The 57,671-nt window shown below is 38.9% G+C and carries 47 protein-coding genes, 1 tRNA gene, 1 other RNA gene and 2 riboswitches; of the genes, 23 read left to right on the forward strand and 26 right to left on the reverse strand.

The window, feature by feature from the left end; translation table 11 throughout:
* Positions 1-189: 189 nt before the first annotated feature.
* From ACSZOX_RS00005 to ACSZOX_RS00020, 4 genes are all read right to left on the reverse strand, one after another.
* A tRNA-His gene (locus tag ACSZOX_RS00005) sits at positions 190-263 on the reverse strand.
* 243 nt (positions 264-506) lie between these two features.
* Entirely contained in the window at positions 507-2,174 is a 1,668-nt protein-coding gene (locus ACSZOX_RS00010; protein ID WP_437917645.1) for a DUF4980 domain-containing protein, read from the reverse strand.
* Between the two features lie 160 nt (positions 2,175-2,334).
* Positions 2,335-3,285, reverse strand: a complete 951-nt coding sequence (locus ACSZOX_RS00015; RefSeq protein WP_437917646.1) for a carbohydrate kinase family protein — start codon at positions 3,283-3,285, stop codon at positions 2,335-2,337.
* Positions 3,286-3,303: 18 nt separating this feature from the next.
* Positions 3,304-4,629, reverse strand: a complete 1,326-nt coding sequence (locus ACSZOX_RS00020) for a sugar porter family MFS transporter (RefSeq protein ID WP_437917647.1) — start codon at positions 4,627-4,629, stop codon at positions 3,304-3,306.
* Between the two features lie 295 nt (positions 4,630-4,924).
* Between ACSZOX_RS00020 and ACSZOX_RS00025 the strand changes: the two genes are divergently transcribed.
* The gene (locus ACSZOX_RS00025) at positions 4,925-7,669 is read left to right on the forward strand and encodes a substrate-binding domain-containing protein (protein ID WP_437917648.1); all 2,745 of its coding nucleotides are present in this window, start codon (positions 4,925-4,927) and stop codon (positions 7,667-7,669) included.
* A gap of 76 nt (positions 7,670-7,745) precedes the next feature.
* Here the strand turns inward: ACSZOX_RS00025 and htpG are convergent, their stop codons facing one another.
* Both htpG and ACSZOX_RS00035 read right to left on the reverse strand, forming a co-directional pair.
* Positions 7,746-9,632 carry a molecular chaperone HtpG gene (gene htpG, locus ACSZOX_RS00030; RefSeq protein WP_437917649.1) on the reverse strand — a complete coding sequence of 629 codons (1,887 nt, stop codon included), beginning with the start codon at positions 9,630-9,632 and terminating at the stop codon, positions 7,746-7,748.
* 101 nt (positions 9,633-9,733) lie between these two features.
* Entirely contained in the window at positions 9,734-10,099 is a 366-nt protein-coding gene (locus tag ACSZOX_RS00035) for an energy transducer TonB (RefSeq protein WP_437917650.1), read from the reverse strand.
* A 52-nt stretch (positions 10,100-10,151) separates the two neighbouring features.
* Positions 10,152-10,245, forward strand: a riboswitch (SAM-I-IV-variant riboswitch).
* A 69-nt stretch (positions 10,246-10,314) separates the two neighbouring features.
* Between ACSZOX_RS00035 and ACSZOX_RS00040 the strand changes: the two genes are divergently transcribed.
* Positions 10,315-10,578 (forward strand): 5-oxoprolinase, encoded by a 264-nt coding sequence (locus ACSZOX_RS00040; RefSeq protein ID WP_437917651.1) that lies wholly within the window; start codon positions 10,315-10,317, stop codon positions 10,576-10,578.
* A gap of 33 nt (positions 10,579-10,611) precedes the next feature.
* Here ACSZOX_RS00040 and ACSZOX_RS00045 read toward each other — a convergent pair whose 3' ends face one another.
* Positions 10,612-11,724: a DUF2891 domain-containing protein gene (locus tag ACSZOX_RS00045; RefSeq protein WP_437917652.1), complete on the reverse strand. Its 1,113-nt coding sequence runs from the start codon at positions 11,722-11,724 to the stop codon at positions 10,612-10,614.
* A gap of 184 nt (positions 11,725-11,908) precedes the next feature.
* Here ACSZOX_RS00045 and ACSZOX_RS00050 point away from each other — a divergent pair, with 184 nt between their 5' ends.
* On the forward strand, positions 11,909-13,069 hold the full coding sequence (locus tag ACSZOX_RS00050) for an MFS transporter (RefSeq protein ID WP_437917653.1): 1,161 nt from the start codon (positions 11,909-11,911) through the stop codon (positions 13,067-13,069).
* Between the two features lie 31 nt (positions 13,070-13,100).
* On the opposite strand, the gene ACSZOX_RS00055 is transcribed toward ACSZOX_RS00050, so the two are convergent.
* The 3 genes from ACSZOX_RS00055 to ACSZOX_RS00065 form a co-directional block, all read right to left on the reverse strand.
* Entirely contained in the window at positions 13,101-14,198 is a 1,098-nt protein-coding gene (locus ACSZOX_RS00055; RefSeq protein ID WP_437917654.1) for a DUF3810 domain-containing protein, read from the reverse strand.
* A complete protein-coding gene (locus ACSZOX_RS00060; RefSeq protein WP_437917655.1) occupies positions 14,176-15,237 on the reverse strand; it encodes a nucleoid-associated protein in 1,062 nt (353 codons plus the stop codon). Before ACSZOX_RS00060 ends, ACSZOX_RS00055 begins: the two co-directional genes overlap by 23 nt.
* A gap of 112 nt (positions 15,238-15,349) precedes the next feature.
* The gene (locus ACSZOX_RS00065; RefSeq protein ID WP_437917656.1) at positions 15,350-16,258 is read right to left on the reverse strand and encodes a histone deacetylase family protein; all 909 of its coding nucleotides are present in this window, start codon (positions 16,256-16,258) and stop codon (positions 15,350-15,352) included.
* A 149-nt stretch (positions 16,259-16,407) separates the two neighbouring features.
* Between ACSZOX_RS00065 and ACSZOX_RS00070 the strand changes: the two genes are divergently transcribed.
* Positions 16,408-17,064 carry a YceH family protein gene (locus ACSZOX_RS00070; RefSeq protein ID WP_437917657.1) on the forward strand — a complete coding sequence of 219 codons (657 nt, stop codon included), beginning with the start codon at positions 16,408-16,410 and terminating at the stop codon, positions 17,062-17,064.
* Between the two features lie 531 nt (positions 17,065-17,595).
* Positions 17,596-18,483, forward strand: a complete 888-nt coding sequence (locus ACSZOX_RS00075; protein ID WP_437917658.1) for a cation diffusion facilitator family transporter — start codon at positions 17,596-17,598, stop codon at positions 18,481-18,483.
* Positions 18,484-18,542: 59 nt separating this feature from the next.
* Here ACSZOX_RS00075 and ACSZOX_RS00080 read toward each other — a convergent pair whose 3' ends face one another.
* Genes ACSZOX_RS00080 through fucP form a run of 7 tightly spaced genes read right to left on the reverse strand, consistent with a single transcriptional unit; the run spans position 18,543 to position 25,188 of the window.
* Positions 18,543-19,331 carry an SDR family oxidoreductase gene (locus ACSZOX_RS00080; protein ID WP_437917659.1) on the reverse strand — a complete coding sequence of 263 codons (789 nt, stop codon included), beginning with the start codon at positions 19,329-19,331 and terminating at the stop codon, positions 18,543-18,545.
* A 12-nt stretch (positions 19,332-19,343) separates the two neighbouring features.
* On the reverse strand, positions 19,344-20,171 hold the full coding sequence (locus ACSZOX_RS00085; protein WP_437917660.1) for an amidohydrolase family protein: 828 nt from the start codon (positions 20,169-20,171) through the stop codon (positions 19,344-19,346).
* Between the two features lie 8 nt (positions 20,172-20,179).
* A complete protein-coding gene (locus tag ACSZOX_RS00090; RefSeq protein WP_437917661.1) occupies positions 20,180-21,037 on the reverse strand; it encodes a fumarylacetoacetate hydrolase family protein in 858 nt (285 codons plus the stop codon).
* A 40-nt stretch (positions 21,038-21,077) separates the two neighbouring features.
* A complete protein-coding gene (locus tag ACSZOX_RS00095) occupies positions 21,078-21,842 on the reverse strand; it encodes an SDR family NAD(P)-dependent oxidoreductase (RefSeq protein ID WP_437917662.1) in 765 nt (254 codons plus the stop codon).
* Between the two features lie 30 nt (positions 21,843-21,872).
* Positions 21,873-23,537, reverse strand: coding sequence for a UxaA family hydrolase (locus ACSZOX_RS00100; protein ID WP_437917663.1), 1,665 nt, complete (start codon positions 23,535-23,537; stop codon positions 21,873-21,875).
* A gap of 2 nt (positions 23,538-23,539) precedes the next feature.
* Positions 23,540-23,869 (reverse strand): L-rhamnose mutarotase, encoded by a 330-nt coding sequence (locus ACSZOX_RS00105; protein ID WP_437918290.1) that lies wholly within the window; start codon positions 23,867-23,869, stop codon positions 23,540-23,542.
* A 59-nt stretch (positions 23,870-23,928) separates the two neighbouring features.
* Positions 23,929-25,188, reverse strand: coding sequence for an L-fucose:H+ symporter permease (gene fucP / locus ACSZOX_RS00110; RefSeq protein WP_437917664.1), 1,260 nt, complete (start codon positions 25,186-25,188; stop codon positions 23,929-23,931).
* Positions 25,189-25,353: 165 nt separating this feature from the next.
* On the opposite strand from fucP, the gene ACSZOX_RS00115 reads away from it, so the two are divergent.
* The 4 genes from ACSZOX_RS00115 (at position 25,354) to ACSZOX_RS00130 (ending at position 28,770) form a co-directional block, all read left to right on the forward strand.
* Positions 25,354-26,217 (forward strand): AraC family transcriptional regulator, encoded by an 864-nt coding sequence (locus tag ACSZOX_RS00115; protein WP_437917665.1) that lies wholly within the window; start codon positions 25,354-25,356, stop codon positions 26,215-26,217.
* Between the two features lie 86 nt (positions 26,218-26,303).
* Positions 26,304-26,894, forward strand: coding sequence for a YceI family protein (locus ACSZOX_RS00120; RefSeq protein ID WP_437917666.1), 591 nt, complete (start codon positions 26,304-26,306; stop codon positions 26,892-26,894).
* A gap of 177 nt (positions 26,895-27,071) precedes the next feature.
* Positions 27,072-27,446, forward strand: coding sequence for a DUF423 domain-containing protein (locus tag ACSZOX_RS00125; protein WP_437917667.1), 375 nt, complete (start codon positions 27,072-27,074; stop codon positions 27,444-27,446).
* 14 nt (positions 27,447-27,460) lie between these two features.
* A riboswitch (Fluoride riboswitch) is annotated at positions 27,461-27,521 on the forward strand.
* Positions 27,522-27,564: 43 nt separating this feature from the next.
* The gene (locus tag ACSZOX_RS00130) at positions 27,565-28,770 is read left to right on the forward strand and encodes a chloride channel protein (protein WP_437917668.1); all 1,206 of its coding nucleotides are present in this window, start codon (positions 27,565-27,567) and stop codon (positions 28,768-28,770) included.
* A gap of 48 nt (positions 28,771-28,818) precedes the next feature.
* Here the strand turns inward: ACSZOX_RS00130 and ACSZOX_RS00135 are convergent, their stop codons facing one another.
* From ACSZOX_RS00135 to ACSZOX_RS00150, 4 genes are all read right to left on the reverse strand, one after another.
* Positions 28,819-29,538 (reverse strand): menaquinone biosynthetic enzyme MqnA/MqnD family protein, encoded by a 720-nt coding sequence (locus tag ACSZOX_RS00135; protein ID WP_437917669.1) that lies wholly within the window; start codon positions 29,536-29,538, stop codon positions 28,819-28,821.
* The gene (locus ACSZOX_RS00140) at positions 29,539-30,156 is read right to left on the reverse strand and encodes a histidine phosphatase family protein (RefSeq protein WP_437917670.1); all 618 of its coding nucleotides are present in this window, start codon (positions 30,154-30,156) and stop codon (positions 29,539-29,541) included.
* A gap of 6 nt (positions 30,157-30,162) precedes the next feature.
* Positions 30,163-31,356 (reverse strand): radical SAM protein, encoded by a 1,194-nt coding sequence (locus tag ACSZOX_RS00145; protein WP_437917671.1) that lies wholly within the window; start codon positions 31,354-31,356, stop codon positions 30,163-30,165.
* A 70-nt stretch (positions 31,357-31,426) separates the two neighbouring features.
* A complete protein-coding gene (locus tag ACSZOX_RS00150) occupies positions 31,427-33,262 on the reverse strand; it encodes an ABC transporter ATP-binding protein (protein WP_437917672.1) in 1,836 nt (611 codons plus the stop codon).
* Positions 33,263-33,512: 250 nt separating this feature from the next.
* On the opposite strand from ACSZOX_RS00150, the gene ACSZOX_RS00155 reads away from it, so the two are divergent.
* The 6 genes from ACSZOX_RS00155 to ACSZOX_RS00180 all read left to right on the forward strand — a co-directional run bounded on the left by ACSZOX_RS00155 (position 33,513) and on the right by ACSZOX_RS00180 (position 39,843).
* Positions 33,513-34,676, forward strand: a complete 1,164-nt coding sequence (locus ACSZOX_RS00155; protein ID WP_437917673.1) for a pyridoxal phosphate-dependent aminotransferase — start codon at positions 33,513-33,515, stop codon at positions 34,674-34,676.
* 21 nt (positions 34,677-34,697) lie between these two features.
* Positions 34,698-35,537 (forward strand): prephenate dehydrogenase, encoded by an 840-nt coding sequence (locus ACSZOX_RS00160; RefSeq protein WP_437917674.1) that lies wholly within the window; start codon positions 34,698-34,700, stop codon positions 35,535-35,537.
* On the forward strand, positions 35,537-36,055 hold the full coding sequence (locus ACSZOX_RS00165) for a GNAT family N-acetyltransferase (protein ID WP_437917675.1): 519 nt from the start codon (positions 35,537-35,539) through the stop codon (positions 36,053-36,055). Before ACSZOX_RS00160 ends, ACSZOX_RS00165 begins: the two co-directional genes overlap by 1 nt.
* A gap of 222 nt (positions 36,056-36,277) precedes the next feature.
* Positions 36,278-37,129, forward strand: coding sequence for an ATP phosphoribosyltransferase (gene hisG, locus ACSZOX_RS00170; protein WP_437917676.1), 852 nt, complete (start codon positions 36,278-36,280; stop codon positions 37,127-37,129).
* Positions 37,129-38,412, forward strand: a complete 1,284-nt coding sequence (gene hisD, locus ACSZOX_RS00175) for a histidinol dehydrogenase (RefSeq protein ID WP_437917677.1) — start codon at positions 37,129-37,131, stop codon at positions 38,410-38,412. Before hisG ends, hisD begins: the two co-directional genes overlap by 1 nt.
* Positions 38,413-38,547: 135 nt before the next feature.
* Complete coding sequence (locus tag ACSZOX_RS00180; protein WP_437917678.1) at positions 38,548-39,843, forward strand: NAD(P)/FAD-dependent oxidoreductase; 1,296 nt, start codon at positions 38,548-38,550, stop codon at positions 39,841-39,843.
* 63 nt (positions 39,844-39,906) lie between these two features.
* Here the strand turns inward: ACSZOX_RS00180 and ACSZOX_RS00185 are convergent, their stop codons facing one another.
* Positions 39,907-41,046 carry a hypothetical protein gene (locus ACSZOX_RS00185; RefSeq protein ID WP_437917679.1) on the reverse strand — a complete coding sequence of 380 codons (1,140 nt, stop codon included), beginning with the start codon at positions 41,044-41,046 and terminating at the stop codon, positions 39,907-39,909.
* A gap of 204 nt (positions 41,047-41,250) precedes the next feature.
* On the opposite strand from ACSZOX_RS00185, the gene ssrA reads away from it, so the two are divergent.
* The 8 genes from ssrA (at position 41,251) to ACSZOX_RS00225 (ending at position 52,248) form a co-directional block, all read left to right on the forward strand.
* Positions 41,251-41,618, forward strand: a transfer-messenger RNA (tmRNA) gene (gene ssrA / locus ACSZOX_RS00190).
* A 582-nt stretch (positions 41,619-42,200) separates the two neighbouring features.
* Positions 42,201-44,087, forward strand: a complete 1,887-nt coding sequence (locus tag ACSZOX_RS00195; RefSeq protein WP_437917680.1) for a serine hydrolase domain-containing protein — start codon at positions 42,201-42,203, stop codon at positions 44,085-44,087.
* 56 nt (positions 44,088-44,143) lie between these two features.
* On the forward strand, positions 44,144-45,253 hold the full coding sequence (locus ACSZOX_RS00200) for a helix-turn-helix domain-containing protein (RefSeq protein WP_437917681.1): 1,110 nt from the start codon (positions 44,144-44,146) through the stop codon (positions 45,251-45,253).
* Between the two features lie 91 nt (positions 45,254-45,344).
* Positions 45,345-46,040 (forward strand): hypothetical protein, encoded by a 696-nt coding sequence (locus ACSZOX_RS00205; RefSeq protein WP_437917682.1) that lies wholly within the window; start codon positions 45,345-45,347, stop codon positions 46,038-46,040.
* 19 nt (positions 46,041-46,059) lie between these two features.
* Positions 46,060-46,965: a hypothetical protein gene (locus tag ACSZOX_RS00210; protein WP_437917683.1), complete on the forward strand. Its 906-nt coding sequence runs from the start codon at positions 46,060-46,062 to the stop codon at positions 46,963-46,965.
* A gap of 1,567 nt (positions 46,966-48,532) precedes the next feature.
* Entirely contained in the window at positions 48,533-50,272 is a 1,740-nt protein-coding gene (locus ACSZOX_RS00215; protein ID WP_437917684.1) for a hypothetical protein, read from the forward strand.
* Positions 50,273-50,740: 468 nt separating this feature from the next.
* The gene (locus tag ACSZOX_RS00220; protein ID WP_437917685.1) at positions 50,741-51,211 is read left to right on the forward strand and encodes a DUF1810 domain-containing protein; all 471 of its coding nucleotides are present in this window, start codon (positions 50,741-50,743) and stop codon (positions 51,209-51,211) included.
* A 2-nt stretch (positions 51,212-51,213) separates the two neighbouring features.
* On the forward strand, positions 51,214-52,248 hold the full coding sequence (locus ACSZOX_RS00225) for a hypothetical protein (protein WP_437917686.1): 1,035 nt from the start codon (positions 51,214-51,216) through the stop codon (positions 52,246-52,248).
* Positions 52,249-52,306: 58 nt separating this feature from the next.
* On the opposite strand, the gene ACSZOX_RS00230 is transcribed toward ACSZOX_RS00225, so the two are convergent.
* From ACSZOX_RS00230 to ACSZOX_RS00245, 4 genes are all read right to left on the reverse strand, one after another.
* Complete coding sequence (locus ACSZOX_RS00230; RefSeq protein ID WP_437917687.1) at positions 52,307-53,176, reverse strand: HNH endonuclease; 870 nt, start codon at positions 53,174-53,176, stop codon at positions 52,307-52,309.
* 26 nt (positions 53,177-53,202) lie between these two features.
* Complete coding sequence (locus tag ACSZOX_RS00235; RefSeq protein WP_437917688.1) at positions 53,203-55,881, reverse strand: TrlF family AAA-like ATPase; 2,679 nt, start codon at positions 55,879-55,881, stop codon at positions 53,203-53,205.
* A gap of 540 nt (positions 55,882-56,421) precedes the next feature.
* Complete coding sequence (locus ACSZOX_RS00240; protein WP_437917689.1) at positions 56,422-56,637, reverse strand: hypothetical protein; 216 nt, start codon at positions 56,635-56,637, stop codon at positions 56,422-56,424.
* Positions 56,638-57,027: 390 nt separating this feature from the next.
* A complete protein-coding gene (locus ACSZOX_RS00245) occupies positions 57,028-57,552 on the reverse strand; it encodes a hypothetical protein (RefSeq protein WP_437917690.1) in 525 nt (174 codons plus the stop codon).
* Positions 57,553-57,671 lie beyond the last annotated feature (119 nt).

Consider the following 57,671-nt stretch of genomic DNA (forward strand, 5'->3'; position numbering starts at 1 on the left):
TCCTTCTGGAATCAGCAGCGGTAAGAGGGCTTTAAAAGAATCGTGCATCTCAACAAAATATCAAGCTGCAAATATCTGATTATTTTTTCTCCTCTCCACAACTTTTGAACATGATCCCAATAATAGACAGTAAAATATTATAGTTTTTCAATAAAATAAAAAAGCTTCTCATTTCTGAGAAGCTTTTTGGGTAAGTAATGGGGCTCGAACCCACGACCCCTAGAACCACAATCTAGTGCTCTAACCAACTGAGCTATACCTACCGTGATTTTGATGACACAAAAGTAGAACAATTCCCTATATCCTCCAAATATTTTCAAACAAAAAAAATGGAAAAATCAGAAAAGAGTTCATTTAGAATGAGATAATTTTCTGTCTTCAATTTATTTCCTATAAAAGATTATTTGCTATAAAACGAAAAAAAAAACAACGAAAAAAAACAGTTTGCAAAGGCTAGCCATCGATTTCACCTCTGCAAACTGTATATCAGATATTTATAAAAAAAATCACCAAATACTTTTTAATTGATGGATTTCTCCCTCCAGAAGAACGGCTTCTCCGCCCGATACCCGTAAATTGTACGATCGATTTTTGGAATCCAAATTATAATTGATAGGCATAAAAATCTCTCCCTTACTTGCGAAAAGTTCAATACCTGTACGATCAACGTAAATAACGAAATCCTGCTCGCCATTTATCAAAGGAACATGCGTCCTCACATGATCAATAACCAGTTCCTCATCAGCAACCTGATATTCAATAGCCAAACCACGAATATTAATATGGATATTTTTAGCATTCTCAGGACGTATTTTCAATCTAATTTCAGCAAGTTCATCGTTTAATCCGGTCAATAAATTAGTGCTTGTCGGAGAAAATTTACCTGCCTTCAAACGGACTGAACTTTGACGCAACTGTTGAAGTTCGTCTATAGGTTTTCTAACCATACGAATACCGCGATCTGTTTTTCGAAGAGCAAGCTCCATAGGTATGCTCATCGATTGGTTAAAAGAACTTCCGTCTTGATCGGTACGTGTACGCCACCAACCAATTTCCACGCGACGTCCTTTCGGCTCATCACTTATAGTTTGTGCGGCATAATAATCACGTCCGTGTTGACTAAAAAGACGCTCTTCTTCTGGACGAAATACTTTACCATCGAACGTTCCTATTGCATATTGACTATTTGCTCCGGTTAACACCCATTTTTTCTCACCACCACCATCTACGGGAAGTTCAAAAAACTCAGGACATTCAAACAGATACCGATCATTCCCTTGTCCTCCGATAATCTTACTAGCAAATGTCCAGGACTTCATATCCTTAGAAGTAAAGAAATGCATTGTATGTTGGTCCCCCTCTTCCGTCACATACAATACCATCACCCATTGTTTAGAAGGGGCATGCCATATCACTTTAGGATCACGATTACCATCTGTAATTTTATCCAGTACAGGTGTTTCGAGTTTCTCAAAAACTCTTCCATCAACAGTATAAGCTAAGCCTTGCTTCCAAGAGTTTTCTGCTGCAGTATAATACAAAATAAGAGGCGAATTCTTTGAATTCCCTAAGCCTGAAGTGTTAGAAGAATCAACTACTCCACCACCACTAAACATGGTTCCAAAAGTATCCGGATAGAGCGCTTCTCCAAACTCCTGCCAATGCACCAAATCTTTAGAAACAGCATGTCCCCAATGCATATTCCCCCAATTTACGCCATAAGGATTATGTTGGAAAAACATATGATATTCTCCCTTATAGTATACCAATCCATTGGGATCATTATTCCATCCTCGCTTTGGCGAGAAATGGAACTGTCCTCTTCGTCGTTCTTTATAGACATTTGAATTTTCGTCCACATCAACTTGTTCTATCGGCGAAAAAGCTTTGCTTCCTTCATCTAATACGTCAACATTCAATGTCAAGGTACGACCTTTCCAAGCACTGATATCTAAATAAGCATACCAATCCGGCGTTTGATCAGCCAGTTCAACCGTAAACCATCGTATTTTTTCATTATTTACCAATATATCCACATTACGCTTGGCTGCACCGTTTTTTATTGGCAGTCGAAGATATTTATGTTCTGCTTTAAAGGTTTTCGAAAACTGTTGTGCTTGAATCGTAGATACTACGGCCACACAAAAAAAAATCATAACGACAAGTCTTTTCATAATCAATTATTTTATTTTCGTATTTACAATTTATGCTAAACACATCAAGTTAATTCCATCCATCGTTTTGCCGATATACCGCTTCGTAAAATTAATTTGAGATACTGGAACAGGAATTTGTAATTGATATGTTAATGGTTAGGTAAAGTTAATGGATGGATCAACCAGGATCCAAACCAATCTTTTCAATAGATTTTAGCCATTGAAACCGATTAAGGGTGATGTTATCATAATCTGGACAAGCGCCAACACTCTGTGTTACAAAACCACTTATCATGGCTGCGAAAGCCAGCATTTCCTCAGTACTCTTCCCATGATCTCGCTGGCATCGTTGGGAAAGAAGCCCCGCAAGAAACGAGTCTCCGCTCCCTATAGTATCCTGCACATCAACTTTAAATGCGGGAAAATAATGTGTCGACGCATCTGCCTTTGAATGATATGCAGCCCCTTTTGCACCGTAAGTGACCACCACCTCTGACAAGTTAAAATTAGTCATCAATGCTTCTACCTTCTCACGATCAGAAAACGAATTAGGCAAGTTCATCCATTGCGACACTTTATGTAATTCCTCTTCGTTTAATTTCGCTAAGTCGGCATAATCTAACAGTTCAAAAATACGTTCTTGGCTATAGTAAGGTGCTCTTAGATTAATATCTAGTACTTTGAATTTGGCAAACTGCAGCAATTTCTTTAATGTTTCATAACTCGCCTTACTTCTCGTCGACAAGCTTCCGAAGACAAAAAAATCAGCGGCCTTAACCTGCTCAAGTTCTTTCTCTCCACAGGTAATAAAATCCCAAGCAACAGGAAAAACAATATCATATGTCACTTCCTTTGTCTCATTAATATGTACCTCAACGGTGGAAGTTGCGTACTCATCGTCCAATTGAAATAACGCTAGCGGTATAGACAGTTCCTTACAACGCTGTTTGAGATCTTCCCCATTTTGATCTTTCCCCACCCTTGTAAGCATTTGTGTAAAAATCCCAAGCTTATTCAAATGATAAGCTACATTTAACGGAGCACCACCTAATTTACGTCCTGTAGGAAGATTATCCCAAAGAACTTCTCCAAAACAGATCCCCTTTATAGAGGATAATTCATTGCTCATATCTAAAATTTAAAAACACTAATGCGTCCGATTCTTAACCTCATTTAATTCTTCTAACGATCTCCCCTTTGTTTCGGGCATCATTTTCCATGCATATAGTAACTGCAACAACATAAAAATAGCAAAAATAAGAAAGGTATATCCTCCACCAAGAAACTCCGTAAGTGCCGGAAAACAAAATGTTATAACAGCAGCCATCACCCAGTGCGTTAAACTGCCGAGTGTTTGCCCCTTGGCTCGTACATCATTTGGGAAAATTTCGGAAATAAATACCCAAATGACAGCACCTTGTGAAAAAGCAAAAAAAGCGATATAAATCATCAGATAAATAGGAACAGTAATTCCTGATGTTTGCCCAACAAAAAAAGCATAAGAAACCAATGACAAGGATAAAATTAATCCTACAGAACCGATTATCATCAGTATACGACGTCCTACCTTGTCAATAAAATTGATTGCGATCAGCGTAAACACGAAGTTTACCAGACCGATTCCCACAGATGATAATAAAGAACTTTGCTCGCCTAAGCCCGCCATCTCAAAGACACGGGGCGCATAGTAGATAATAGCATTGATACCCGACACCTGATTGAACACCGCAAATAAAATGGCAAGCATTACAGGAAACCGATTTTCTTTCGTAAATAATTTCCCTTCATGAATAGTTACTTTTTTGGAATTGGCAATCTCATTTATTACTTCCAGGTACGTATTGGGATTAATCTTTTTCATAATAGATGCTGCCTCTTCCCGCTTCCCTCGGTTTGTAAGTAGCCAACGGGGACTTTCTGGAACAAAAAACAACAACACAAAGAATAAAGCTGCTGGAAATGCCTGCACGCCAAGCATCCAACGCCAAGACTCTTCTCCTAGTTGCACCAAAAAATAATTAGAGAGATAAGCAATAAGGATCCCCAAAACGACATTAAATTGAAATAGCCCCACTAGCTTTCCTCGAGAATTAGCCGGCGATATTTCAGAAATGTAAATAGGTGCCGTCACCGACGAAACGCCCACTCCGATGCCACCTAGGAAGCGGAACAAAATAAAAACATTCCAATCATACGCAAATGCGGTACCTAAGGCCGAAAAAAGATAAAAACTTGCGACGGCTAATAAGGTAATCTTACGACCAAAACGATCAGATGGATACGCTCCCATTGCTGCGCCAACAACTGTGCCTATTAGTGCAATTGCCATGGTTAAACCATGTTGAAAATCACTCAAGGACCAAAATACCTGGACGGCTTTCTCGGCTCCTGAAATCACGGCGGTGTCAAAGCCAAACAAAAAACCTCCTAAAGCCACGACAAATGACCATGCTAAAACTATGTTCTTATTCATTCCCTTTTTTCTATAACTGACTATTCCAAAGCTAGCGCAAACACGACTCTTCAAAAAAAAGGTAGCCAACAAAATACTACACTTTTGTAACATCCTCGCAAAAACAATAACACACTAATAAACAGAGTTTTAAATAAATTAAAAATGATATAACAATAGAATATTGAACAAAAAACATCACTTTTGTTTCATCGCACCTCCAAGGGTAATGAGTGTACCGATGAAACTAAGTTGCTGTAAATTCCCATCAAAAAATAAAATAATGTATATTAACCACGTTAAACCTAATTAAGGGATGAATATATTTTATCGATATTGCTTTTTTATCATATTGCCTTTATTTATATGCTGCAAAAAAGAAAAGACAAGTAAGTATACCATTGCATTCTCTCAATGTATTGGAAACGACGCTTGGCGGCAAACAATGTTAGAAGAAATGAAAAGAGAGCTTTCATTCTATCCCGACCTAGAGTTCATTTACCTCGATGCGGGTGGTAGCAATGAAAAACAAATTGCACAAATCCAAGAGTTGATGAAAAGCAAAGTCGATCTACTGATTGTATCACCCAACGAAGCAGATCCTCTTACACCTATTGTGGACTCTATTTTCCAAAAGAATATTCCTGTAATTGTAACCGACAGAAAAACATCTTCAGGGCTCTATAACGCTTATGTTGGAGCTGATAATATAGCAATCGGTAGATTAGCAGGAAAATATATTGAACATCTTCTTCCCGAAGGTGGACAAATCGCTATTATGAAAGGTCTAATCGGCTCTTCCGCTTCTAAAGAGCGTTTATTGGGACTTCAACAAATCCTCAACAACAGCAAAAATCTTCAATTGAATTTAGAACTATCAGGGGATTGGAAAAAAGAAACTGCATATAGACAAGCGAAGAAACATATTGAACAATTGAAAACTGCAGATATTATCTTAGCATTCAACGACCAAATGGGATTAGGTATTCACCAAGCCCTCACGGAATATGGTTTGAAAGAAAAGAAAATTATTGGAGTAGACGCCTTAGCGGGTAACGGGAATGGACTAGAACAAATTAGCCAAGGAAATCTATACGCATCGATGCTTTACCCTACGGGGGGAACAGAAGCAATAAGGATTGCCATGGCCATATTGGAACATAAACCGTACGTACGCGATAATATCTTAGGCACTTTAGTAATTGATCGAGAAAATGCCGCGCTGCTGGATCTACAATCTAAAAAAATTCAGGAACAACAGATTGACATTGATAAAAGACAGACGCTTATCGTTGAACAATTAAAGACATACAAGGACCAACGTACTACGTTAAACATTTTAGTAGTAAGCCTTGTCCTATCAGTCATATTTGGAGGGGTAGCTATCATTGTCTTAAAAAGCAATTGGGAAAAGAACAAACATCTGGAGCTCCAAAATACAGAAATCCGTTCGCAGCAACAACGTATCATCGAAATGAACCAACAGATAAAAGATGTTGCAGAAGCAAAAAGCCTGTTTTTCACAAATGTATCCCACGAATTTAAAACGCCCTTGACACTCATACTAGCTCCTTTGGAGATCCTATCAAAAGAAAAAAATATATCTAAGGAAGGCGTGGAACAGATTATAAGGATACGAAGAAATGCAAAGAAAATGCAGACGCTCGTTACCAACTTGATCGACATCCATCGGCAAGACGAGATAAAACCTAAACTTCAAATATCAGCTATCTTTTTAGATGAATTTGTTCGACAAATACTAGCAAACTTTAAACCCCTGGCTCAACAAAATCATATTGCTTTGAGTTTTAAGAACACCACCCAAATAGAACGGATATGGATCGACGAATACCTCATGGAGCAAGCCCTGTCGAATATATTATCAAATGCATTTAAATACACAAAAAAACATGGAAGAATAGAAGTCCTTGTAGAAGAAAATACGTTTGGTGACTTCTTTTACCTCAGGATAATTGACAACGGAATGGGAATATCCCCGTCGGATATCGACCATGTTTTTGAACCTTTTTATAAAGGTTCTCAAGCCGATGGATCTGGAATAGGATTATCGTATGTAAAGCAAATTGTCGAGCTCCATCATGGACAGGTTACAGTAAGCAGCAAAGAAGGTGTCGGTTCTTCGTTTACCTTTCGTCTTCCAACAGATGCTACACATCTAGGGGATTTACAATTAAACGCGGAAAGCACCTCTTCTGAAACTCTCCCATCCCAGGAAGTCGACAATTACGAAAACTCGACGATAGATCAAACCGTTAAGTTTAATTCTAGCCATGTGCCTACTATACTTATTATCGATGACCATCAAGATATTCGGTTATTCCTAGGTACGATACTCGGCAAACGTTACAATTTACAATTTTCAAAAAATCTTGCTGAGGCTCAAACGACACTTAAATCGGAACATCCAGATCTTATCATCAGTGACATCATGTTACCCGATGGCAGTGGCTTGGATCTATTAAAACAACTAAAAAATGGAACAACATCCTCAGTACCCGTCCTGCTATTAAGCGCATTAGATACTACAGAAACAAAGATAGAAGGGTTACAACTCATGGCTGATGCCTATCTCACAAAGCCTTTTGAAGTCGATCATTTATTAGCTGTTGTGGAAAACCTCATTGAGTCAAGAAAGCAATTAAAAGAGCACTATTCCAGTGTGATTGTAAGACCGACAAATTCACTTAACAATGCAAACTCCCTCACCCAACAGGATCAGCGTTTTTTACAGCATTTGGATATTTTAATTGAAGAGCGACTATCCGACCCGAAACTAACCGTAGAGGAAATTGCCGAATCACTTCATATCTCTCGCGTACAACTTTACCGAAAAGCCAAAAATCTCCTTAACTGCAGTATAAATGAATATGTCTTACAACGACGGCTCCAAAAGTCCAAGCATTTAATTCTCGAAGGATTAACGATCAATGAAATAGCTGACCGCGTCGGTTTCTCGTCTGCCACATATTTTACAGCAGCTTTTAAAAAGCAATTTGGATTAACACCAAGCGCTTTCAAAAAAGATGTTTTAAAGCATTAAATCAAAAAACGCCGAACAGATAGAAACTGTTCGGCGTTTTTTATAGTTCTAAGAATCTATACGATTCTAAATTAAATTAAATCATATCTACACTACGTTTAACAAATGAAGTCAAATCAGCTCCTTTTAAGAGGCCTCTAGATAACAATGCTAAATCAAATGCCTGTTTAGCTAGTTTAGAACCTTCTTCTTCTGAACTTTCTAGAATACGTTTTACCAAGGGGTGATTTCCATTTACTGTCACTTTGTAATTGTCAGGCAATGTACCGTAAAATCCCATACCTCCGCCAGTTTTCGCCATATCTTTCATACGACGCATAAACTCATCAATGGTAACAGATACAGGTAACTCATCCAATTGTAAAGCTTCCACTTCAACTTTCATATCGGTCCTTGAGATTGCTTTCTCAAAAATTTCACCTGCCTTTTTAGATTCCTCTTCAGAAAGCACAAGCGTTTGTTGTTCATCTTTCTGGATCAGTTTGTCCACCACATCAGCATCTACTCGCTTCGCTTGGACTTTCTCACCACCTTTTTGTTCTACATACGCTGCGAAATGCGTATCTAATGGTCCATCAAGAACCAATACGTCATATCCTTTCGTTTTTACACTAGCGATAAAACCATCTTGTTGGGATGCATCGCTCGTATACAAATACACGATATTACCGTCTTTATCGACTTGAAGATCTTTTACCTTTTCGTAATATTCTTTTAGTGTATAATTTTCCTTTTCTGTATTCGTCAACAAACAGAATTCATTTGCTTTCTCTGCAAATTTATCATCGCTCAACATCCCGTATTTGATAAATAGAGCGATATCATTCCATTTCTCTTCAAAATTCTTCCGATCGGCTTTGAAAAGTTCATTAAGTTTATCCGCAACTTTCTTTGTGATATAGTTATTGATTTTCTTTACGTTACTGTCCGCCTGTAGGAAAGAACGAGAAACATTCAATGGAATATCTGGAGAATCGATAACGCCTTGGAGCAACATTAAAAACTCAGGCACAATATCTTTCACTTCGTCTGTGATAAAAACCTGACGAGAATACAACTGAATCTTGTTCCGTTGGATTTCCATTTCGTTTTTCACTTTCGGAAAATACAATATCCCCGTAAGATTAAACGGATAATCTACATTCAAATGAATCCAGAACAATGGCTCATCCATAGAATGAGGGTATAGTTCGCGATAAAATGCTAGATAATCTTCATCTTTCAATTCAGAAGGCGATTTTGTCCATGCAGGCGTTGTATTATTGATCACATTATCAACCTCTACTGACTTGTATTTCGGTTTACCTTCCTCATCTTCTCCATCAGGCTCAGATTCTGTTTTTGTTCCGAAACGTACGGGAACAGGGAGAAATCGAGCATATTTATTTAAGATATCACCTAATCGACTTTTACTTAAAAACTCAACAGATTCCTCATTCACGTGTAAGATTACATCCGTTCCTCTTTCCGTACGTGTTCCTTCAGATATTTCGTAAGAAGTACTTCCATCACAAGTCCAGTGAGCAGCAGTAGCACCTTCTTGGTATGATAATGAGTCAATTTCCACACGGTCAGCCACCATAAACGCAGAGTAGAAACCCAAACCGAAGCGGCCAATAATCTCATTAGCGTCATTTGCTTCTTTGAATTTCTCCATAAACTCCGTCGCGCCAGAGAAAGCAATTTGGTTGATATACTTCTTTATCTCTTCGGCCGTCATTCCGATACCACGATCGGAAATCGTGATTGTTTTAGCCTCTTCATCAAATTTTACATCTACAACCAACTCCCCCAATTGACCTTGGAATTGTCCTAAAGAAGACAGTCTTTTAATTTTTTGGGAAGCATCTACAGCATTAGAAACCAATTCTCTTAAAAAGATTTCGTTATCCGAATACAGAAATTTTTTAATTACCGGAAAAATATTCTCGGTATGAATCGAAATACTACCTTTTTCTTGCATATATCTATTATTTTTTTGTCAATTAAATCTGTCAAGACCTATCAAGGAATATTCCAAATCTGTTTTTCAGACAGGATGACAGTTTGCTGACCGATTATTTGTCATTTTGCGTTAATTGTTACCGGAATAGTATAACGAACGGAGACAGGCTTGCCGTCTTGCATTCCAGGCCTCCAACGTCCAAAGCCGATATTGGAGAAGTCTAAAACACGCACCAGCTCTTCTCCTGTCCCAAATCCAAGATCCTTTAGGATTTCAAAATCTGTTAATATACCTATCGTATCTACCGTAAAAGCGACAACAATTTCTCCCTTCAAACGTGCTTTTTTCATATCCTTCGTAAATTTGTAGTTTTCCCCTACCCATTTACGAAACCTCGTCATACCATCGGCATTATTTTGTCGCTGTGTCATCACAGGAGAACAAGCAGAAAGAAGAAAACTAAACAAGAAAAACACACTCCTCATTATCAATTATTTTAAAATATATTTGTAATTCACAAAAAAGACTACTACTTTTGTAGAGTATTCAGAATTGCCTACGCAATACCAACCGAGTGCAAACACCGCGGTGGTAAAATAATACGGGTGAGATTCCAAAATAAACGTCTATTCACGATTTATTTTCACTCCCAAAATTTCTGAATACAATTTATGGTTAAACGTTTTTAATTTTAAATTGTATGTCAACAACTTCACAACTATCAACACATTTACTGGAGCAATTTAATCATTATTCTATTTCCGAACTTATCACCTTCAATAACGATATTGTTGAAAATAAGGGTTGGGGTCCGTCCCGGTCTACCTTTAGACATGCTGTACTCAAAGCACTTGCAAAAAAAGGAATAGATCTCTCCCCAATTATCTCAAAAGAAGATGGTTTCAGTGTAATCCAGATCGTAAAAGTAAGACTAGAAGATAACATTCTAGTTCCAATAAATTAACTAACTTCCAATTCATTACCCTTACGGAGTGAGCTATTGGTTAGACAACGCCAGCAAGGCGAATGTTCCTAACCAATGGCTTCCCATATAATCATCATTTGAGATGTTCTTCAGCGAAAATGCCATGTGTTTATTTCCTAGAGGTATCAACTCGCCTCTTAATTCTGGTAAAACATGACTAATCCCATAGAGGCAATTGGCACGACTAAAATTTAGACCATCCAAATGAACGAGTTTACCATCTGTTCGATCACTAACAATTGCCGGTTCTAGTTTATGAATGTCTTTTTCAAATAAAATAGGCATAAAATTCAACAACCAGTGTCTATATTCTTGCTTATCTAATACTTTACTCATTAAATAAGCTTCCTCAAGACAAGGAGAAAGAAAATCATATCCACTAGGTTCATACGCTAAATCACAATTTTTATCTTCTTGATAAAATCGTGCAGCATTGGTCTTTATTGCATTCAGCAAAGGATTATCACCTACAGCTTTTGCGTATTCAAACATTAACGTCAGACTAAACGCCGTATTATCATGCTGACCAGTTCGAATTGGATAAACCAATTTAGACAAATATACTTGGGTACGTTCCGACAACAGATCCACCAACGGCTGAAGCACGGAAGCCCATACTTTTGCATCCGCATCATCCCAAGACATCAACTCTTGTTGCAATTTGAAAAGCCAAGCCCAACCGTATGTTCGTTCAAAACTCTGGTTATTTGCATCATTGAAAAAGGCAATCTCCACCGCTAAGTTTTCCTTCGTAATATGTTGGCTTAGCACTTTCCGAATCTTTCCATCAGCATCTAAATTTGGATATTCTTTCAATAAACGTACAATAGACCAGTACCCATGCACAGAAGAATGCCAATCGAAACATCCATAAAAAACAGGCCGTAAGGCTTTAGGGCCTTTCAAATCTTGCGCACTACCAAGAACTTGTCCCATTTTATTCGGATACTCAATAGTCAAACAATGCGTTGGCAAAGCGAAAATCATTTGCGCTTGTTTCTCATCAAGTGTTGATTGTTTTATAGTATCCGATTGACTTTCTTCTTTTTTTGAAGCTTGACAAGCAGAAAAAAGAGTAAGAATAACACCAAAAACCAATAGAGAACGAATTTTTCTTCTATTCATAAGATAATTTTGAACACACATGCTATAAAGATAAAAATAGAAAGTCAAATTGACACCAAAGAATACAAAAACAAGAACTTATATATAAATAGAGCAACATTTACATCCAAAAAGTTATTCATAGAAATTTAACGTAAGACATTGCAAAAGAAAACTTACCTTTGCCGTCTCATTCAACAAGTTCATGAACAAAGCACTTATCGCTCTAGCACTTGGAGGCCTATCTATCGGTATGACAGAATTTACGATGATGGGCATTCTTCCAGACATTGCAAAAGATTTAAAAATAGACATCCCTACAGCAAGCAACCTCATTGCTTTATATGCATTGGGCGTCGTTGTAGGCGCTCCCACATTAGTCGCCTTTACTTCCAAATATTCCCCACAGAAAGTATTGTTATTTTTAATGTTACTTTTTTTCGTTTTCAACGGAATTTTTGCCATTGCACCGAATAAATTTTTACTGCTTACGTCGCGCTTTATAGCCGGTCTACCCCACGGAGCTTTCTTCGGTGTTGGATCTGTCGTTGCCGCCAAATTAGCAAAACCTGGAAAAGAAGCACAAGCCATCTCCATGATGTTTACCGGGATGACTATCGCCAATCTGGCAGGTGTACCAATTGGAACCTACGTGGGACATCATTATTCGTGGCGTATTACTTATGCCGTAATCAGTGTACTCGGTTTAGTCACCTTCCTTGCGATCTATTTCTGGATGCCGAAGCTGAAAGCAAACAACAGCAGCAATATCATCAAACAGATAAAATATTTCACGCGTTGGGATGCCTGGTTAATGGTTGCAGTTATTGCCATAGGAACCGGAGGTTTATTTGCCTGGATATCTTATATCGCTCCTTTAGTGACAAATGTCTCTAAACTACCTGCTGATCGAGTTCCATTAATCATGGTACTAATAGGTCTTGGTATGTTCTTTGGCAATATCATTGGAGGAAAACTAGCGGACAGTATCTCTCCATCCAAAGCAGCAATTGCTAGTTTTACCGCGATGGCCATCTGCCTTTTAGTCGTCTTTTTCACGGCACATATCACCATATTAGCCTATCCAATGGCCTTCATAACAGGTATGATATCATTTTCGATAGGGTCACCTTTGCAAATGATGTTAATCAACAACGCAAAAGGAGCAGAAACATTCGCTGCCTCTGCAGGTCAAGCCAGTTTTAACATAGGAAACACATTAGGAGCATATTTAGGAGCTATACCTATCACACTTCAATATACCTATAACTATCCATCCCTCGTTGGCGTAGTGATGGCTAGCTTCGGCGCTATCCTTGCATACATATTCTTAATAAAAGTCGTTCGCGCACAGATGAACGTGTAAATTTGCAGGGATAAGTCTTAGACAAAAAGGCTTATCCCTTCTTCTTTTTCTCCCAAGCGACAATCAATCGGCTCACAAGCGAATAACGGGACATACCTTCAGGCTGATTATTATGCTGAAGATATCCATTATAAAAGATCCCCATAACCTGATCTATTGGACCTCGATATTTTTTCCAAAATAAACGCTCCCTTTCATAATCAGCTTTTACTGTTGCAGATAATCTATCACGATAATGCAGGTAAAGTTCTTTGTCTTCATTGTAAAGTGGTCGCAAAAGATACTGTACTGCTTCAGAATATGCTGCATAACGATACCATGTATTCGTATGTTGGTAAAGCATAAGGAATGCCAAAAAATTGCATTCATCCTCAAAGCCAATCCCCATTTGATGTGATAATTCGTGAACAACAGTAAAAGGATATGAAATCTGTGGAGCCAAAGCATTAACCTGAACTTCCTGTGTAAAGGGATTCAGATATCCCGTTACGGAAAAATACGAAACCAATGTACTGGAAATAGGCTGTTTTGCTTGTATCTGGGTTCGGGACAGCATGGGCAAACGCAAATCACTTTCTTTCATTAATACTTCAAGTTCTTCACGCGCAATCTTTCTATCCAATGCTGTCGTATCCAAAGAAACACGCAAAGCATTTGTTTCATCGATATACCGCTCGAGAACTTCCAAGTAATCCTCCTGCTCTAAACTATCAACCTTTAGTGCGAATTGTTCCTGCAATGGAATACGGTAATAATTTAGTCCCCAACTCATGTAAAAATACAAGTAGGAAAATAAAAGAACAAAAATCAACCTCAACAACGCGTAAAGACCAACGCTCCAGTCTTTTTTCAACAAAGCGCGGACTCCAGATACCGATAGATAAATTAATACCAAAGGAAGTAAGGTGTAAAATAGATCGCCTATACTAAACGGAATCCAGCCAAACAACCATTTTGGCAGATACGCAAAATAAGGATAAAATCCGCGACTATAATAGTGTTCTATTAGCTGCGGATCTGATTTAATAAACGAAAAGAATAGAAGAATTACAACGACTATGCCTATAGCTATCAAATAGCTTCGAATACGCCCCTTTAAAAATCCCTTACGATTGAGTTTCGTTTTCAAAATATAATTTGTAGTAATTTAATCCTCTATCTTCATCGAAACCAGTCTCTATATAATCTCTTTTACCATGAATATATATATGGAAATTCTTATCCAATTTGATCACAGATTTATAAGCAGAAGCCATTTTTTTTACTGCCGGGCTAGCAATTTCAAAATTTGCTTGAAACGGCATATCAAATTCCTCACCAAAATTCTGTTGATACTCTTTAAACAAAGATGCAGCCTGCTCATTACCAATAACTTCCTCCTCAAACTCCTGCATATCAAACGTTTCCTTCGTCTTAAAATAATCCATAGATCGATTAAGCAGATTAATTTTATCCGCCGTTTCAAGTGAAAACACTTCATCAATCTTCTCATTCACGAAATTCTTGTACACTTTCATCAAATTCCCTGTTTGTTGAAAATTATCATTTCGCGATTTCACTTTTAAAAAGTCATCTTTCCAATAGACCGCTTCAGACTGATTGGTTTGATCAACGACCAGCACCTTGTATCCGTCATCTTCGTCTACATTGACGATAACAACACCTTTATCCAGCTTATTGATATTTATCGCTTCTTGTTCATAATCTACATCGAAACCACCAGCACTAGGAAAAACTTTCAAGTACGCTTCCTTATTTTCAGATTTGAAGATCCCGATAGCCTCATGCTCTTCCCCTTCCATCTGTACATTTTTTAACGAAACAATATAAACTTCACCCGCCTTTATTTTGGGATGCTCAGATACTTCATACAAATGTTTGGCGAGCTGTTGAGACATTTCGTGAAAACTGATTTTCTGATCGAAAAATTGTTTCGTAAAATAATAAACTTCATTCAATTGCAAATCGTCATTGGGATGGTAAAAGCGGTATACCTCATTTGCCTTACTAAAGGGCTTCATAAAATATTGCATCAACAAATCGGGTAATATTTCATCTCTAGCGATGTCTATAGGATCATCAGATAAAATATAAAATTCGTCTTGTGCCTTATTTCCTACCCGATGTATGGACAGATTTTCAAAAGTAGCGTCTTGGTGAAAAAACATATTTAATTAGAAAAGTTTGATATAATAGAAAACCGATTAATCGGAATTTTCTGTACCTATTTTAGCAAATATACCGGAAAGAAAAAGCAATAGAATAAATGAGCGTAATTTTTTAAATATTGAAAACCTCTATTGCGGCTCTGTAGGTATTTACATGAGCATTGACTATATCTTTGAGATTTGTGGAATAGCCCCCTCCCATACTCACCTGTACAGGAACATGATGTTTAAAACAATTTTCAAAAACTAGCCGATCACGTTGCAAGCACCCTTCTGCAGACATCTTTAATTTACCTAATTTATCCGTAGCGAGAATATCAACGCCAGCTTGGTAAAAAACGAAATCAGGCTTTACACTTCCAAACAAAAAATTCAGATGCTGCTCCAGAAGTTTTAAATAAGCTTCATCAACCATTCCATCTGGCAGTCCGACATCCAAATCCGATCGTTCTTTTATAAATGGAAAATTTTTCTCCCCATGCATCGAAAATGTAAAAACCTGTTCATCTTCTTCAAAGATATGTGCGGTACCATTTCCTTGGTGAACATCTAAATCGATAATCAGGACCTTGTTCAGATACTTTTTATCTAACAAGTATTTCGCAGCAATAGCCTGATCATTTAATAAACAGAATCCTTCGCCAAAGTCCCTACCCGCATGATGGGTTCCTCCAGCAGTATTAAATGCAACCCCATGATCTAACGCAAATAAGCTAGCTTTTACCGTCCCATCCACCAAGCAAAACTCGCGATCCACCAAGGCCCTATCTAAAGGAAAACCGATGCGGCGTACCATTTTCTCATCCAACGACAAATCTTTCAACCGACTTATATAGTCCGAGTCATGTACACGTAACACATCCCGTTGATCCACCATCGATGGTTTAAAAAAATTCTCCTCGGTGACTATACCTTCATGCAATAGCTGCGCGGGGATAAGTTCGTATTTGAGCATAGGAAAACGATGTCCTTGGCGTACAGGATGGATATATATGGGATGATGTGCTATCTTTAAGGACATACCGTCATGTTTAGTTGCGAATTTAATAAAAGAATCAAGTCAAAAAAACTTCCACTAGTGGAATTATAGATGAAAGGCATTTCTATTTTAAAAGCTACATATTTTTTATATCTTCGATTGGTCTACACCCTAAAACGTAAACGATAAAGATGGAAGAAACAATTACGCTACCTATTTTAAGTGCAGAAGAACTTCGTGTATTAGGATCTCTTTTAGAAAAGTCCAAAACGACTCCAGAGTATTATCCGATGACATTAAACAGCTTACAAACGGCATGCAATCAAAAAACATCACGAAAACCAGTCGTTAACTATGATGAACATACGATTGTAGAAGCGCTTGACACCCTTCGCAAACGAGGTCTTATTTCAACCGTCGTGGGAGGTGGCAGCAGAGTCACGAAGTACAAGCACAATGTAGCGATACAGTACCCCCTTATTCCACAAGATTTAGCCGCACTATGTTTATTAATCCTACGAGGTCCTTTGACAGCAGGAGAGATCAATTCAAATGCTGGTCGTCTTTTCGATTTCGAAAGTCTAGAAGAAGTACAGGAAGTACTTAACAGACTGCAAGAAGCAGAACCTGCTTTTGTACGCCAAGTAGCAAAAAGACCTGGTCAAAAAGAGGTACGTTATGTGCATTTACTCGGCGAGGTTAATGAAGACGACGAAGATATCTTCAATTATACAGATACAAACCAGGGTGGAAAGGTACAAGATCTCGAAAATCGCGTTGTACAATTAGAACAACAACTTGCTACCCTACGCGCTGAATTTGACAATCTGATGCAACAACTATCTTAGTGCCGATTGTACTATTTTGTACCGTTGGCCTCTACTAAAAAGTATACAGTCTAAACGCCTTGCAATCTCGTTTTCTGTGCTCCATCATTCCAAATAGTGGCTCTGGATAGCTATGGAGTGTTAAAAATGTTTTCAAACGAAAAAAGGAACACAGTTTGTTAACTATAGATGAATAAATCTTTAATGGTTAACTAAGATGAGAAGAACTCCCTTGACTACGTTCGTGATACTTGCTTGTGTTGCTTTAGTTTTAATATTTGCCACAACCTTTTCAGGAATTGCTTAGACGAAGTATCCGTGCACATACAAAAAAGAAAGCATGGGTACTTTGTTCTACCAATGTCATTTTGAGCAAGACCTGATAACACATAGATGTCTTAATGGTCATAAAATAACCTCAAAATCTTAAAAAATCAACAGATATTTTTCATTTTTTACAGCAATATTGATTAATGGTTTAGCTAATATCATTTTTTTATCAACATGTTTGCTCTTCAATAAAATGACCTATCTTTGAAAAAAAATTGATGAATGTCAAATTCAGATAAAGCAATAAGAACAACATATTTTAGTATTCTTACTAATTTTATACTGGCATTGATCAAATGGTTAGCAGGCTTTTTTGGCAATTCGTACGCCCTAATTGCCGATGCCATAGAATCGACTGCGGACATATTTTCTTCCTTTTTAGTTCTTTTAGGTTTAAAATATTCTAAACGACCTGCAGATGAAACCCATCCCTATGGTCATGGCAGAATAGAACCGTTAATTACCTTTATTGTTGTTATTTTCTTGGTTTTATCAGCCTTTGTCATCGCCAAAGAGAGTATAGACAACATTCAAACCCCTCATGATCTTCCTCAGGCTTGGACATTGTTTGTTTTGGGGGGAATTATCCTTTGGAAAGAAATTTCCTTCCGGATTATTATAAAAAGAAGTAAAGCACTGAATAGCACATCCTTAAAAGCAGATGCTTGGCATCATCGAAGTGATGCAATCACTTCTGTTGCAGCATTTATAGGTATATCCATAGCTCTTTTCGGCGGCAAAGGATACGAAAGTGCCGATGATTGGGCAGCTTTACTTGCTTCTGGTTTAATTATTTACAATTGTTACGGCATTTTTCGTCCCGCGCTAGCAGAAATCATGGACGAAAATAGATACGAAGAACTCGAAGAAACTGTTCGTTTACAATCGCAACAAGTAGCCGGCGTATTACTAATTGAAAAATGTTACATCAGAAAGATTGGTATGGTATTCCAAATTGATTTGCACGCAGTTGTTGATCCAAATCTATCTGTACGTGAAGGGCATGAAATAGCGCATAATTTAAAAGATTATCTCATGGATAACGTCGCAAATATTGGAAATGTATTCGTGCATATCGAGCCATTTGACGAAACGACTCGTTGTTGCTAATACTGCAAAAAAAAGGGAGTACCCAAAAGCCCGCCCCTTTTCTATAAAATCTATTTTTATTAATCTTTTATCAGCGATCGATCCAAGTGCACGTACCCCCCATCCACATGAACAAGTTGACCTGTAGTGTGGCTTGATTTATCGGAAAGCAAGAAAACAGTTGTATTCGCAATCTCCTCCGCTGTAGTCATGCGGTGCTCCAAAGGAATTCTATCTGTAATCTTTTTCAATGTTTCTTCCGGATTATCAAGCGTCGCTATCCAAGAGTCATATTGCGGAGTAGCACATTCAGCAACAATTACAGCATTTACTCGAATGCTGTAAGGTAAAAGCTCCACAGCCCACTCACGAGTCAACGCATTACGTCCGCCGTTAGAAGCAGCATAGGCAGAAGTATTTCCCTGTCCCGTCTCCGCAGTTTTGGAACTAATATTTACGATACTACCTTTAGAAACACGTAGGGCATCAACACAATAATGAGCCATCAGATAATAATGTACAAGATTTTTATGCAGCGACTGCATGAATCGTTCATAATCACCAGAAATCAACCCCACACCATCATTATGTCCGGCATTATTCACCAAACCATCTATCCGTCCATAAACGGCCAATGTCTTAGCAACAGCTTCTTTACAAGCCTCCGGGTCTGAAAGTTCGGCTTCAATACTCAATGCACGTCCTCCCAGAGCTTCTACCTCTATTTTAACCAAATCATTATCAGACTGTTTACGCCCAACAATAACAGGTATAGCCCCTTCCGCGGCTAACGAAAGAACAATAGCACGACCTATTCCTTTCGCTCCCCCTGTTACGATAACTACTTTATCTTTTAAATTTAAGTTCATTTACACTCTTCTCTATAGATTATAAAATCGAACGGCATTCCCACCCCAGAATGCACGAAGTTCATCTTCTGAAAAACCTTCCAACGCATGCGCAGCAATCCGTTGCACATCGTCATAAGGAGCAGCGACCAAACACACCGGCCAATCCGTTCCAAACATCACACGATCTTTACCAAAACACGCCGTCACATGTTCAATATAAGGTTTGAAATCTTCCAGTGTCCAGGAGGCCCAATCCGCTTCTGTTACTAAACCAGATACTTTACAATATACATTTGGAAATTTTGATAATGCCTCTATAAAAACGGCCCAATCATCAAATTCCTTTGTTCGAATAGAAGGCTTCGCCATATGATCCAATACAAAACGTTGTTCCGAATTCTCGGCAACACAAGCTAGCGTACTAGCGTAGTGCCTTGGTCGAATCAACAAATCATAGGTATAATCAAATGCTGTCAACGCCCTTATACCATTTAAAAAAGATGGACGAATTAAAAAATCTGGATCATCTTCACCTTCAATAACGTGACGAAAGCCCTTAATAATCGGATACTTTTTGAAATTAGTAAGGTATTCACGGACTTGATCTGATTGTAAATCAACCCATCCTACGACGCCCTTTATCATCGCATACATGGAAGACAAATCCACTAAAAACTGAGTTTCTTCGTGCGATTGCGAAGCCTGCACAGCCACCACTCCATCCATATTATTTGATTTAAGTACAGGACCTAAATCCGTTGGCATGAAATCACGTTGAATCGCAGCCATATCATCTGTAATCCAGGAGTCCCTTTCAGCATTAAAAATCCAAAAATGTTGATGAGCATCTATTCGCATATACAATGTTATTTTCCTTTGTAGGCAACCACTTCTTGACGAGATTCGCCCAAATAATCAGCACCTAGTTCTACCACATCACCCTCTTTCAAATAAATCGGTGGATTAAAACCTAAGCCAACCCCGGCAGGCGTACCTGTTGAGATCACATCTCCTGGCAAAAGTGTCATAAATTGAGAGACGTAAGAAACCACATGTGCAACCGAAAAGATCAGATTACTTGTATTTCCATCTTGGTAAGTTTTGCCATTCACTTTCAACCAAAGTCGAACATTGTTAATATCAGCCACTTCATCTGCGGTGGTCAGATAAGGTCCCATTGGAGCAAATGTATCACAACCTTTTCCTTTATCCCAAGTACCTCCTCTTTCTATCTGAAATTCACGTTCGGATACGTCGTTATGCAATACATAACCAGCAATATAATCTAAAGCTTCACTTTCTTCTACATACGATGCCTGTTTACCAATCACAATCCCAAATTCCACCTCCCAATCTGTCTTCTTAGAGTTCTTAGGGATAACAATGTTATCGTGCGGTCCAACAAGAGCTGTAGTCGATTTCATAAAAATAATAGGCTCAGCAGGAATCGCAGCACCAGTTTCAGCCGCGTGGTCTTTATAATTAAGTCCTATACATACAATTTTTGATGGCCGAGTAAAAGGAGCTCCCAAACGAGTACCTGCAGGAATCTCGATCAATTTTCCTTCGTTGGCTTTAACGAATTCTTCCAATCTAGCTAAGCCATTTTCTGCAAAAAACTGTTCGTTGTAATCTCCACCAAAAGCCGATACATCATAATTTACACCGTCTATCTGAACACCGATTTTTTCTTGTCCGTACTCTCCAAAGCGTATTAATTTCATATTATTTGTATTGAATATTTAGATATTTAAAATTAGAATACTAGTTATTTAACTTAATAAAGCCACCGTCAATTGGATAATCATTGCCTGTGATGAAGCCTGCATCATCCGAACAGAGGAATAGTGCCAATTTAGCAATTTCTTCCGGTTTTGCCATCCTTCCTATAGGTTGAGATTGCGATAATTTTTCAAACATCTCGGCTTCCTGCCCCGGGTAATTTTTGGCAATAAACCCATCAACAAACGGCGTATGCACCCGTGCAGGGGAAATCGAGTTTGAACGAATATTATCAGCCATATAATCTCGAGCAACAGACATACTCATCGCATAAATAGCACCTTTACTCATAGAATAAGCAAAACGATCTGCAATACCAACTACAGCGGCAATGGAGGCCAAATTAAGTATTGCTCCTCCTCCATTTTGTTTCATCACAGGAACTACGGCATGCAATACATTATATGCACCTTTCACATTTACGTTAAAAACACGTTCAAAGTCTGCCTCTGCACATTTTTCTAAATTTCCGACATGCGCAATTCCCGCGTTATTCACCAAAACATCGATTATACCTATGCTCGAAATAATTCCAGCGACCTCGTTATGGTCGCTCACATTACAACCATGAGCTTTCGCTTTTCCTCCACGCACAACTATTTCATCAACGACTGTCTGCGCGATGTCCGTATTCAGGTCCAGAATATGCACATATGCACCTTCAACAGCAAAAAGTAAAGCGATAGCCCGACCGATTCCACTTCCTCCACCGGTAATAACAGCTACTTTATTTTCTAATTTTGACATACTTACTTGTTTTATTATTCTATCTAATCATTAAAGTGAAACACCGCGTCTCCAAGGAATGAAATCGTCTTGACCAAGCTTGACAGCCTTTGGTTGACAAGTTCCATTTGCCACTTCGATAACATAATCTAAAATACGATGAGCAGCTTCCTCTATGGTCTCCTCACCATCAATGATGGTACCACAGTTCAGATCAATAATGTCGGGCATTTTTTGAAAGGTCTTGGTATTTGTAGATAGTTTGACCACAGGCGTTATCGGATTGCCGGTAGGTGTACCAAGCCCCGTTGTAAAAAGGACAATATTTGCTCCAGCAGCCACTTCGGCTGTAGTACTCTCCACATCATTACCAGGAGTGCACAACAAATTTAAGCCAGGATAATTGGCCAATTCGGGGTAATCCACTACAGCAGTAACAGGCGATGAGCCACCTTTTTTTGCTGCCCCAGCTGATTTTATAGCGTCGGTAATTAAGCCATCGCGAATATTTCCAGGTGAAGGATTCATGTAAAACCCTGAACCATCAGCCTCCGCTTTTGCATTATAGGTTTTCATCAAATGCATAAATTTCTCCGCTGTTGGTTCATCGATACAACGATCACTTAACTCCTGTTCCACACCACACAATTCGGGAAATTCAGCCAATATAACCGAACCACCCAGGCTAACTAGTATATCGGAAAGATAGCCTAATGCAGGATTTGCAGAAATACCTGAAAACCCGTCAGAACCACCACATTCCAGTCCTACACAAAGCTTATTCAACGGAGCAGGCTGCCGCTCTTGCAAATTAGCCTCCGCTAAACCTACAAAAGTCGCTTTAATCGCTTTGTGCATCAATTCCTGTTCCGTTCCTTCAAACTGCTGCTCAAATACAAAAAGTGGCTTGTCAAAATTCTCATCTCTTTTCTTAATCTCGTCCCGCAAAATAGACGCTTGCGCATGTTGGCAGCCCAGGCTCAACACCGTAGCTCCTGCCACATTCGGGTGCGTGATGTAACCTGCTAAAAGTCCACACAGGGCATCTGAATCCATGCGTGTTCCACCACATCCCATATCGTGATTTAAAAATTTAACTCCGTCTACATTAGGAAACAACCGCCTTTTATCACGAGTAGCTTTAGCGGAAGAAAGATCAATATTCAGTAAATCATCTGTAGAAGCTCCTGACTGATAACGAGAAATTAAAGCATCCACTTCCTCCGAGTAATCCTTCGATTCTACCTGATAACCCAATTTCTCTTCCAAGGCAGCTTTCAAGGTCAAAACATTTCTATTCTCACAAAAAACCAATGGGATCACCAACCAATAGTTTGCCGTGCCTACTGTCCCATTGCTTCTATGAAAGCCATTGAATGTACGGTTTTCAAACTTCGAAACATCAGGTTTTGTCCAAGCTAACTTTCTACTTCCCATTTTAAAATCATCGGACGCATGCCGAAGATTTTCAGTTGTTATCACCTCTCCTTGGTCAACGGCATTGTTCATTTTCCCCACCAAAACGCCATACATAAAGACAGGAGCATCTTGCTCCAAAGCACTAATCGTGAATTTATGTTTCGCTGCCACGGCGTTTTTAAGTAGAAAATGTGCCCCTTCAAAATCGACCTCAAAACCTTTCGGCAAATCGCGCAAAGCTACCAATACATTATCTAGAGGATGTATTTGTAAGTACGACAATCTCTCTCTCTCCATTATTATAAAGCAAAAATTTTATTCATTAAAACCCATTTCTCTCCTTTTTTGGCTCCCGGGATAGCCTGTTGATACTTCCACATCAACTGTTCCCATTCTTGAACCTTGGCATTGGAAGCATCCATGTCCGCTTTCTCCTCAAATGTAAAGCTTTCATTAACCTCCATAACCATAAACAACCGATTTGCAAAGCGATAAATCTCCATATTCGCAACACCTGCATCCCGGATAGAATCTCTAATTTCCGGCCATACATCACGATGATATGCATCATATTCTGCGATCAACGCCTCATCATCTATTAAGTCTAGTCCTAAAGCAAATCTTCTCATTCCCATTATCTTTTATTTCTATTAATCAAATCATTAACGCCAATCAACGTCTACCAAAATTAATGTCCGCCTGCCGTTTCACTCACATGACTTTTCCGGTTATTCCAAGCAAACAGTGCTACGACGATAAAACATAGCAATACCACATAATACGCTAATTGAAAGCTACCTGTAGAATCAGACAACTGTCCTAAAACTGGAGGTAATACTGCTCCCCCCACAATAGACATTACGATCAAACTAGACGCTGACTTCGTATCGGCCCCTATACCCTCTACGCCAACAGCAAAAATTGTAGGAAACATAATAGACATAAAAAAGGCGATTCCTATCAACGCATAAAGCGTCAACATACCTGTACCATAAATTACGACCAGTGTTAACACACTTGCCAACAAAGCATATATAAGCAATAACTTGGTTGGTGCGATATAACGCATGAAAAAAGTACCAATAAAACGTCCTAACATAAAAGCTAATCCCGCCGCTCCAGAATAGTATTTTGCATCAGAAGGAGCCACTCCCGATACATCTGTTGCAAACATCACCAGAAAGCTTAATACACATACCTGTGCACCAATATAAAAGAATTGTGCGACGACCGCCCAACTCACGTTCTTATGCTTAAACGCACGAAAAACACCTCCAGAAGATGTTCCTTCCTCCTCTTTTTTATCGGGTAACTTAGTAAACACGAAAACAACAGTAACAGCTAGAATTATTAGCCCTAAGATAAAATATGGTCCTTTTACCGAAGCTGTTTCCGTTTGAATATAAAGATTTCGAGCCTGCTCACTCAAAGCCGCGATCTCCTCAGCAGATTTCGGCTCTTCCGTCAAAATATATTCTCCCCCCACAATAGGAGCTAAGAACGCAGCTAATCCATTAAATGACTGTGCAAAATTAAGCCGCTGAGTGGCCTTCGTTGGATCTCCCAACACGGTCATATACGGATTTGCAGCAGTCTCCAGAATGGTCAGACCACATGCTACAACAAATAAGGCCCCTAGAAAAAAGGTGTATTCCATGGTGTTAGCCGCAGGAACGAACAAAAAACAACCAATAGCAAACAGCGATAATCCTACAACTATACCGGACTTATAACCAAACTTTTGCATAATTAAACCTGCAGGAATAGCTAATAAGAAATAAGCGATAAAAACAGCAGAATCAACCAAAGAAGCTTGAAAATGAGAAAGGCTAAAAGCATTTCTTAAATGAGGTATAAGAATAGGATCTAGGTTATGAATAAATCCCCAAAAGAAAAATAAGGAAGTTATCAAAACAATTGCTAATGTGTATTTTTTTACTTGTGCCATAGGAATTATATTGGAGTTGTAAAACTAAATGAAATCTTCCGCTAGGCATTGAACAATTTTACCGTATTATTAATCAATTTTAACATCATTAAACTATCTTTACCCGATTTATTTGAATAAATTAATTAATATCTATTTTTTCTTTGTGATTCAATAGCAGTTCTCATGTATATCCAACGTCTAACCCATACATCCACTTCGCAGCAAGCGATTACCATCAGGCATGATCAAACACCACAAAACCACAATGTATGGCACTCGCACGCAGAATTAGAGTTTATCTACATCAAAAAAGGCGCTGGTACATTTTTCGTTGGCGACTCTATTCAACCTTTTTTAGATGGATTCATCGTCTTAATCGGCTCCAATACACCTCATTATTGGCTTTTCAATGAAGAATATCTTAACACCACATCCGACTATCGAGCAGATATTCGCGTTATTCATTTTAAAGCTGACTTCCTTGGAAATGACTTTTTAAAGCTCAATGAAGCTAAGAGTATTCGCCAATTGTATCAATTTGCACAACGGGCTATTGGATTTTCACAACCGGACGAATTCGTTCGCCATTTTTTCGAAAAACTCCATTTAGAAACACCCTTACAGCAACTGACATCGCTGCTCAATGTACTTGAATATATGAAAACAAGCCCCGTTACCATCAATTTGGCAAGTGACAAGTATAACAACCTCCCGCAGCAAGAAGATCATAAACGAATAAATAAAATACTTGAATACATACGGATACACTATAAATATAAAGTTAAACTTGATGATATTTCACAGGTTGCAGGCATGACTACCAATTCCTTTTGTCGTTACTTCAAACAAAAAACAGGCAAAACGCCAGTCCAATTCATCAACGAATTCCGCATTGGACAAGCATGCCGTTTACTAACGGAGACCGACCTTACAATAAAAGAAATCTGCTATGATTCGGGATTTCAAAATTTTGTAAGCTTTCATAAAATCTTCAAGGAAGTCATAAAAAGCACACCATTATCTTATCGCGTATTATTTAGAAAATAGAGTTTTTCCATTTCTTACCATACATCAATGTACAATCACTTCAGATCCCCCACTTTTGTTTCAGCAAAAGAAACAAATATTACAACATGAAAAATCTCATTAAAATTTTCTTCGCTTTAGCGATTCTCAGCAATGTAGCGCAGGCTCAAGTAAAATGGTCTGTAGATCCAGCGCACACGAATACACTCTTCTCTGTCAACCATTTAAGCATTTCTATGGTCGACGGACAATTTAAGAAACTAGAAGGCGCTGTTGAAACGAAATCAGCGACAGATTTCGATGGTGCTGCAGTTAATTTCTCCATCGATGTAAACAGTATAGATACACGCATCGAAGCGCGCGATAACCATTTAAAAAGCGATGATTTCTTTAACGTAGAAAAATTCCCAACGATCACCTTGAAAAATGCAACATTAAAAAAAGCAGGCAAAGGAAAATATAAATTAACAGGCGATTTAACAGTGCGTGACGTGACGAAAAAAGTAACATTCAACGTTGTACAAAACGGCAACATCATTACTGATCCATGGGGAAATACACGTGCTGGATTCACCGCAGAAACAACAATCAACCGCTTAGAATACAACATCAAATACAATGACATTTTACCTTCAGGTATCGCAGCTGTAGGAGCTGATGTAAAGATCATTGTGAATGTTGAAATTGTAAAAAACTAAATTCACATCCACTACTTTAATCCCCGTTTCCGAGAGTGTACGTAGCTTTTCGAAAACGGGGATTGTATATATCTATACACTAAAAACACATTAAAATAACCCTGACAGCATTCTTAAATTATTTTGTATACCAGCACAAATTATTTAAGTTTGGAGAGGAAACACGCAATCGTATCTATGCAAACTCTTGTTCTAACAACTGCAGGTCTATTTGGAACTTCAGCAATCATACTCGGGGCCTTTGGGGCACACGCTTTCAAAAAAATATTGCCAGAAGACAAACTGAGTTCCTTCGAGGTCGGTGTACGTTATCAAATGTACAGCGCATTGGCCTTACTCATCATCGGTTATAACAATGATTTTCTACTTGCTTCACAACGTTGGGCATTTTACGGTATAGCGATTGGTACCTTGCTATTCGCTGTCAGCATCTATTTTCTAGCCTTTGCAAATTATTGGAAAGCCAATCTAAGATTTCTAGGACCTATTACGCCATTGGGAGGCTTACTCATGGTAATAGGATGGATAGCACTTATTGTAAGTTTCTATTAGAACACTTATATTTGCTTCACATAGGCAATGATATCTGCCTTTAACCGCTTTTCAGCTAATGATATCTACTTTATAACAAATTTGAAAAATTTACAATTTGTAAAGTATGATACATTTTATGGCAAATAATAGACTCTCTTTCGTAAAATGGGTTATTGTTATTCTTCTGACTTCCTTCATTGTCGGTAGCATATCCGCTCTTTTTCTTTTCCTTCTCCAGCTAGTAACTTCCTTTCGCGAAAACCATCTATTGATACTTACTTTTTTACCTATAGCTGGTGTATTTATCGTATGGTGGTACCAATATTATGGAGGACCGGCTCAACAAGGAAATAATCTTTTGCTCAAAGAATACTACCAACCAAGTGGCAAGGTACCTATAAAAATGGCTCCAATGATTATTGCAACGACATTGCTCACTCATTTGTTTGGTGGATCGGCAGGTCGCGAAGGTACAGCCGTCCAATATGGAGGCACAATTGCTTACCAAGCCGTAAGATATTTCATTTTTTCAAAACAAGAAAAGAGAATACTATTACTATCGGGTATTGCAGCCGGTTTTTCTTCCCTATTCGGAACCCCTTTTGCAGGCTTTGTATTTGCTTTAGAACTTGTTCAACGGGGCAAAAAAATCCGATGGAAGGCTATCATCCCTGTACTTGCCACCGCCCTTTTATCCAATTGGACCTGTAGTTTATATGGAAATTTACACACACACTACCCTTCCATTAATAACCTTCCTACAATAGATGTTAAATCCATTTTATATATCGGAATAGCTGCTGTGTTATTTGGTTTAACCGCTCGGCTGTTCGCCCTATCGTCTGACTTTTTCAGTCATGTATTTAAGAAAATCAAGCAGCCCCTCTTACGTCCATTTATTGGTGGATCCATCGTCTTGTGTATAGTATTAGCCTTGCAGGACACAAAATACATCGGATTAGGTATCCCCACTATTCTTACGTCCTTCGAGGAACCTTTGCCGATCTATGATTTCTTCTTAAAAATACTTCTGACTACGCTAACCCTTAGTTCTGGTTTCAAGGGTGGAGAGGTAACGCCTCTATTTTTTATTGGGGCGACCCTAGGCAATGCGTTGTTCATATGGATTCCGCTTCCCATGGCATTGTTAGCCGCCACTGGATTCGTCGCTGTTTTTGCGGGTTGCACAAAAACGCCACTTGCCTGTACCATTATGGGGATAGAACTTTTTGGTGGGCAAGCTGCTTTATTTTTTCTAATAGGGTGCTTTATCAGTTATCTGGCATCCGGAAAACGCGGTATATACAGTGCTCAGAAACAGATTCTATTTTCTAGATTGTAAACCAAAATTTGCGATAAGCATGCTTATCGCAAAACCGGAATCCTCCTCTTAGAGTTGTTTATACAATTCTAGATACTTTTCAATTGCCAAACGTTTATCCGCTGTTAACCGAAAATCAAGATTCTTCGTAAGATATGTTTTATAGTCAAAATTATCATACAGCGGCAGTCCAGGAATAACATCTTCTGGATGAGAAACCCCTTCTGCCAATGCAGCATTGAATGCTTCTTCAAATTCCTCTGGAAGCTTCTTATTGGCCACCCAAACAGCATAAGCAAAAGGCAATCCGGTCATTTCCTTCCAATAGTAGCCTAAATCATAAGCAAAGGGGACAGTTTCTTTCTTTCCAAATGTCCTATCACCAATCAGTACATAAGCATCCGCATTTCCTTCCGTACGTATTTCAACTTCCTTCTTCCAGTAATGCTTAAGTAAAATTTGAGCAAGCCCATTGGACGTTCGAGACTGTTTATCCAACAAAAGAGTTTCAATTTCGTGGGCAGGCTTCTCGGAGAAGATAAAAACGGAGTCTACAGCCCCGTCACTTCCTATACAATAATCACCTATAATATGATAGTCCTGTAACTTTGTTAAAGCGGCAATTGGAATAATACCCAAATCCACTTCATCCTCAATAACTTTACGAGCACATTCACTAGGATAGTCTACGACAAGATCTATCTGTGCCATCACATCCGAGTTTCTAATTCCCTGCAAAAAAGGAAGAGTATTGGTATAAGAAACAGCGGATACGCTGATTTTATTCATTTACAAATTTTCTAAATGTTTAACGTTATAATGATCAATAATCTTGAAACCACTATGATCATGTTCCAATACATAGAGCGCTGTATTGGTATGAGGAAAATCATCCATAAGAGACACGGGCACGTTGGTCAGATGACAAAGCATTATACGAAGTGCCCGACCGTGCATGCATACGAGTACTGTCTCTTCGTCCTGTTGATTCAACATATGCGCAATAGCAACCTTTTGACGAGTCACCAACTCATTGGGAGATTCTCCCTGGTCAATACGAAGATCCAATTCCCCGCTCCGCCATGCAGACACCACTTTTTCAAATCCAGTCATAATAACCTCGTCCTGCTCCATCCCCTCATAAACGCCCCAAGATATCTCATCCAAGCCTTCCAATTCCTCCGTAGGAATACCGTCGGCAATGAAGCCTTCAACAGTCTGTTTCGTACGAAGTAAAGTCGATATATAGACTTTGTCAAAAGGAACCTCTTTAAATGCTTGATAAAAAGCGTTGGCTTGCAATTTTCCGGTTTCATTTAAGGGAGAATTCACACCCCGACCTTGCACAATGCCACGGAGGTTTAGATCGGTCTGGCCGTGACGAATAAAATAAAATGTCTTCTTCAATGTCAATTAATCTACTACAGGTAAGGAATAATAATTTGCTTTCTTCTCTTGTTCAAAAACAAAGTCTTTATAGTCAGTGACCACATTATACAGCGTATCACGTTCTATGGGATGTCGTCCCACATTTTTAATAAGTTCTACCACTTGTTGTGTCGTCATCCCCGGATGTTGTTCTTCCGCTCCAGCCATTGAATAAATTTTAGTAGTATCATCTAAGGTCCCATCAATATCATCCACCCCAAATGCCAAAGAAAGCTGTGCCGTATCACGGGAGATCATAGCCCAATAAGCCTTAACATGATCAAAATTATCCATAAAAATGCGGGATACCGCGTAGTTTCTCAAATCTTCAATCACCGAAACTTCTGGAATATCCGACATCTGATGGCCTTGGTTTCTAAATTTCAACGGAATAAACGTTTGAAAGCCCCCTGTCTTATCTTGTAATTGACGTAACCGATCCATATGATCCACACGGTGCCAAAACTCCTCAATATGTCCATACAACATGGTCGCGTTGGTACGCATACCTAATTTATGAGCCTGTTCGTGTATATCCAACCATTGTTCCGCTGTACATTTGTCACCAGCTATCTTTTCCCTAACATCGGCATGAAAGATTTCAGCTCCACCACCGGGCATAGAATCGAGCCCACATTCTTTCAAATAACGAAGGCCATCATAATGACTTAATTTCGCTTTTTTAAATATATAGTAATATTCAACGGGTGTCAATCCTTTAATATGGAGATCGGGACGATGCGCTTTACATCTTTTAAAAAACTCAGCGTAAAACTCAAGATTCTGTTTGGGGACAACACCACCTGTAATATGAACTTCCGTTACAGGCTCGTTATCATACTTGCGTATAATATCCATCATGCCATCTACATCCATCTCCCAGCCTTCCTCACGTTGTTTGATCAATCTAGAATAGGCGCAGAATTTACAATCATACACACAGACATTCGTAGGCTCAATATGGAAATTTCGGTTAAAATAAGTATAATCGCCATGCTTTCTCTCTCTGATGTAATTTGCCAGTACACCTAAATACCCCAGTTCACCCCGTTCGTACAATAAAACACCCTCATCGAAAGTAATCCGTTCTCCGTGAAACACTTTTTTGGCTATGTGTTTCAGTCCAGCATCTAAATTTTCATCTTGAATTAAAAAATCAAGTTTTTGCGTCGCATTCATTTCTGCCTCCTAACTAAACAAATGTACCAATTAGCAAAGAAAAAAGCGACTTTCCAATCGCTTTTCTATGTTAATCAACAAATTGTTGCATGTCTATCAATCGTTTATATAATCCATCCTGAGCGATCAGTTGTTGATGGCTTCCTTCTTCTACAATATTACCACCTTCAATCACTACAATTTTATCTGCATTCTGAATCGTGCTTAACCGATGTGCAATAACAACAGTTGTTCTATTTTCCATTAATTTATACAAGGAATCTTGCACCAGCTTTTCCGATTCGGTATCCAAAGCAGAAGTCGCTTCGTCTAACAACATAATCGGAGGGTTGCGCAAGACGGCACGAGCAATACATATACGCTGACGTTGCCCCCCAGAAAGCTTGGCCCCACGGTCACCAATATTTGTTTGATATCCATCTTCCGTTTTAACGATAAAATCATGTGCATTAGCTATTCGCGCAGCATGTTCAACCTCTTCTTGTGTTGCATCAGACTTCGCAAAAGCGATATTATTAAAGATAGTATCATTAAACAAAATAGACTCTTGATTTACCGTACCAATCAACGAACGAAGAGACTCTTGACTAATATCACGAACATCTATACCATCGAACAAAATAGCGCCATCTGAAACATCCATAAACCGAGGCATAAGATCCACCAATGTAGATTTTCCTCCGCCAGAAGGACCAACTAAAGCAACCGTTTTGCCCTTCGGAATTTCAAGATTAATATGATTTAGTATCCGCTTATCGCCATAGGAAAAGTCAACGTTACGAAAGGAAATAGACTCTTTAAAATGACTGACAACAGTAGCATTCTGTTTGTCCGTGACAGCACTACGTTCATCGATAAGATCCAGCACACGCTCACCTGCAGCAATTCCGTTGTGGATATTTGAAAAAGCATCCGTTAATGCTTTAGCCGGACGCATAACCTGCGAAAAAATAGCGATATACGTAATAAACTCCGAAGCTTTCAAATCCCCTTCCCCACTAAGAACAAGTCCTCCGCCATATAGCAAGATAACAGCAACCATAAGGACACCCAATAATTCGGAAACCGGCGAGCCCATTTGCTGACGGCGCACCATGCGTCGCATAATTTTCGAATAATACTCACTTTCACCATTAAAACGATCCTTAACAAAGGATACAGCATTAAAGGCTTTTATTATTTTAATTCCCGAAAGTGCCTCATCGAGGTACGATATCATATTTGCGTAAGACTGTTGCCCCTCTCTCGCCTGCTCTCTCAGCTTCTTAACTATACGCGAAATAAAAAAAGCAGAGACCGGAATAACAGCCAATGAAAACAAGGTTAATTTTGCAGAAAGAGCAAATAAAACGACGATATACGCAATAAGCTGCAAAGGCTCTTTAAACGCAACCTGAAGTGTCGATGTTACAGAAAACTGTACGACCTGAACATCAGAAGCGATCTTAGCCATTACATCTCCCTTACGGCTATTGGTGAAATAGCCTAAATGAAGGTCCATTACACTATTAAAAACCGATTTTCGAAGATTTAGCAAGGTATGGATACGGAGATTCTCCATAATACGTTGCGAAAAATAACGAAACAAATTGCTAATAAAAACCGATGCAACAATAACGATACAAACGTACTTCAATGCTTCGTAGGGCCCGATATCGTAGTACAGTTTATCGGCATAGTAGGTAAACCATCCTCCGATATCATCAATTCCATCCGGTTTCTGCGCAAGGTCGGCCGGTGCTAAATCAGCATCGCCAGTACCTTTGAATAAGACCTGTAACAACGGAGCCAATAGCGCTAAGTTCAGCGTACCAAAGATGACGGTGACAATCGTACATATAATATACGGGATAGCATATTTTTCGATTGGTTTCGCGAAAGATAACAGCCTAAAGTATGTTTTCATGTATTATGTTAAGATTACAAAAGTAATAAAACCCACAAGATTTAAAAATCCTGCTGCCCGTAGAATTACTTTATAAGTTTTTTATCAAATGAATTAACAACCTACTACGGAGGCCATAAAAGCTTTCCTGTTGCTGTGAGGGCTTATAAAATAAACGATTTTATTGCATTCATTTGATATTTTGGCATTAAATAAGCTTTTTTATTGCTTTTAATCTGTAATTTAGGCGCTAAATTTCAAAATCAACACTATGCAAATTGAGGTTGCTAAAAGGCTACAACATACCGAGGAATACTACTTTTCAAAGAAGTTAAGAGAGATTGATGAAATGAAAAAAGCTGGTGCCGACGTCATTAACCTAGGCATCGGCAGTCCCGACCTTCCTCCACATCCCGATGTCATCGCTGTATTGACGGCAGAAGCTGCCAAATCAACGGTACATGGATACCAAAACTACAAAGGGGCACCTCAACTTCGTACGGCCATAGCCGATTGGTACGCACGTTATTATGATGTTACGTTAGATCCTCAAACAGAAGTCCTTCCGTTGATAGGATCTAAAGAAGGAATTGTGCATATCTGCATGACTTATCTGCAAGAAGGAGATAAAGTCTTGGTACCCAATCCAGGATATCCAGCCTATACAAGTGCCGTACGTGTCAGTGGAGCTACCATCGTACCTTACGAATTAAAAGCAGACAGAAATTGGCAGCCCGACTTTGATGCATTGGAGCAGCTCGACTTATCCGATGTAAAAATGATGTGGATAAACTATCCGCATATGCCCACAGGAACACTAGCGACCAACGAACTGTTTGAAAAGCTTATTGCATTTGGAAAAAAACATAATATCCTTATTTGCCATGACAACCCGTATAGTTTTATTTTGAACGAACATCCACAAAGCATCTTATCCATTCCAGGAGCTAAGGATGTTGCTTTGGAGCTTAATTCCTTAAGCAAGTCCTCGAACATGGCGGGTTGGCGAATCGGCATGCTGCTTGCTGACAAAGAACGAATCAATGAAATCCTGCGATTTAAGAGTAATATGGATTCAGGTATGTTTCTTCCATTACAGCTAGCCGCTGCCAAAGCACTACAGCTCGACAAATCATGGTACACACAGTTAAACAGTGTCTATGCCGCTAGGCGGGAAAAAGTATTCCAGATTATGGACCTGCTGCAATGCACTTACGACAGCAACCAAGTCGGCCTTTTTGTTTGGGCCAAGATTCCAGACAGTTATTCCAATGGCTATACGTTAAGCGATCATGTATTATCACAAGCGCACGTATTCATTACACCCGGCGGTATTTTCGGAGATGCAGGCGACAACTACATACGAATTAGCCTATGTGCCACAGAAGAAACACTGGATAGCGTCATAAAACGCATTCAAGAAACGATATTGTAGTACCTTATTTTATTTAACGACATGAATATAGCTATAGTCGGTGTGGGTTTAATCGGTGGTTCCATTGGAATCCGTTTAAAACAGACAAACTTCTGCAAAAAGATTATTGGTGTAGAGCGAAGCGAACTCAATCAACAAAAGGCATTACAGCTAGGACTTGTAGACGAGATTCTCAGCTTAGATGAAGCTTTAAAAAGCTGTAAAATCATCATATTAACCGTACCGGTAGATGCAATCTTATCCCTGTTGCCCAATTTATTGGATAAAGTAACGGATCAGGTCGTTATTGATATGGGCTCCACCAAAACAAACATACTAAAGCTTATTTCTGAGCATCCACATCGTGGTCGTTACGTTGCGGCACACCCTATGGCAGGTACCGAATATTCCGGTCCCGAGGCAGCAGTACCGGGCTTGTTCAAAGATAAAATGATGGTTTATGTTGAGGCATTCAAATCCGACGAAGACGCGTTCGAACTCGCAGACGCATTGACAGATCAGCTGGAAATGAAAACCTCTTTCATGAACGCTGACGAACATGACATGCATACGGCCTATGTATCTCACATATCGCATCTAACTTCTTTTGCGTTAGCACTCACCGTTTTAGAAAAAGAAAAGTCACAGGGTCGAATTTTCGAACTGGCTGGTTCAGGATTTCAATCTACGGTACGTCTTGCAAAATCTTCACCGGATATGTGGACACCAATTTTTAAGCAAAATAGAACCAATGTACTGGAAGTATTAGAAGAACATATCCACCAGCTACAAAAGTTATATAGTAAATTGGAAAAAGAAGATTACGAAGGTTTACATAAACTGATAAAAAAATCAAATAAAATCAAACGTATTATTAAATAATGGATTTTTTACCCTTAGCGAATAATATTGTACATCTGCAACCTCTTCAAAGATCCGATTTTGATCGTTTGTATGCTGTAGCATCAGAGAAAGAAATTTGGGCGCAACACCCCGATTTCAACAGGTATCTTCCTGCAGGATTCCAAATCTATTTCGACAAACTCATGGAGACAGACATGCCTTATCTTATCTTCTCTAAAGAAGACGGAAAGATTATGGGTGCCACATCTTATTATCAATATGATGCAGAAAAACGAGCGGTTTCTATAGGCTTTACATTCTTAGCGACTGCATACTGGGGAGGCAAATTCAATCGAATAATCAAATCGTTGCTTCTAGACCATGCTTTTCAATTTGTGGATAAAGTTGTCTTTCATGTTCGCGAAGGAAATCTTCGATCACAGCATGCCCTGATTAAGCTAGGTGCACTAAAATCCAGTGAATATCCGGCTCCAGCAGATCCAACTACGGTACAATATGAATTTGTTCTTACGAAAGAACAATGGGAAAATAACTAAGGGGAAACGCTTTTTTTATCAAGTATTTGCAAAAAGCAGAACAATAGCTTACATTTGCTACCATATTAATAAATGATGACCTATTTGTTTACACATCACATTCATTTTCACCATCGCCATTGTGGCGATATGTAATGTTATGTGTTTCTACGTGAAGCAAAATACCCCCAAGTTATATTTCTTTTTATTAATAGTCGTAAACAATAATAACACCCCTTTATTTTGAAAAATCTTAAAATCGCTATCCAGAAATCTGGTAGATTGAATGAAAAATCGGTACAGCTTCTTAAGAATTGTGGACTAGATTTTGAAAACTACAAAAGCTCCCTTATTACTACCGTCAATAATTTTAACTTAGAAATACTTTTCCTAAGGGATGATGATATTCCCGGTTATGTAGCACAAGGTATCGCAGATTTGGGTATTGTTGGCGAAAATGTGATTGATGAAACACAAGCAAAAGTAAATTACCTACAGAGACTTGGTTTTGGTAAATGCACGTTGAAAATCGCAATATCAAAAGATTCAACGATCGAAACTCTTCAAGACCTAAACGGAAAGTCAATTGCAACCTCCTACCCTATTATACTGCAACAATTCTTAGAAAGCAATCAAATTCAAGCCGACATTCAGGAAATTTCCGGTTCCGTAGAAATCGCTCCAGGGTTAGGCCTAAGTGATGCCATCTGTGATATTGTATCTACAGGGGGCACTTTAAAAAGCAATGGATTAAAGCCTTTCGCTGATGTTCGGAATTCCGAAGCGATCTTAATCGGTCGCGCAGGATTAGAAGAAAACCCAATTTTAGGAGAGCTGTTGCAACGTGTGCAGTCCGTTTTGAGAGCGAAAGAAACAAAATATGTGGTTTTAAATGTAGAAAAAACTAATCTTCCACAAATTACTGAATTATTGCACGGGGTTAAAAGTCCCACAGTTGTTCCGCTAGCAGAAGAAGGCTGGGTAGCTGTACATACCGTCATAACGGAAGATGATTTCTGGGATAAAATTAATACATTAAAGGCTGCTGGCGCACAAGGAATTGTCGTTATGCCTATAGAAAAAATTATTCTGTAATGCTAAAACAGTATAACTTAGAGCAGCTAACAGCGGTGGAAATCGAGCAGTTGGTTGCTCGTAACACCGATGCGACGCATGCCATTCAGGATACAGTACTTCAAATTATTGAGGACGTACGTCGTGATGGCGACCTTTCGTTGAAGGCCTTAGCTGCAAAATTTGACAAAGTACAGTTAGAAAAGCTGTATCTGGAAAAAGAAGAAATTGAAGAGCTGGCGATGACGATAACACGTGATCAACAGCGCGCATTAGAAATAGCCTTTCAAAATATACATAAGTTCCATAGCGCACAGCTTCGTAAAGAGCGAACCGTAGAAACTATGCCTGGTGTAAAATGCTGGCGAGAGGTACGTCCGATCGAAAAAGTCGGTTTATACATCCCCGGAGGATCTGCGGTTTTACCGAGCACCCTGCTCATGTTGGGTATTCCAGCCCGCATTGCTGGTTGCAAAGAAATTGTTGTCTGTTCCCCGCCTCAACAAAGTGGAAAAATCAATGGATTCGTAGCCTACTGCCTACAATTGCTAAAAATAGACCGTATTTACTTAGTCGGTGGCGCACAAGCGGTCGCTGCTATGGCTTTTGGAACAAGCAGCATTCCGAAAGTGGACAAGATTTTCGGTCCAGGCAATCAATTTGTCACCAAAGCGAAGAGCCTCGTTCAAGGGATGAGCAATGTCAGTATTGACATGCCTGCCGGCCCCTCCGAAGTATTAGTTATTGCAGATGAAACCGCTAATCCGCAATTTGTTGCTGCGGATTTATTAGCTCAAGCCGAGCATGGCCCCGATAGCCAAGCAGTGCTTGTCGCAACATCTTCAACCCTTATAGCCGCTGTAAATACGGCGCTAACAGAACAATTGGCTATTTTACCACGTGCCGAAATTGCAACCATGGCTATTGAAAATTCCTATGCGGTACTCGTGGCAAGCCTCGATCAGGCGATGCAATTTTCCAATACCTATGCGCCCGAGCATTTGATTCTAGAAACAGACCAATGGCAATCCTTAACTGCCAAGATTATCAATGCAGGATCTGTGTTCTTGGGGCATTTAACGCCCGAGAGTGCAGGTGATTATGCATCAGGCACAAACCATACCTTACCGACATCGGGTTATGCACGTTCTTACTCGGGCGTATCCGTTGATTCATTTGTAAAGAAAATAACCTTCCAACACATCAGCGAAGAAGGCTTAAAACAAATTGGATCAACCGTTGAAATCCTTGCCGAACTGGAAGGTTTGCATGCACACAAAAATGCCATTACCGTCAGAAAATAAACAAAAAAAATAGGGGCAGCTATCGCGTAGCCCCTTTAATTTTAATATATTTGCACTTTATTTGAGCGACGGCGCTGTGACTTCATTGTTTTAACACCTGTCTAACAGATAATTAAACAAACGAACAGCTTTTTTATGGCAGACAGTAAAAAACATATTGTTGTTGTAGGTGGTGGATTTGCAGGTATTAACTTCGTAAAATCCTTGGGCAACGACTCCCGCTACCACATCACCCTTGTGGACATCAACAACTACAATTTCTTTCCTCCCCTTATCTATCAAGTCGCTACAGCTTTTATTGAATCTTCAAACATCAGTATGCCTTTTAGGAAGATGTTTAGAAGACATAAAAATTTTTCCTTTCATCTGGGTAAACTACTAAATATTGATAGTGCTAATAATGCCATCGAGACAGATACCGGCATTATTAACTATGATTATTTGGTATTAGCAGTTGGTACCGAAACGAACTATTTCGGTATGGAAAGCGTGAAGAAAAATGCTTTCCCAATGAAGAATATCACAGATGCTTTGGCTATTCGTAATAAGATCCTTTTGAATCTTGAAGAATATATACAACGCAAGGACGAACCAAATAGAGATTCTTATCTCAATATCGTTGTTGCGGGAGGAGGCCCTTCAGGAGTTGAAATATCCGGTATGATCGCCGAATTAAGTGACAGAATTGTCAATAAAGAATATCCAGAACTGGCAGGTCTAAAACCAAAAATCCATCTTGTCGATGCGGCTCCTGTTTTGTTGGGTCCAATGAGTAAGGTCGCTCAACAAGAAGCAAAAGACGTTTTGGAGAAATTAGGCATCCAGATCACATTAAATGTTGCTGTAAAAGATTATCAAAATGATGTCGTTCTTTTAAGTGACGGCACCGAGATTTCTACAAAGACTTTAATTTGGACATCAGGTGTTATCGCAAGAGAGCTACCAGGACTACCTGCTGAGAAATTCGGTCGCGGAAGACGCGTACTTGTCGATCAGTACAACCACGTACAAGGATATGACAACATTTTTGCAATCGGCGATATTTGTTTCCAGACTACAGATCCAAAATTCCCGAATGGTCACCCACAACTGGCACAGGTTGCGATGCAACAAGGCGTTTTGTTGGCAAAAAATATTAAAGCAATAGACGAAAACAAGAGTCTCAAATCGTTTGCGTATTGGGACAAAGGAAGTATGGCCGTAATATCCCGGTATCGTGCTGTAGCAGATTTACCAAACTTCTCTTTCAAAGGTTTATTTGCTTGGTTGACATGGCTTCTTATTCACCTTGTGCCTATCGCTGGTTTCCGAAACAAATGGAAATTATTAGGTAATTGGATTTGGTCATTCTATTCAGCGAATTCAGACTTACGTGTCATTGTTCGTAGTGAACGTAAGCGAGATGCTAATGAAGTTCGTACAAACAACTAGTTCTAGAGCTAGTTATACAATAAAAAATAAGGTCAATTTAAATTGACCTTATTTTTTATATCCTTATTTCTTTTTCTTTTTAGATTTTGTATCCTTCTTTTCTATTTTCTTGAGGACACCTTCCACAATCTTCTTCACTTTTTTCACCAAGCCATCTTCAGTTTTCTTAACTTTCTCTTTACTTTTCTTATCCTTTTTAGATTCAGCTTTTGGTTTAGATTTCACAACCTTCTCGGCTTTCTTATCGTCCTTAGCTTTCTTCTTCTCTGCAATTTTTCCTTCTTTAACTTTTTCTTTCACTTCACCTTTGTAAGCCGATTCTTTCTCCAGTTTAGCTTCCTCTTTCTTTGTAAGCTTTGCTTTATCCTTAGTCTTTTTAACAGCTTCTGGCTTTGCCACAGGTTTCGCTGCTTCAGCAGCGGTACTTGAAGCAGACTTCGCTGCTACTGAAGGCTTAGCTGCAGGTTTTGCTGCTGCTGCTGTAGTCGATGCTGGCTTTGCCGCTGTCGAAGGCTTAGCTGCAGGTTTTGCTGTTGCCGCTGTACTTGGAGCTGATTTCGCTGCCGTAGAAGGCTTAGCTGCTGGTTTCGCAGCAGTCGCTGTACTTGATGCAGGTTTAGCTGCCGTCGAAGGCTTAGCTGCAGGTTTTGCTGCTGTAGCCGATGCTGGCTTTGCCGCTGTCGAAGGCTTAGCTGCAGGTTTTGCTGCTGCCGCTGTACTTGGAGCTGATTTCGCTGCCGTAGAAGGCTTAGCTGCTGGTTTCGCAGCAGTCGCTGTACTTGATGCAGGTTTAGCTGCCGTCGAAGGCTTAGCTGCAGGTTTTGCTGCTGCCGCTGTACTTGGAGCTGATTTCGCTGCCGTCGATGGCTTAGCCGCCGGTTTTGCTGCTGCCGCTGTACTTGGAGCTGATTTCGCTGCTGTCGAAGACTTAGCCGCAGATTTTGCTGCAGTAGCTGTAGTAGAAGCTGGCTTTGCCGCTGTTGAAGGCTTAGCTGTAGGTTTTGCTGCAGTAGCTGTAGTAGAAGCTGGCTTTGCCGCTGTTGAAGGCTTAGCTGCAGGTTTTGCTGCTGCTGTCGTAGCAGAAGCTGGCTTTGCTACCGATTTATCGGTCTCCGTAGTACTTTTCTTTTCCGACACTTCTGGGGTTGTAGAAGAATCCTTTGTTGGAGTAATTCCCTTGTTCTCATTGTTTTCTGTTGCCATCTCGATGATATATTTGTTATTAAACAATAAATGGTCAGCTTTGTTTGCTCTAAACTTAGAGAAATTTATTATTATACACAAAATAATCAGGCTATAATTACAAGTATTTAGTCTTTTTTTATTGTTTTCTCTCCTCACTTAATTTTTGTTAAAACTTAAAAAAAACATTTTTTTTAGTACATTTGTAACCTCAAATACATAACTGGGCTCGACCGGAATTGACAGGATAGCGATGGTTATGTAAGCATGCAGTGCATTGTGAGTCTAGCACTTAAATCTGAACTTTCGACTTTATAACTGGCGAAGAAAACTACGCCTTAGCTGCTTAAGTTAGACTTAACATAGCTATTTGTCCCGTTAGATCCTGTTCTTTGGTTTAACATGTGGGGCATCGAACAATAGAACTGGCCTGTGTAAGGTTGCGCAACATAGGTAAGATAAAGCAACTAAGGAAAACGGTATAGGTAAGCGACTCACCTACCCTTTCCCGACAACTAAAGAGAAGCTAAGCATGTAGAAAGCGTAAATCATACTATGTTTGGACGAGGGTTCGAATCCCTCCGGGTCCACTTAAGGAGACACTTGATAGAAGTTGTCTCCTTTTTTCATACCAATAAAAAATTATGAACCAAGCTCTTAAAGCAGGTTCATTTAGAGTTCGAAAATTTTAACAAAATTTTTTAGTCTTTGGTTACCAATGAGGCGAAAAACAAGGTTTACGGTATCCCTACACTCCTTTTTCATGGGTTCGATATCTCCTTAAGGATTTGTCATTCCAAACACATGAATCGGTATTACAATTTACAGTATTATCTACTATTGTGCTAAATTTTAATGATATTTTTAAAAGTTACAATCCTTTCTGGAATAGTTTTATTAATGCTACATCGCAATATTATTACCAATATTATTATACGAGAAGAATAAAATTATCTATGGTATATAAATTTAGCAAAGGAAAAGATAAGGACAATTCGAAATCGAAAGGTAATGACGAATGGAATAGATCAAATTATTAATAGACCCTATATAATTCTGTTAGCGAGATTGTAATAATCTGAATTCACTCAAAAAACATTAACAGATTTATCCGTTTGGATGGACACGGACAAGACCAGTAAAGATCATTGCTAATTTGCAAAAAAGAAAAGCTTATGATCAACTTAAAAACTTTCTATCTCGCAATGTTCATTGTGGCAATTTATTTTACTGCATCAGCACAGGTAAACACAGCTACAAAATCTGACAGCAATATTAGCCAATTGTATAGACGTTTAGATACTGTGATTCAGAATGAACATATACCCGGTCTACTGGTTGCTATTGTAAAAAAAGACAGTATACTGTACTCGGGTGGACTGGGCTATGCTGATCTTAAACAACGTCGTCAAGTAGAACATCAAACGCAATTTCACTTCGCCTCTGTCACCAAATTTTTCGTGGCAATGGGTATACAACAATTAGTGGCTAAAGGTAAGCTAAAACTCAATGACCGTATTCGTGATATCGCGCCCGAAATACCATTTGACAATCATTGGGAAGCTACAGATCCGGTACGGGTAGTTCACTTACTCGAACATACCGCCGGCTTTGAAGATGTTCAACTCAACAGCATGGTAGATTTAAGCAAAAAAAAGCCTCTTGTTGGTATCGAGGCCATAAAAGCTGTTAGCAATTCGCTTACAGTACGCTGGAGACCAGGAACGATGATGTCCTATTCCAATCCTAGTTATAATGTACTCGGCTATATGATTGAAAAAGTTTCAGGCATGCCTTGGAATAGGTATTTAGAAGAGCAGATTTTTTCACCATTAAAAATGCACAAAAGCTTATTTGATCTTGATGGTACTCAGAGCCCCAGCTATGCTACAGGTTATGGCTTTCAAAATGGGGAATACAGACCAATGCCATTCTATCGTCCTATCGGAAATGGGGCCGGAAGTGCTTTGGTATCCACTGCTGAGGACATGGCAAAATTTATGTTTTATCTGCTCAATGATCGTACCGACAGCAGCTTACTGGACAATGCCGGCCTGAAGGAAATGGAGACCATTCACAGTACCTTAGCGAGCCGCGCTGGATTACAGACCGGATATGCCCTCGGCAATGATCTATTCCCGAATAATAAAAAGGTCAGTTTACGGGGGCACAATGGTAAAGGGGAAGGCTTTGTATCCTGGTTATTCTTTAACCGTAAAGCTGGTATAGCCTATGCGATATCAGCCAATAGTGTTGTCAATCTTTGGCCAATCTCACAGGCTATTGAAGAATTTTTGACAAAGGACATTTCTGCACCAAAACCGGTCAGTCTACCGATAGATGAACAAAAAATTAAACCACTACTCGGATACTATCAATTTATGAATCCCAAAAATGAACGCTGGGAATTTTACAGACGTATCTTTGGCACCATTGAACTAACGGCGGTCAGCAAGGATAGACTCGTCGTAAGAAAAGAAAACGGACAGCTCGATTCTCTTGTCCATGTTGGCAATGGCATCTTCCGGCTAAAAGATGATATTCTCCCGGCTTTTGTGTTAGCCAAAGATCCCAACGGCCAGCCCTTCTTTCAAGGTTATGGCAATAGTTTCTATCGCAAAGTATCTCGGGCTTCTGTTTTAATCCAAAAGTTGCCTATCTATCTTGGACTTATGGCTATTTTAATTTATCTCATCTATAGCCTTATCGGAATATTTGTTACGCTCTTTCGAAAAATGAAACTGATAGACCTAGGCATTCCTTTATTGCCAACAGTAGGAACATACTGTTTTCTAGCCGCTTATCGTCTCATGGGACAAACAGACGCCAGTCATAAAGAGTTATTTGTCTCTTTTAATGGAACAAGTTTTTCCATTTTTCTGGGCATGCTCCTATTTGCTATTTTGGTTGTCGTAAGCAGCTTGTTGCTTTATAGCCGTTGGTCTCGACTGAATCCATTATGGCTTCGTCTGTTCTTAGTCTTAAATAACTTCTTTTTATGCTATCTTGTCGCCCTTCTATCCATCAATGGTTGGATCGGAGTACCCATCTGGATGATGTAGCACCATTTGATCAATTATGTTTAAATTCACGTTACAATGACAACATGTTACGGCCCATGATCAATATACTGTATACCTTTCATGCTTTTTCGGCTGGTGCATTTCTGCTGCTCGGCACCTTAATCTTTTTGGGTGTCAACCACAGTTGTTCCCATACAGACCGGTGGCTTGGGACTTGGTATTATTTGATGGCATGCTTATTTACCCAGCTTTTTCTTGAAGGTTTTCATATCGAGGGCAATGGATTGATCCATACGCTGGAACTCCCGCGATGGGCTACACTCCCATGCTTCTACCTGGCCGTTCACTACATGGTCAAACCAACAGCAAAAATTCGGTATTGGGGACTACATTTTGTTCCATTCCTCGCTTTCGTTTTCTTCTCCATCATCTATTTAATACCCGGATTTTCTAATAGACACATCCATCCGCCTCAATTACCGCAATGGATCATCTTTGCTATCAAATATTTCTTTTTTGCACAATGTATCTTTTATTGGATTGCCTGTTATAACCTCTTTAAAATACACCAGAAAAACATTCGCCAGCTATCTTCCTATACAGAAAAGATAAACATGGCCTGGTTAAAGTATCTATTGATTGCGCTATTATTGATGATTGTTGTCCGTCTGCTGGCTATGGTTCATTTAGTTTTCAGTGCTGTCGCCCCAATTTTATATTTTATGGGCACAGTGGCACTTGGGTACGCAACGCTAACACAACGATCAATTTACACAATTGAGTCTACAGAAAACCTCATCAACGAAGCGCAGCATAAAAAGGTTAAAGCCGAAGAGCGGCTGACAGCACAACAAGTAGACGCATTAAAAGAAAAACTAGTACAGAAAACAACAGCTGAAAAGCTATATCTCGACCCGGCTTTAACACTATCATCCCTCGCGGAACATATCGGAATCAATCCGCATGATCTGTCCTACATCATAAACAATGGACTGGAGAAAAATTTTTACCAGTTTATCAATGAGCTTCGCACGGAGGAAGCGAAAAAACTTTTATTATCCAAAGAGGCCAAGCAACTTGATATGTTTGGAATCGCAATAAGGGCAGGCTTCAATTCAAGAACAACCTTTTATGCCAGCTTCAAAAAAGCAACAGGCATTACGCCGACAGAATATATGAAAGTCCATAGTAAACAATCAAACTAACCCGACGCAATGAAGTTTGTTCGATTGCATCCATTCGGACGGTTAGCCTATCAAAAAGGCCTACTCTTGTATCATATCAACAAAAAAAATTATGATACAATACACCAAACCAAGCGGGTACTCAAGAGCGATCCGCCAATTTTCCAAAGCAACATATGGTCTTCTGGTGGGAGCATGTTGTCTTTTTGCTTCGATTGATACATTTGCACAGTCCAGCCCTAAAGATAGCCCCCAGCAACAACAGTTGGTTCAGCTAAAATCATTTCAAGGTTACTACCAGCTACCCAATAAAGTAGCTTTCATTGCTTTCGAGGAGCAAGATAACAACCTGTATGCGACACAGCTGTGGGATCAGAAAAAAAGATATCAGCTGGTCCGTAAAGATGATACGCATTTTGAATCCAAAAACGAAGGATATGCCATAGAATTTTTAAAGGATGATTCCGGCGATTTTAGCCAAACCAAGATCCTGGGTAGAATTGTATGTGAGCGCGTACCATTTGACCCCAATAAAATTGCGACTCTAACCGCATCCCAACTGAAACAGCTTGCCGGAACTTATCTAAAGGTAAATGACAACAACTTTAAGATTCAAATAGCCCCCTCCTCAACAGGCTTAATGCTTACACAATTGTGGGATAACAAAACAATTTCATTTACTCCTCGTTCGGAATTTTTCTTCCTCAATGATGATGGTACCTTCCCATTAACATTTTCTGTTGCCAATGGAAAGGTGCAGCAAATGCAGTGTTTCGACAATGATCTTTGGCTAAAGACTGATCAATAATCCTAATAAAAAAAATAATATGAACAGATTTATGGCCTGCTTATTCCTGCTGCTGCTGGGTAAAGCTCAGCTTAGAGCCCAACAGGTAGCAGATGAACAGTTTCATTATCCCATTACCGATCCGCACCACCGGGTCGGTGATGGACCTCTACTCCTATTTGACGAGGCACACAACAATCCGGTTACTTTGAGAGGAGCCTACGCTCCTTTTTCAGATCTCCTTCAGGCTGATGGATATCGCCTCCGAAGTGCTAAAGAAAAAATCTCTTACGATCAATTAAAGGAAGTAAAAATCTATATCAGCATAAATGCCTTATATAATCCGGAAAACTGGAAATTACCCACCTATTCAGCCTTTACCGATCAGGAGATAGAAACTCTCCGCCAATGGGTATTTGATGGTGGAAGCCTATTCCTAGTCACCGACCACATGCCTTGTGGCGGATCTGTACAAACGCTTGGTGCGGCATTTGGTATTCATATCGTGAACGGTTTTGCCTTACCTAAGAATGGACGTCCCGAGATCTTTTCAAAGGATAGAGAAACACTGTTATCTAATCAAATAACCACTGGATCGGATAAAGAAATAGACAGTATCATGTGCTGGGGTGGAACTGGCTTTATCGTACCAACTAAGGCGCATATTATTTCTTTATTAAATGAAGAATATGACATCTACCTACCAAATGATGCTAATCAGATAAAAAGACCTATTCCAGACTATATTCCCCGATTGTCTGGCAAAGGGTTTGCAAACGGAGCTTACCTGCAATTTGGGAAAGGTAGGATTGTAGTATTCGGAGATGGTGCTCCTTTTTCGGCACAACTCCATGGCATCAAAAGTGAAAAAAGAGGAATGAATCATCCGGACGCAAAACAGAATGCCCAGTTTTTGCTCAATATCGTTCATTGGCTCGACCAATGAAATGATTTGACTAAAGACATACAGTATATAAGCTTCGGAAAATGAAAAGAGAGGACGGATCAGATTAGTATTCCTATCAAAACTTTTAAATGGTCGCAATTATTGAGTTGCTTCCCTTGATTCATAAAGCGGAGTCCATTGCGGATATGAATATGATAAATTATTAGAATATTATACTCGTAAGTGAAAATAAATCTAAGATGGCGTAGAAAACTTATTCAAAAGCCAAATCCACGCTACAATTACTATAGTAAATCCAATCCAAGGAGTTTTCATACTTAATGCCGCAAATAAACCGATGACGACAACTATGTTGATAATAAAAAACAAAATTACATTTCTCATAACATTAAAATTTTGATTAAAAAAAACAGGCAAATAGAACTAAATAGGGTAATCCCATATCATTCTATTTGCCTATTTTTATCTTCTTAATAAACTGTAATAAAGGCACTAAAGGTTCTATTGAACTCTCATGACCCCACTTAAGCAGACACTTGATAGAAGTTGTCTCCTTTTTTTATACCCATAAAAAACTATGAACCAAGCTCTTAAAACAGGTTCATTTAGAGTTCGAAAATTTTAACAAAATTATTTAGTCTTTTGTTATCAATGACGCAAAAAATGAGGTTTGTAGCCACTCTCCTATTGTTTTTCCAAAGTTCGATTTCTCCTTAAGGATTCGGCATCCAAGCTACATGGATCGACGCTGTAGTATTTGGCCATTAAATATAAAAAATCTAAAACAGTAACGCTTTATTCGCTTTATTTAAAAAAAAGGCAGGCATCTAAAAGAAGACAGTATGTTCTGGCTATTTGTCTGCAGGTTTTTATCAGGCATATTTAGCGGAGCATACGGCGTAAACGAGCCGCCATTACTGGTGTACGGAAATCTCAGGCAATGGAGCGCCAGGTATTTCCGAGCGACGCTTCAGGCGTATGTTTTGCCGGTCAGCCTTATAAGTATCATAGGGTATTATTCAAAGTGCCTTATTACAAGTGAAATCAACGCCTATTTTTTCCATTTCACTGGACACCGCTCTCCCGAGCTTCTTTTTAGGCCGATGACTAAATCACAGGCTTATACTGATAACTACTTTTAAATAGGCAGCAAATTGCTATAAGCTGCAATAAAATGATAACTCTATTTAAGAGCATAAAATTGCTTTTAGTTTCCCACTTATACAATGAATTGTATCCAGATTATGGATCTAAGGCCAAACCGCTGTTAATAATATCTATACTATCATAATTTATAAAAAAAATTCGCTGGAAACTATGCTAAAAAGTGTAGCTGCCTTTTTATGAATAACTTTTCTCCTTAATTGTTCTTCCATAGCAGTTAAATGTAGTTTGTGCGCTCAAGCATTTACTTGTAAAGCTGATGAAAGAGAAGCTTTTGAGAAGCTCCTACTTTCATGCAATACCACGAAAAAAGTAAAATGAAAAATATAAAACTAAAACATGGACTGTAATATTATTTCAAGCAATAATATTATTAATTTTAATAAGGATCCGCCGTTGGCTGTATATTATCGGGTCCTTCTGTTAATATTCAAATTCATATATGGACGATAATCCAAAAAGAAACCACATTGGCGATATTGATCTCAACTTGGGCAAATACAATTGGCAGGAAAGCCGAAAAAATCGTTACACTTATGTGTTCAAATTCTATGATGAGAAAATGCAGCATTATATGCCTCACTTCGATTTGCATAGCAAATCTGCCCAAAGATTGGCAAAGGCAGCCCAAGATCCGGAGTATTTTGAATTGAAGCTTTATAAGTCCCCTGAATTCCCTCCTTTTGACTTTTATATACAAACTGATAATTATCAGCTTAGCTTACTGGTCAGCTTCTTTAAGGAAGTTTTTCAGGAAAAATCTTTTTATGAGGGATACTTACCTGGCCACCAATATTATTCATTGATACTTCCCAAAACTAAATACCTTGAAATCATTAATTTCATTAATGATTATGGACTGCTTCCGGTAAGGGATCTCATCTTTGAGCTCATTGCTATAGCCCAAAACATTTACACGGAAAAAATAGCTTTTTGGGAAAGGCCTGACATGCAAAAGCTTGTAGCATCAGCTGAAAAGGAAACTACAAAGGCAATACGTATAATTGAAAAGCTCAATAGACATAATTCGGGAAAAGCTCCGGACAGAGATATACCTGATTCTAAGCTGCTCAAGATAAACTTTGTTTTTAATGATGAAACCATAGGGCTGGAACATGAATGGCTTACTAAGGAATTTGTAGAACATTTCCGCGATTATTACGGTGGATTACCATACAAAAACTGGCGGCTCGATCTGGCACGATATCCCGATCGCTTTAAAGAGGATCAGGAAAAGCATCAATTCAAATATAAACTGGCACTCTCCTTTTACAACATGTTTATAGAAACAGGCCTATACAGACTTACTGGCGATGTGAAGACACCCAATAAACTTATGGAATGTATTGCCGGCTTACTTGAATTTTCACTAATTAAAGTGGCGGATGATGCTGCACCGGAAAGCGATAAGATTAGAACTGTCCGTAATTGGATCAAACGCAACAAAATTAAGCCGATGATTACCCAGGCCAAAGTCCCACATAATGCTGCACGCTTATTAAGATACTTTGAAGCAGATTTTATGGAATTGGGAGAAGAAATAAAGAAAGCTGACATACTGTCTATCGCAGGATATATTGCAAAAAGATTCGACCTGGAGCCGCTGATGGCCGACTTTGCACATCTCGCACAATGCCTTAAACAGATACGTTGGTTACTCAGGTCGGATTTTTCTGTCAATAAGACTATACAGGATAAGCGCTTTGAAGAATTTGAGAATTTCAAACAACTATTTACCAGCCTTCAGAAAGGTACCGCTATCACCTCTTTTAGCTATAAGCTCGAAGGCCAGAATAACGAATATAAACTTGAACAGCGATTGCCTCTATACCTCATTGAAGAGGCCCTTAAATGCTATGCCGAAGCTCAAAAGGTGGAGATAGACTCTGATTTGCTCCAAACATCGGTTAAAAGGTCGGACAATGGTTCTTTTTCTGTAAGGCACAAGTTACATTTTTCCCTTCCACACCAGCGGTTTGCCGTACGCTTTGTCAAATCTCTTTATGACTACTTATTGGCTGAAGTGCCTCCTGCGGAATTTGATTATTTACCTTCCCTTAGATATTATAGCATTATAGCAGCTTTGCTTATAAGGTCAGATTTTTTTTATACTCAAAATATAGATGAAAATTTTGCAGTAGAAAAAGTAAAGCAATGGCATAGATTGTCGCTATCATCTTAATAAAAAACGGATATAGACAATAACCAATTGAAAATCAACAGGAACAAGCCTTATTTAAAATTACTGGCACCTGTTCCTGAAAAAGTATTGTTGCTGTACGAGATTTGTTGTGTTTAAATACTAATACAATGAAACAGACCAAAACTACTGAGCATTTCAAATTTGAATTTTTGGGTATTAAAATGGATAGCTCTAATCCCGGCAAAAAATCAATACTCATCCTTCTTTTTGTTCTTGTATTTATCGGATACATCCTATTTTTATTCAAAGACTATCTTATACCATTTGCTGAATTAAGTTGCAGCAAATGGATTGTCAGTAAAATAAAAGGGATCAGATGAAAGAGGATTTCTTTATAAAAATACATTAAACTATAGAGGCAAATTCACCGGAGCCTAAAATAAATATTGTTCAAAATGCATGCGGCAAACCATATAGGCCTTACAAATATTTATTATAATTTTATATATGAAAAAAATATGTATTGAAAGTAGTATGGGATTGACACGGTTTTTAAATGCACAGAATCAGACCTACCTCAAAGCGCTGTCTGAATTGAAAGCAGGCCGTAAGAGCTCGCATTGGATGTGGTATATTTTTCCCCAGCTTAAAGGCCTTGGTCACAGTGATACAGCACAGTATTATGGAATAAACGGTATTGACGAAGCAACAGCTTATCTCGATCATCCCGTTCTGGGAAAACACTTAATAGAGATTGCTACCATTATTCTTACCATAGAGGGTAAAACCGCTGTTGAGATATTTGGAAGTCCTGATAATATGAAACTTCGCTCGTCAATGACCTTGTTTTCACGGGTTCCAAATGCACATCCTGTTTTCCGGCATGTTCTGGACAAATTCTTTAATGGATTGCCGGATGATAAAACACTGGATTTGCTAAAAAATATCCCCTGCTCTGAACGATTAATTGACCTCTAATTATGGAAAGCATACTTAAAGAAATCCAGAATGCATCACCTTACCTTTGGGACTATTACCATGGGATAGAAGATAATGACCCTTTGCCAATCCCATTTACAGAGACAAATGCTCATAGTCATTTTATATATCGTTACTTCAAACGTGCCGGAAAAGTAGATGTTTTTAATACATCAGGTATTGACTCTGATACTTTACACCGTCCCGATCATATTAATTCTGTGTTTTTCCTTGGCATCCTACTTTATTATAAAACGGGATTGCACAGGAGATATAAAATGAATACCAATGCACCCGGCTACAAAAGCTTTCCCTTTATATGGTTCCTGATCGCATTGTTCCACGATAATGCTTATGCTTATGAAAGGGATGAGAATGAGAAGAAAAAATTGGATAGTATCAAAACAATAGATGATTTGAAGGCCCATTTCGGCATTCAACATTTTTTATTTGATACCAGGTTCCGGTCAAATACCCAGAGACTTTTGAACGCAAGAAATTCCTACTTTTATTACAGGAGAAATTGCGGCTATAAGGTTATTGATCATGGCCTATTGGGTGGTATATTATTGTACGACCGCTTATATAAAATTAGAAAGAAAAAGAAACGGGAACAGGAGGAAACACTTTTTTGGGGCCCAAGCCTTATCTATCAATATAAAATGGCTGCCAATGCCATTTCTTTGCATAATATATGGCTACCGGAAAAAGAAGACGAACCCTTGTATCATAAGTATGGGTTACAAAACCTTATTGGATTAAGAAAACTGAAATTTAAAGATTTTCCCTTGTTTTACCTCTTAGGGATAGTAGATACCATAGAACCAGTTAAGGCCTTTGAAGGCAGTGGATTCGACTCGGCCTATATACTGGGCAACCTTGATATCAGTTTCAGTCAACGCTCGGTCACTATCTCCAATAAACCAGGTTCAGAATTGGTATTCTCCAAATTAACCGATAAACTCCGCTTTTTTGATAACTGGCTTGACCTAAAATATACAATTTCGGAAACCTCCTTTACGATTAATTTTCGTTAACTGCTGATGGTTTTCTCATCAACTTAACACACAGCCATCGTAGTACCTACGAAGCACCCTATATTATGAATTCCTTGAGGATCAGTTGCAGGCTATTTACATCATGATAGCCTCCTTCCGCTTTTCTTCTATGTAACATCCGGTGGCAATTAGCACAGACCAGAGCAAGGTCTTCAATTCTAGTGATGCGGGCGCCCTTATTAAGATGTATTTTATGGTGGCATTCGATAAATCTATCACCTAGCAGTCCATAGGCAGCCACAAAATCAAATCCGCAGCATTCACACCTTATCCTGCCATTTCCTTTCTTCAATGCCTCTTCCTTAGCTCTTCGTACAATTGCTGGGTTTCGGCGCGTAAGTTCTTGCAAAATATGCGCCCTGACAATCTTGTCACCCTCAGAACCTTCATACATATGTGCAGGCAAACGCCCGTATAAATTCTCTGAAGATAAGGAGTCACTGAAAAATTCGCCAAATAACTCCCATAGATCTACCTTAACTTCATCTACAGTGAGGTTTTCCCTATTTCCCAGATTAATAATCGGATTGGTTAAGCCGCGATTGGGTTTAAAGAAATTATAATAGCCGGGATTGGGAATTGCCTGGATAGGTTCAGCCTTTGCGAGTAGCTTTACTTCACGGCACCACCTGTGCTTTAGTGAGTTTTCATCCACATGTATATCTTCTGAAACAGGAACTACTAAATGGGTTAAGTAGACAAGCCTATTTCTCTGCCCGTTGATAAGGTTAGGCTTCTGAAACAAGACAATCACTTCACCTGTTTTAGGCGTCTCCGCACTTCCCCGCATTTTTGTAGGCCAGTTCAAGTAAAAATTATTTCCAACTTTTGCATTTTCATAAGCCCATCCTTCACCGTTATTTCTTTTAACATTTTTTATCCACTTGATATCTTCCGCTACCTCCATAGTGCCTGAATCATTTAGCTATAAGTCTATTTTAAATTGTAAATCACCTGTCGCTTCTTAAAAGCCGTTTCACCGCCTTCTAAAATAACGCACGCCATACTGTTGGTTTTCCTGTTATCGATTGAGCCCCTGTCTACAATTGAGGTTTTCTCATTAGTGCTTTTTAAAGGTACTATAAGTTCGGAATCTCCCAGCACCGCAATATTCGCATTATGGGTCACAATAATGACTTGACGATGCTCTTTGATCCTTTTTAGGTTTTTTACAAGGGTCTTATATATAAACTCGCTGTCCAGATTGTCCTCCGGCTGGTCAATTATTAACGGACAGTTTCTTTTGGAATACAGTAAAAGGGTCAGTAAAATGGATTGCTGCTGGCCCATGGACAATTTAGAAAAGTCCCTCTCTATCACCGTCTTTGAGTTATCATCATTTGTTATGATCTTCTTGATCTTAATAAATGGCTTATCTTTCACTACCAATCGTTCCAATTGGCCAAGGGTCTCCATATTTTTCAGGCGTGCGATAATATCCATGGCTTCCTCCTCTGAGAAAATCGGCTGCCCACTGCCATTTCGTAAAGCGGTAAATACTGTAACATCACTTTTGTGCAATGATTTAATTAGGTCGAAATAGGAAATTTTCTCTACGATAAGATCCGCCTTTGGAACTTGTGCAGTTCTATAACCCATCACATTTTTGATCAGCGTTGCTAACTCGGTCGATAAGTTCTGCTTTTCTATTCGTAGTTCAACTTCATAGTCAATAACTGATCCCTTTAAATTTCCATTTACCGTATAGATGAATTTATAACGCTCATTATAAAGATTGTCCAAGTTAGTCTTTCGTTCCCCTATAAGCGTCATCCTTTCCTTCACCAGTTCCTTATATTTAGTTTCCTTCTGTCTTAATTCTTTAAGCTTAGCATCAAAATCACTGACATCTTTGGTTACTTTGCGTATAAAGGACATATCGAGCTTAATGCCTTGCGCTTCGAGGACTATTCTTTTTTCTTCGATATTTTTTAGAATATCAACCTCCTTGGCCTTCCATTTTTCAATTTCATTTTTCAGGCTTTGTTTAAAAGCTGTAGAGTCTAAAACGACTTTGGAAGACTGTTGACCGATCGAGGTAATGTAACCATCCATAAGTGTTGAAACTGTACGGTACTCCTCTTTACCTACAATAATTTCAGACTCGGTAATTGAGTGGACGGCCTCTTTAAGGGAATCGGTGTTCAACCCATCGGTAATATTTTGTATATGTGTATCTAAATTTTCAAGCAGTTCATTCCTTAAGGTCCGCTCATTCGCTATACCTTCTTCCAGCTCAACAACTTCCTTTACGTTATGGGTCTTCAATTGTGCCAATTGCCCCTTAGCGTTGGTAAATGCCTGTTCTATCCCAGGGATACGGTCTATTTCAAGTTTCAGACGTTCCCTTAATGTCTGATTTTGCAGCAGTTGATTTCTCAACTCTTCGTCTTCAAACTCATAGGCGCTGGTATCGATAAAGTTATCAATGAATTTTAAAAGGATTTCAGGGTCTTTACCGCATTTTTGTATCGTAGCTGCAGTTTCTCCCTGTCCGAAACTTTCAATTGTAATTTGCTGGATACCATGTTGCGGATCGGAAAAATTGATGGCACTATTGTATTTTTGCTTTTGGAATTCTAGTATCTGGCCTACTTCGTCTTGATAGAATAACTTAATGGTATCTGGCCAAACCTCGTTATCGATGATGTCTTCCCTTGTTGGATTACCAGTAACAGCCCGTATACACTCTAATATAGTCGATTTTCCTGTGCCTCGCCCTCCGATCAGGCTGTTGAAATTATCACTGAAATGGATATGGTTCTTATCAAGGATACCGCCCTCAAAACTGATTCCAAGGAACTTCGGAAAAGATGTGGGAATACTTTCTTCGATCCGTACCCTCGCATTTGCGTCCAGAAAAGCAACCCTGAAGGAATTAAAGTCCAGAGAATCCAGTTTCAGTCTTGTTAGTTTCTTATTGCCACTCAGGTTCTTTCCTAATGCTATTAGCGTATGAGCGTCAGAAGACATGATTTTTGCGATATTATATGAATTATCTTCATTAAAAGCGTCAACTCTAGCTCTGAACAAACGCTTCCTGTCTGGATTTTCATCAAGTTCGGTAAACCAGTTTTCTGCGTTTTTGTTGGATATTTCCAACCCGTAGAGTAAATCATGTTTCAGGATGGCTTCCTTAAAAGGTGTATAACCTGCTGTATAATTCTCAAAGCCAGCATCAATATCAATATGGGCAGCAATCCCGAAACCACCATATTTACGCGCAGTAGCCAAAGCCGCTGTTATGGTGGTATCACACTGCTTCTTATCCACTGAAATTGTTAACTCACCATAAAAAGATCTGATTTGCTCATAAGTTTCAAAATAAACCAGAAAATGCCCTTGACTGGTGGACAGCTCAATACCCGGCACAACCAGAATGTTTTTCCCTTGTGCGTGATCTAATGCAGCTGGTATATTTCCAATTTCATTATGGTCTGTTATGCTAATGACTGCGATATTCTCTTTTATCGCTTCATCGATAATATTGGCCGGCGTCATTTGAGTGTCAGTTACATCATAGGAGGCATAAGGGCCAAAGGAATGAATATGCAGATCGGCTCTATAAAATTTAGCGCCATTTTCAATGGAAATTAGATCCTTTAGTTGCATCGGTTAATAGTGGTTAATTGTCGTATTTCAAATATAACAAGGTTTTGCTAAAAAAGCCAAAGATTTTTTACATCCTTTTATTGAAATATTACAGTGTAAATTCCAATATTGTCCTCATCGGACTGCGTTATCCGCCTTAAGTACTACCGAATATCATTCAGGAACTACCTGGGAGCTAATCAGTACAAAACTACTATTGAAATAATGTAATTGAACAGTCGAAAACTCTCATACTTAAAAATGGTGAAGCGTACTTATAATATAATTTAAGGCTATTACCATCCGCCATTCTAAGTTTAAACCGATACAAATACATTGAATTTTTTCAAACTTCTATTGAATCTAAGAAGGATAACAGAGCAATCAAGCTTCCATCTGGAATCCCGCCAACTCCACAAAAAATGAGACATCTAAAAGATGTCTTTTTTTATGGCCTTAAGGGTCCGAACAATTTCTTTGCAAGTTTGAGTTTGGGGCTCTTGTGTATACTTTTAAACGTTTTCCTACTGAAAGAGAGAGAGCCCATGTGTATACAGTATTTTATAGGCCATACTTGACACTTAGTTCCTCAAAAACAAGATCGGCTGGTTGACAATCGTCCAACAATAAATCATTCTGAGACAAAAGAAACTGCTTTTGTTTGTCGGTCAGTTCAAAATCGCTCTCTTTTGGCTCATACGTAGCCCCAATGAGTTCGAGTACTTCGAGGAAAAAAGAAGTCTTATCTTCCGGAACCGATACTTTGAATGTTGTCATACCAAAATTTAGCAATAAATATTCCAAATTACTAACAGTTAGGTCAATTCCTACTTTCAACTGCAAAATTATCTGACAAGATATTTATTAGGTGTAAGAAAGCCACTTTATGTATACTTTTTAAAGTTCTGTTACAGACAAGGAACGGCCTCAGTTGTCTATAATTTGATCAACAGGGAACCACCCTTTGCATATACCCGAGCTGTAATCTATCGCTCTATTGCAAATAATAGTATTTAGTGAGTGACAGTTGTCCTCATTCGGCGGCGTCACAAGAAGTCTCATGTCCTATTAAATCGACCCTCTAAAACATACACAACATCCCTCTATCTATGCCAAGAGGGATTTTTCGTACGGCCCCCCAGCTTGGCAAACAGTAAATAAAGTTCCCTAAGAATTCTTTGTTGGAATAGGAGGCAGCGACGTTGGAATAGGCGGTAACGGCATGTTTGTAGAAATCGAATTCATGGATTTTATTAATTTCATCTCTTCTTCAAACATTTTTCTCTGCATCTCCATTCTTTCAACTTCTAACCCTTGGGTATACCTCTCTCGTCTATTTACCAATCTAATACCCAAGGAAAAAAGCAGCACAAGCAACATGGGATACCCCCAGGGCCCTTCTCCACCAATTAAAAAAATCAACAAATAAAAAGACGAAAAAACAATACCTATAATAAATATCCTTCTGACGATTGTATACCTTGAAAGAGGTGTACTAGAAGTATAATCCATCGGATTATACTCAAAACCCGACGTGTTATTATTAAAATCAATAGCAGTTTTTTCACGCCAATAAGCATCTTGCGCTATCCTGTCACTAGAATGACCGCTGTAAGATCTGCCGGCTCGGGCATCCTCTCTTGCGGAATATTCCCGCTGATAATCGTTGTCATAAGGGTTATAGCTACTCATAATTTTTTCAGTTAACAATCTACTCTAAATAAGATAAATATATCAAAAACAGCAATACCCCAAAGGTAGTATTTTTTAAACACGACAGATAGCTCCTTTCCCCTACCTTCGCGCATGAC

It is taken from the genome of Sphingobacterium sp. LRF_L2 (assembly GCF_965644235.1).
Taxonomy (GTDB): Bacteria; Bacteroidota; Bacteroidia; order Sphingobacteriales; family Sphingobacteriaceae; genus Sphingobacterium.

Bases quoted from the DNA above. Each gene is read 5' to 3' on its own strand.
- ACSZOX_RS00010 (WP_437917645.1), bottom strand. From the start codon at position 2,174: ATGAAAAGACTTGTCGTTATGATTTTTTTTTGTGTGGCCGTAGTATCT.
- ACSZOX_RS00015 (WP_437917646.1), bottom strand. From the start codon at position 3,285: ATGAGCAATGAATTATCCTCTATAAAGGGGATCTGTTTTGGAGAAGTT.
- ACSZOX_RS00020 (WP_437917647.1), bottom strand. From the start codon at position 4,629: ATGAATAAGAACATAGTTTTAGCATGGTCATTTGTCGTGGCTTTAGGA.
- ACSZOX_RS00025 (WP_437917648.1), top strand. From the start codon at position 4,925: ATGAATATATTTTATCGATATTGCTTTTTTATCATATTGCCTTTATTT.
- htpG (WP_437917649.1), bottom strand. From the start codon at position 9,632: ATGCAAGAAAAAGGTAGTATTTCGATTCATACCGAGAATATTTTTCCG.
- ACSZOX_RS00035 (WP_437917650.1), bottom strand. From the start codon at position 10,099: ATGAGGAGTGTGTTTTTCTTGTTTAGTTTTCTTCTTTCTGCTTGTTCT.
- ACSZOX_RS00040 (WP_437917651.1), top strand. From the start codon at position 10,315: ATGTCAACAACTTCACAACTATCAACACATTTACTGGAGCAATTTAAT.
- ACSZOX_RS00045 (WP_437917652.1), bottom strand. From the start codon at position 11,724: ATGAATAGAAGAAAAATTCGTTCTCTATTGGTTTTTGGTGTTATTCTT.
- ACSZOX_RS00050 (WP_437917653.1), top strand. From the start codon at position 11,909: ATGAACAAAGCACTTATCGCTCTAGCACTTGGAGGCCTATCTATCGGT.
- ACSZOX_RS00060 (WP_437917655.1), bottom strand. From the start codon at position 15,237: ATGTTTTTTCACCAAGACGCTACTTTTGAAAATCTGTCCATACATCGG.
- ACSZOX_RS00065 (WP_437917656.1), bottom strand. From the start codon at position 16,258: ATGTCCTTAAAGATAGCACATCATCCCATATATATCCATCCTGTACGC.
- ACSZOX_RS00070 (WP_437917657.1), top strand. From the start codon at position 16,408: ATGGAAGAAACAATTACGCTACCTATTTTAAGTGCAGAAGAACTTCGT.
- ACSZOX_RS00075 (WP_437917658.1), top strand. From the start codon at position 17,596: ATGTCAAATTCAGATAAAGCAATAAGAACAACATATTTTAGTATTCTT.
- ACSZOX_RS00080 (WP_437917659.1), bottom strand. From the start codon at position 19,331: ATGAACTTAAATTTAAAAGATAAAGTAGTTATCGTAACAGGGGGAGCG.
- ACSZOX_RS00085 (WP_437917660.1), bottom strand. From the start codon at position 20,171: ATGCGAATAGATGCTCATCAACATTTTTGGATTTTTAATGCTGAAAGG.
- ACSZOX_RS00090 (WP_437917661.1), bottom strand. From the start codon at position 21,037: ATGAAATTAATACGCTTTGGAGAGTACGGACAAGAAAAAATCGGTGTT.
- ACSZOX_RS00095 (WP_437917662.1), bottom strand. From the start codon at position 21,842: ATGTCAAAATTAGAAAATAAAGTAGCTGTTATTACCGGTGGAGGAAGT.
- ACSZOX_RS00100 (WP_437917663.1), bottom strand. From the start codon at position 23,537: ATGGAGAGAGAGAGATTGTCGTACTTACAAATACATCCTCTAGATAAT.
- ACSZOX_RS00105 (WP_437918290.1), bottom strand. From the start codon at position 23,869: ATGAGAAGATTTGCTTTAGGACTAGACTTAATAGATGATGAGGCGTTG.
- fucP (WP_437917664.1), bottom strand. From the start codon at position 25,188: ATGGCACAAGTAAAAAAATACACATTAGCAATTGTTTTGATAACTTCC.
- ACSZOX_RS00115 (WP_437917665.1), top strand. From the start codon at position 25,354: ATGTATATCCAACGTCTAACCCATACATCCACTTCGCAGCAAGCGATT.
- ACSZOX_RS00120 (WP_437917666.1), top strand. From the start codon at position 26,304: ATGAAAAATCTCATTAAAATTTTCTTCGCTTTAGCGATTCTCAGCAAT.
- ACSZOX_RS00125 (WP_437917667.1), top strand. From the start codon at position 27,072: ATGCAAACTCTTGTTCTAACAACTGCAGGTCTATTTGGAACTTCAGCA.
- ACSZOX_RS00130 (WP_437917668.1), top strand. From the start codon at position 27,565: ATGGCAAATAATAGACTCTCTTTCGTAAAATGGGTTATTGTTATTCTT.
- ACSZOX_RS00135 (WP_437917669.1), bottom strand. From the start codon at position 29,538: ATGAATAAAATCAGCGTATCCGCTGTTTCTTATACCAATACTCTTCCT.
- ACSZOX_RS00145 (WP_437917671.1), bottom strand. From the start codon at position 31,356: ATGAATGCGACGCAAAAACTTGATTTTTTAATTCAAGATGAAAATTTA.
- ACSZOX_RS00150 (WP_437917672.1), bottom strand. From the start codon at position 33,262: ATGAAAACATACTTTAGGCTGTTATCTTTCGCGAAACCAATCGAAAAA.
- ACSZOX_RS00155 (WP_437917673.1), top strand. From the start codon at position 33,513: ATGCAAATTGAGGTTGCTAAAAGGCTACAACATACCGAGGAATACTAC.
- ACSZOX_RS00160 (WP_437917674.1), top strand. From the start codon at position 34,698: ATGAATATAGCTATAGTCGGTGTGGGTTTAATCGGTGGTTCCATTGGA.
- ACSZOX_RS00165 (WP_437917675.1), top strand. From the start codon at position 35,537: ATGGATTTTTTACCCTTAGCGAATAATATTGTACATCTGCAACCTCTT.
- hisD (WP_437917677.1), top strand. From the start codon at position 37,129: ATGCTAAAACAGTATAACTTAGAGCAGCTAACAGCGGTGGAAATCGAG.
- ACSZOX_RS00180 (WP_437917678.1), top strand. From the start codon at position 38,548: ATGGCAGACAGTAAAAAACATATTGTTGTTGTAGGTGGTGGATTTGCA.
- ACSZOX_RS00185 (WP_437917679.1), bottom strand. From the start codon at position 41,046: ATGGCAACAGAAAACAATGAGAACAAGGGAATTACTCCAACAAAGGAT.
- ACSZOX_RS00195 (WP_437917680.1), top strand. From the start codon at position 42,201: ATGATCAACTTAAAAACTTTCTATCTCGCAATGTTCATTGTGGCAATT.
- ACSZOX_RS00200 (WP_437917681.1), top strand. From the start codon at position 44,144: ATGATCAATATACTGTATACCTTTCATGCTTTTTCGGCTGGTGCATTT.
- ACSZOX_RS00205 (WP_437917682.1), top strand. From the start codon at position 45,345: ATGATACAATACACCAAACCAAGCGGGTACTCAAGAGCGATCCGCCAA.
- ACSZOX_RS00210 (WP_437917683.1), top strand. From the start codon at position 46,060: ATGAACAGATTTATGGCCTGCTTATTCCTGCTGCTGCTGGGTAAAGCT.
- ACSZOX_RS00215 (WP_437917684.1), top strand. From the start codon at position 48,533: ATGGACGATAATCCAAAAAGAAACCACATTGGCGATATTGATCTCAAC.
- ACSZOX_RS00220 (WP_437917685.1), top strand. From the start codon at position 50,741: ATGAAAAAAATATGTATTGAAAGTAGTATGGGATTGACACGGTTTTTA.
- ACSZOX_RS00225 (WP_437917686.1), top strand. From the start codon at position 51,214: ATGGAAAGCATACTTAAAGAAATCCAGAATGCATCACCTTACCTTTGG.
- ACSZOX_RS00230 (WP_437917687.1), bottom strand. From the start codon at position 53,176: ATGGAGGTAGCGGAAGATATCAAGTGGATAAAAAATGTTAAAAGAAAT.
- ACSZOX_RS00235 (WP_437917688.1), bottom strand. From the start codon at position 55,881: ATGCAACTAAAGGATCTAATTTCCATTGAAAATGGCGCTAAATTTTAT.
- ACSZOX_RS00240 (WP_437917689.1), bottom strand. From the start codon at position 56,637: ATGACAACATTCAAAGTATCGGTTCCGGAAGATAAGACTTCTTTTTTC.
- ACSZOX_RS00245 (WP_437917690.1), bottom strand. From the start codon at position 57,552: ATGAGTAGCTATAACCCTTATGACAACGATTATCAGCGGGAATATTCC.